At 69.8% G+C, this 57,671-nt stretch carries 42 protein-coding genes and 1 riboswitch (1 of these 43 running past the window's edge); of the genes, 23 read left to right on the forward strand and 19 right to left on the reverse strand.

Going from position 1 to position 57,671, the window contains the following annotated elements; all coding sequences use genetic code 11:
* Window positions 1-136: 136 nt before the first annotated feature.
* From trhA to ACO6VK_RS03515, 3 genes are all read right to left on the reverse strand, one after another.
* Window positions 137-769, reverse strand: a complete 633-nt coding sequence (trhA, locus tag ACO6VK_RS03505; RefSeq protein WP_411851828.1) for a PAQR family membrane homeostasis protein TrhA — start codon at window positions 767-769, stop codon at window positions 137-139.
* A 96-nt stretch (window positions 770-865) separates the two neighbouring features.
* A complete protein-coding gene (locus ACO6VK_RS03510) occupies window positions 866-2,470 on the reverse strand; it encodes a peptide chain release factor 3 (protein ID WP_422505593.1) in 1,605 nt (534 codons plus the stop codon).
* A 75-nt stretch (window positions 2,471-2,545) separates the two neighbouring features.
* The gene (locus tag ACO6VK_RS03515; RefSeq protein WP_422505594.1) at window positions 2,546-3,418 is read right to left on the reverse strand and encodes a M23 family metallopeptidase; all 873 of its coding nucleotides are present in this window, start codon (window positions 3,416-3,418) and stop codon (window positions 2,546-2,548) included.
* A 148-nt stretch (window positions 3,419-3,566) separates the two neighbouring features.
* A riboswitch (SAM riboswitch) is annotated at window positions 3,567-3,686 on the forward strand.
* Window positions 3,687-3,764: 78 nt separating this feature from the next.
* On the opposite strand from ACO6VK_RS03515, the gene metX reads away from it, so the two are divergent.
* The 3 genes from metX to ACO6VK_RS03530 are packed head-to-tail and all read left to right on the forward strand — an operon-like array spanning window position 3,765 to window position 7,101.
* Window positions 3,765-4,796, forward strand: a complete 1,032-nt coding sequence (metX, locus tag ACO6VK_RS03520; protein ID WP_422505595.1) for a homoserine O-succinyltransferase MetX — start codon at window positions 3,765-3,767, stop codon at window positions 4,794-4,796.
* Window positions 4,793-6,037 carry an O-succinylhomoserine (thiol)-lyase gene (locus tag ACO6VK_RS03525; RefSeq protein ID WP_422505596.1) on the forward strand — a complete coding sequence of 415 codons (1,245 nt, stop codon included), beginning with the start codon at window positions 4,793-4,795 and terminating at the stop codon, window positions 6,035-6,037. The genes metX and ACO6VK_RS03525 overlap by 4 nt, the downstream gene beginning before the upstream one ends.
* Window positions 6,034-7,101, forward strand: a complete 1,068-nt coding sequence (locus ACO6VK_RS03530) for a homoserine dehydrogenase (RefSeq protein ID WP_422505597.1) — start codon at window positions 6,034-6,036, stop codon at window positions 7,099-7,101. The genes ACO6VK_RS03525 and ACO6VK_RS03530 overlap by 4 nt, the downstream gene beginning before the upstream one ends.
* A 71-nt stretch (window positions 7,102-7,172) precedes the next feature.
* On the opposite strand, the gene ACO6VK_RS03535 is transcribed toward ACO6VK_RS03530, so the two are convergent.
* Window positions 7,173-8,174: an alpha/beta fold hydrolase gene (locus ACO6VK_RS03535; RefSeq protein WP_422505598.1), complete on the reverse strand. Its 1,002-nt coding sequence runs from the start codon at window positions 8,172-8,174 to the stop codon at window positions 7,173-7,175.
* Window positions 8,175-8,266: 92 nt separating this feature from the next.
* The gene (locus ACO6VK_RS03540; RefSeq protein WP_136003078.1) at window positions 8,267-9,649 is read right to left on the reverse strand and encodes an L-serine ammonia-lyase; all 1,383 of its coding nucleotides are present in this window, start codon (window positions 9,647-9,649) and stop codon (window positions 8,267-8,269) included.
* A gap of 97 nt (window positions 9,650-9,746) precedes the next feature.
* On the opposite strand from ACO6VK_RS03540, the gene ACO6VK_RS03545 reads away from it, so the two are divergent.
* The gene (locus ACO6VK_RS03545; protein ID WP_422505599.1) at window positions 9,747-9,965 is read left to right on the forward strand and encodes a glutaredoxin family protein; all 219 of its coding nucleotides are present in this window, start codon (window positions 9,747-9,749) and stop codon (window positions 9,963-9,965) included.
* Window positions 9,966-10,065: 100 nt separating this feature from the next.
* Here the strand turns inward: ACO6VK_RS03545 and ACO6VK_RS03550 are convergent, their stop codons facing one another.
* Genes ACO6VK_RS03550 through ACO6VK_RS03560 form a run of 3 tightly spaced genes read right to left on the reverse strand, consistent with a single transcriptional unit; the run spans window position 10,066 to window position 11,887 of the window.
* Window positions 10,066-10,632 (reverse strand): YceI family protein, encoded by a 567-nt coding sequence (locus ACO6VK_RS03550; protein WP_422505600.1) that lies wholly within the window; start codon window positions 10,630-10,632, stop codon window positions 10,066-10,068.
* A gap of 2 nt (window positions 10,633-10,634) precedes the next feature.
* On the reverse strand, window positions 10,635-11,207 hold the full coding sequence (locus ACO6VK_RS03555; protein WP_422505601.1) for a cytochrome b: 573 nt from the start codon (window positions 11,205-11,207) through the stop codon (window positions 10,635-10,637).
* Window positions 11,204-11,887 carry a YceI family protein gene (locus ACO6VK_RS03560; protein WP_422505602.1) on the reverse strand — a complete coding sequence of 228 codons (684 nt, stop codon included), beginning with the start codon at window positions 11,885-11,887 and terminating at the stop codon, window positions 11,204-11,206. Before ACO6VK_RS03560 ends, ACO6VK_RS03555 begins: the two co-directional genes overlap by 4 nt.
* A 186-nt stretch (window positions 11,888-12,073) precedes the next feature.
* Between ACO6VK_RS03560 and ACO6VK_RS03565 the strand changes: the two genes are divergently transcribed.
* The 4 genes from ACO6VK_RS03565 (at window position 12,074) to ACO6VK_RS03580 (ending at window position 26,340) form a co-directional block, all read left to right on the forward strand.
* A complete protein-coding gene (locus ACO6VK_RS03565) occupies window positions 12,074-15,619 on the forward strand; it encodes an ATP-binding protein (protein WP_422505603.1) in 3,546 nt (1,181 codons plus the stop codon).
* Between the two features lie 221 nt (window positions 15,620-15,840).
* Window positions 15,841-19,263 carry an ATP-binding protein gene (locus tag ACO6VK_RS03570; protein ID WP_422505604.1) on the forward strand — a complete coding sequence of 1,141 codons (3,423 nt, stop codon included), beginning with the start codon at window positions 15,841-15,843 and terminating at the stop codon, window positions 19,261-19,263.
* A gap of 95 nt (window positions 19,264-19,358) precedes the next feature.
* Window positions 19,359-22,700 carry a two-component regulator propeller domain-containing protein gene (locus ACO6VK_RS03575; RefSeq protein WP_422505605.1) on the forward strand — a complete coding sequence of 1,114 codons (3,342 nt, stop codon included), beginning with the start codon at window positions 19,359-19,361 and terminating at the stop codon, window positions 22,698-22,700.
* 100 nt (window positions 22,701-22,800) lie between these two features.
* The gene (locus ACO6VK_RS03580) at window positions 22,801-26,340 is read left to right on the forward strand and encodes a two-component regulator propeller domain-containing protein (RefSeq protein WP_422505606.1); all 3,540 of its coding nucleotides are present in this window, start codon (window positions 22,801-22,803) and stop codon (window positions 26,338-26,340) included.
* A gap of 6 nt (window positions 26,341-26,346) precedes the next feature.
* On the opposite strand, the gene mdtD is transcribed toward ACO6VK_RS03580, so the two are convergent.
* The 5 genes from mdtD to ACO6VK_RS03605 form a co-directional block, all read right to left on the reverse strand.
* The gene (gene mdtD, locus ACO6VK_RS03585; RefSeq protein WP_422505607.1) at window positions 26,347-27,750 is read right to left on the reverse strand and encodes a multidrug transporter subunit MdtD; all 1,404 of its coding nucleotides are present in this window, start codon (window positions 27,748-27,750) and stop codon (window positions 26,347-26,349) included.
* 162 nt (window positions 27,751-27,912) lie between these two features.
* A complete protein-coding gene (hemE, locus tag ACO6VK_RS03590) occupies window positions 27,913-28,986 on the reverse strand; it encodes a uroporphyrinogen decarboxylase (protein ID WP_422505608.1) in 1,074 nt (357 codons plus the stop codon).
* A gap of 66 nt (window positions 28,987-29,052) precedes the next feature.
* On the reverse strand, window positions 29,053-29,304 hold the full coding sequence (locus ACO6VK_RS03595; protein ID WP_422505609.1) for a WGR domain-containing protein: 252 nt from the start codon (window positions 29,302-29,304) through the stop codon (window positions 29,053-29,055).
* A gap of 71 nt (window positions 29,305-29,375) precedes the next feature.
* Window positions 29,376-30,485: a 3-dehydroquinate synthase gene (gene aroB, locus ACO6VK_RS03600; protein WP_422505610.1), complete on the reverse strand. Its 1,110-nt coding sequence runs from the start codon at window positions 30,483-30,485 to the stop codon at window positions 29,376-29,378.
* Window positions 30,482-31,024, reverse strand: a complete 543-nt coding sequence (locus ACO6VK_RS03605; RefSeq protein ID WP_422505611.1) for a shikimate kinase — start codon at window positions 31,022-31,024, stop codon at window positions 30,482-30,484. The genes aroB and ACO6VK_RS03605 overlap by 4 nt, the downstream gene beginning before the upstream one ends.
* A 95-nt stretch (window positions 31,025-31,119) precedes the next feature.
* Between ACO6VK_RS03605 and ACO6VK_RS03610 the strand changes: the two genes are divergently transcribed.
* Window positions 31,120-31,323: a dodecin family protein gene (locus ACO6VK_RS03610; protein ID WP_019186071.1), complete on the forward strand. Its 204-nt coding sequence runs from the start codon at window positions 31,120-31,122 to the stop codon at window positions 31,321-31,323.
* Here the strand turns inward: ACO6VK_RS03610 and ACO6VK_RS03615 are convergent.
* A complete protein-coding gene (locus ACO6VK_RS03615) occupies window positions 31,292-32,152 on the reverse strand; it encodes a kinase (RefSeq protein WP_422505612.1) in 861 nt (286 codons plus the stop codon). The genes ACO6VK_RS03610 and ACO6VK_RS03615 overlap by 32 nt on opposite strands.
* Window positions 32,153-32,193: 41 nt before the next feature.
* On the opposite strand from ACO6VK_RS03615, the gene pdxH reads away from it, so the two are divergent.
* Window positions 32,194-32,793, forward strand: a complete 600-nt coding sequence (gene pdxH / locus ACO6VK_RS03620; RefSeq protein ID WP_422505613.1) for a pyridoxamine 5'-phosphate oxidase — start codon at window positions 32,194-32,196, stop codon at window positions 32,791-32,793.
* Window positions 32,790-33,251: an aminoglycoside 6'-N-acetyltransferase gene (gene aac(6'), locus ACO6VK_RS03625; RefSeq protein WP_422505614.1), complete on the forward strand. Its 462-nt coding sequence runs from the start codon at window positions 32,790-32,792 to the stop codon at window positions 33,249-33,251. The genes pdxH and aac(6') overlap by 4 nt, the downstream gene beginning before the upstream one ends.
* Before the next feature lie 19 nt (window positions 33,252-33,270).
* On the opposite strand, the gene prpR is transcribed toward aac(6'), so the two are convergent.
* Window positions 33,271-34,881, reverse strand: coding sequence for a propionate catabolism operon regulatory protein PrpR (prpR, locus tag ACO6VK_RS03630; protein ID WP_422505615.1), 1,611 nt, complete (start codon window positions 34,879-34,881; stop codon window positions 33,271-33,273).
* A gap of 157 nt (window positions 34,882-35,038) precedes the next feature.
* On the opposite strand from prpR, the gene prpB reads away from it, so the two are divergent.
* The 7 genes from prpB to pbpC all read left to right on the forward strand — a co-directional run bounded on the left by prpB (window position 35,039) and on the right by pbpC (window position 50,110).
* Complete coding sequence (gene prpB, locus ACO6VK_RS03635; RefSeq protein ID WP_051008596.1) at window positions 35,039-35,929, forward strand: methylisocitrate lyase; 891 nt, start codon at window positions 35,039-35,041, stop codon at window positions 35,927-35,929.
* Between the two features lie 29 nt (window positions 35,930-35,958).
* Window positions 35,959-37,116, forward strand: a complete 1,158-nt coding sequence (prpC, locus tag ACO6VK_RS03640; RefSeq protein ID WP_017355921.1) for a bifunctional 2-methylcitrate synthase/citrate synthase — start codon at window positions 35,959-35,961, stop codon at window positions 37,114-37,116.
* A 139-nt stretch (window positions 37,117-37,255) separates the two neighbouring features.
* Window positions 37,256-39,871 (forward strand): Fe/S-dependent 2-methylisocitrate dehydratase AcnD, encoded by a 2,616-nt coding sequence (acnD, locus tag ACO6VK_RS03645; protein ID WP_422505616.1) that lies wholly within the window; start codon window positions 37,256-37,258, stop codon window positions 39,869-39,871.
* A gap of 53 nt (window positions 39,872-39,924) precedes the next feature.
* Window positions 39,925-41,106: a 2-methylaconitate cis-trans isomerase PrpF gene (gene prpF / locus ACO6VK_RS03650; protein WP_422505617.1), complete on the forward strand. Its 1,182-nt coding sequence runs from the start codon at window positions 39,925-39,927 to the stop codon at window positions 41,104-41,106.
* A gap of 54 nt (window positions 41,107-41,160) precedes the next feature.
* Complete coding sequence (locus ACO6VK_RS03655) at window positions 41,161-42,618, forward strand: bifunctional 2-methylcitrate dehydratase/aconitate hydratase (RefSeq protein ID WP_422505618.1); 1,458 nt, start codon at window positions 41,161-41,163, stop codon at window positions 42,616-42,618.
* Between the two features lie 129 nt (window positions 42,619-42,747).
* The gene (locus ACO6VK_RS03660) at window positions 42,748-47,682 is read left to right on the forward strand and encodes an alpha-2-macroglobulin family protein (protein ID WP_422505619.1); all 4,935 of its coding nucleotides are present in this window, start codon (window positions 42,748-42,750) and stop codon (window positions 47,680-47,682) included.
* Between the two features lie 55 nt (window positions 47,683-47,737).
* Window positions 47,738-50,110: a penicillin-binding protein 1C gene (gene pbpC, locus ACO6VK_RS03665; protein ID WP_422505620.1), complete on the forward strand. Its 2,373-nt coding sequence runs from the start codon at window positions 47,738-47,740 to the stop codon at window positions 50,108-50,110.
* Between the two features lie 42 nt (window positions 50,111-50,152).
* On the opposite strand, the gene ACO6VK_RS03670 is transcribed toward pbpC, so the two are convergent.
* Window positions 50,153-50,749 carry a ferritin-like domain-containing protein gene (locus tag ACO6VK_RS03670; RefSeq protein WP_422505621.1) on the reverse strand — a complete coding sequence of 199 codons (597 nt, stop codon included), beginning with the start codon at window positions 50,747-50,749 and terminating at the stop codon, window positions 50,153-50,155.
* 29 nt (window positions 50,750-50,778) lie between these two features.
* Window positions 50,779-51,261, reverse strand: a complete 483-nt coding sequence (locus ACO6VK_RS03675; RefSeq protein WP_422505622.1) for a peroxiredoxin — start codon at window positions 51,259-51,261, stop codon at window positions 50,779-50,781.
* 223 nt (window positions 51,262-51,484) lie between these two features.
* On the opposite strand from ACO6VK_RS03675, the gene ACO6VK_RS03680 reads away from it, so the two are divergent.
* Window positions 51,485-52,387 (forward strand): DnaJ C-terminal domain-containing protein, encoded by a 903-nt coding sequence (locus ACO6VK_RS03680; protein WP_422505623.1) that lies wholly within the window; start codon window positions 51,485-51,487, stop codon window positions 52,385-52,387.
* Between the two features lie 40 nt (window positions 52,388-52,427).
* Here ACO6VK_RS03680 and pilH read toward each other — a convergent pair whose 3' ends face one another.
* Window positions 52,428-52,811 (reverse strand): twitching motility response regulator PilH, encoded by a 384-nt coding sequence (gene pilH, locus ACO6VK_RS03685; protein ID WP_411851794.1) that lies wholly within the window; start codon window positions 52,809-52,811, stop codon window positions 52,428-52,430.
* Window positions 52,812-52,900: 89 nt separating this feature from the next.
* On the reverse strand, window positions 52,901-53,899 hold the full coding sequence (locus ACO6VK_RS03690; RefSeq protein ID WP_422505624.1) for a YhdH/YhfP family quinone oxidoreductase: 999 nt from the start codon (window positions 53,897-53,899) through the stop codon (window positions 52,901-52,903).
* A 205-nt stretch (window positions 53,900-54,104) separates the two neighbouring features.
* Here ACO6VK_RS03690 and hflK point away from each other — a divergent pair, with 205 nt between their 5' ends.
* The 4 genes from hflK to ACO6VK_RS03710 all read left to right on the forward strand — a co-directional run.
* Window positions 54,105-55,238 carry an FtsH protease activity modulator HflK gene (hflK, locus tag ACO6VK_RS03695; RefSeq protein WP_422505625.1) on the forward strand — a complete coding sequence of 378 codons (1,134 nt, stop codon included), beginning with the start codon at window positions 54,105-54,107 and terminating at the stop codon, window positions 55,236-55,238.
* Window positions 55,235-56,098, forward strand: a complete 864-nt coding sequence (hflC, locus tag ACO6VK_RS03700) for a protease modulator HflC (protein ID WP_017354822.1) — start codon at window positions 55,235-55,237, stop codon at window positions 56,096-56,098. The genes hflK and hflC overlap by 4 nt, the downstream gene beginning before the upstream one ends.
* Before the next feature lie 77 nt (window positions 56,099-56,175).
* Window positions 56,176-56,361, forward strand: coding sequence for a DUF2065 domain-containing protein (locus tag ACO6VK_RS03705; protein ID WP_411851790.1), 186 nt, complete (start codon window positions 56,176-56,178; stop codon window positions 56,359-56,361).
* Between the two features lie 254 nt (window positions 56,362-56,615).
* Window positions 56,616-57,671 carry the 5' portion of an adenylosuccinate synthase gene (locus tag ACO6VK_RS03710; RefSeq protein ID WP_017354824.1) on the forward strand. 237 nt of this gene lie beyond the right edge of the window, so the window shows 1,056 of its 1,293 coding nt (coding positions 1-1,056); it begins with the start codon at window positions 56,616-56,618; its stop codon lies off the right edge, out of view.

A 57,671-nucleotide genomic window follows, 5' to 3' on the forward strand; every position in this document is an offset into this window, starting at 1 on the left:
ATGGCGCCCACGAGCCTCCAGGGATGGATTCACGGCGTGTCCCGCCAGCCCATCCGCACCGACCCAACCAGCAGCACCGCCATGCCGACGTTGACGTTGACGTTGAAGTTGACGTTGAAGTTGACGCCGCCGTCGATCAGAGAATCTGCGCGGTCACCGCAACGAAGTGGCAGACGCTGCCGCCGATGACGAACAGGTGCCAGATCGCGTGGGAGTAGGGGATCGATTCGCGATGGTAGAAATAGGTGCCCAGCGTGTAGGACAGGCCACCGGCCAGCAGCCAGCCCAATGTCCAGCCATCCAGCGAGGCCCACATCGGCTTGATCGCGACCAGCACCATCCAGCCCATCGCAATGTAGATCAGCGTGGACAGCAGCTTGAAGCGGCCGGTGTAGAACAGTTTGAACACCACGCCGAACAGCGCCAGTGCCCAGATCGCGGTGAACATGCCCCAGCCCCACGGCCCGCGCAGGCCGATCAGGGTGAACGGCGTGTACGTGCCGGCGATCAGCAGGTAGATCGCGCAGTGGTCGAATACTTTCAGCCGGCCCTTGGCGATCGGGTGCTGGATGGCGTGGTACAGCGTGGAGGCGGTGTACAGCAGCAGCAGTGCCACGCCGAACACGATCGCGCTGGCCAGTTGCCAGCCGTCGCCATAGATGGCGGCCAGGGTGATCAGCACCGCGCTGGCAGCGAGCGCGGCGACCGCGCCGAGCCCGTGGGTCAAGGCGCTGGCGATTTCTTCACGTACGGAGACGACAGAGGTCATGGCGATGATCGGGTGTGCGGGGAGGGGGAGCCCGCTCCCCTCTATCATCGCCGCGATGGGCCGTGCATGCACGCGCGCCTGTTCAGCCGGCAGGGATCAGCCGACCGAGATGCTGTGCGCCGCCTCGCGCGTTGCCGCGAAGCGCACGTCCGGCGCACGTTCCTGCGCCAGCTGCAGGTTGACCCGCGTCGGTGCCAGGTACACCAGCTGGCCGGCCGCATCGATGCTGAGGTTGCCCGCGTTCTTCTCGCGGAACTCTTCCAGCTTCTTCTCGTTGCTGCAGGTGACCCAACGCGCCGTGGTCACACTGACCGGCTCGAAGGTCGCCTCCACACCGTACTCGTCCTTCAGGCGGTAAGCGGCCACGTCGAACTGCAGCACGCCCACTGCGCCCAGGATCAGGTCGTTGCTCATCAACGGCCGGAAGAACTGGGTCGCCCCTTCTTCGGACAGCTGCGCCAGGCCCTTCTGCAGCTGCTTGAGCTTGAGCGGATCACGCAGGCGCGCGCGGCGGAACAGCTCCGGCGCGAAGTTCGGAATGCCGGTGAAGCTCACCGCTTCGCCTTCGGTGAAGGTATCGCCGATGGAGATCGTGCCGTGGTTGTGGATGCCGATGACATCGCCCGGCCACGCCTCGGCGGCGATCTCGCGATCGCTGGCCATGAAAGTCAGCGCGTTGGCCAGCTTCATTTCCTTGCCGCTGCGCACGTGGAACGTCTTCATGCCCGCCGCGAAACGGCCCGAGCAGACGCGCATGAACGCCACGCGGTCGCGATGCTGCGGGTCCATGTTGGCCTGGATCTTGAACACGAACCCGGTCAGCTTGTTTTCCTGCGGCGCGATCACCCGGCCGGTGGTGGCGCGCGGCTGCGGCGACGGGGCGTGCTCGACGAAGAAGTCCAGCAGCGGCTGCACGCCGAAGTTGTTCACGCCCGAGCCGAAGAATACCGGGGTCTGCTTGCCGGCCAGATAGGCCTCCACGTCGAACGGGTGGCTGGCGCCCTGCACCAGTTCCAGTTCGTCGCGCAGGTCGGCCAGCATGCGCTCGCCGATCTTCTCGGCCAGGCCCGGCGAGTCGATCGACGGGAAGATGGTCGAGTCCTGGCGGGTGAAGTTGCGGCCCTGCTCGTACAGGTGCACTTCGCCGCTGATCAGGTGGACCACGCCCTTGAGGCGCTGGCCCATGCCGATCGGCCAGGTGACCGGTGCGCACTGGATGCCGAGCACGCTTTCCACTTCATCCAGCAGATCGATGGGCTCCTTGCCTTCGCGATCGAGCTTGTTGATGAAGGTCATGATCGGCGTGTCGCGCAGGCGGCACACTTCCATCAGCTTGATGGTGCGCTCTTCCACGCCCTTGGCCACGTCGATCACCATCAGCGCCGAGTCCACCGCGGTCAGCACGCGGTAGGTGTCCTCGCCGAAGTCGGCGTGGCCGGGGGTGTCGAGCAGGTTGACGATCTTGCCCTCGTACGGGAACTGCATCACCGACGAGGTGACCGAGATGCCGCGCTCCTTTTCCAGTGCCATCCAGTCCGAGGTGGCATGGCGCGCGGCCTTGCGCCCCTTGACCGAACCGGCCATCTGGATCGCGCCGCCGAACAGCAGCAGCTTTTCGGTCAGCGTGGTCTTGCCGGCGTCAGGGTGGGAAATGATGGCGAAGGTGCGGCGGCGCGCAGCTTCGGTAGCGACTTCGGACATGGCGTGACGCGCCCGCCCGGGGCGCTTTTCAAAGAGATAAGCCGCCGATTATACCGGGCCGCCGGGGTTGGCGGGTCAGGGCGCGGCGGCCGGGTCGCCGGCAGTGGCCTCACGGGCGAAATGCAGCTCGCCCTGGGGCGCCACGATGCGCACCGGAATCGAGCGCAGCTGCATGCCGGTATTGGCCTGGACCACGAAGTGCAGGTGTGGGGCCGTGCTGTAGCCGGTGTTGCCCGAAACGCCGATGCGCTGGCCGGCCTCGACCCGCTGGCCGCTGCGGACCAGCACACCATTGGCCTGCAGGTGGGCGTAGACCGCCATGCTGCCGTCTTCATGCAGCACCCGGATGAAGTTGGCGCGGTCCCGGTCGCGGGCCGGGTCCTGGCCGTTGTCGCGGAAGTTGCCCTGCACCTGCATCACCTTGCCGGCGCGCGCGGCCAGCACCGGCGTGCCCTCGGGCAGGGCGAAATCGACCGCGTCGCGGTTCTCGGCGTCGGTGTGGCTGAAACGGCCCTGGGGCGCCTGGGTCACCTGGAAGCGCTTGGCATCGAACGGCAGCTGGTACGCGACGTCCATCGGCCGCGCCGCCGGATCGCCCGGCACCGCATCCAGCAGCAGATTCAACCGCTGGGTGTCCGGCGGCAGCTGCAGGCGCGTCACCACCACGCTGGCCGAGCCGGGCAGGACGGTCTGCATCGGCAGCCCGGGCAGCGCCACGGCGCCGGCGTCCTGGCGCAGCGCGACCTGCACCGGGCCGGCGAGGTGATTGTCGACCCGGGCCTGCCAGCGGCTGGCACCGCCTTCCAGCTTGACCGATGCCAGCGCGCCGGCGCTGCCGCCCTGCGCCACGCCCGTGGGCTGGACCATGCCCCAGCCCGACCGCCAGTCGGGGGGCGCAGCCGAGGCCAGCAGGGGGCACAGCAACAACAGCAGCACGGTCCGTCGCATGGCATCGATCCTATTAAGGTGCGCGGACTCTACGCAATGTGGTCCGTTCAGGAAAGACGTGCGCGCCCTGGCGCCTGATGAGAAAAAACTATATCGCTTCATCCCGATGAAGGGATTGACATGCGCCAAAGGGGCTGGCATCGTGGCGTCACCATCGAGACCGGCAGAGGGACAGGCCCTTTGAAGCCGGGGCAGCCCGCAGGCGCGCAAGCGACCTGCGTAGGTGCCAAATCCTGCGGGGACCGTGGCGTCCACCGAAAGATGGTTCGAACCATGCACCGTGCGTGCATCTCGAACGCGAGCTCCGCGAAAGCTCGATGGCCGATTTCCTTCCTGGGATACCGCCATGAGTTTCGCCACCGCTTCAGCACTCGCCATCGACTCCTTCGCCCCTGTCAGCGTGCCCGTCATCGACGGCCGCAATGCCGTGCGCGGTGACATCGCCGCGGTGCTGTCGATGCGCCACGGTGGCGTGCGCCCGGTGCGCCTGCGCTACGAACTGGTGGGCCGCGAGGAGGCCCCGGTGGTGGTGCTGGCCGGGGGCATCTCGGCCCATCGCCATGTGGCCGCCAACGCCGAGTTCCCCGAGAAGGGCTGGGCCGAAGGCCTGGTGGCACCGGGCCGGACGCTGGACCCGGCCACGCAGCGCATCCTGGCGTTCGACTTCATCGGCGCCGACGGCGCGTTGGATCTGCCGATCGACACCGCCGACCAGGCCGATGCGCTGGCGCTGCTGCTCGACCATCTCGGCATCGCGCAGCTGCAGTGCTTCGTCGGCTACTCCTACGGCGCCCTGGTCGGGCAGCAGTTTGCGGTGCGGCACCGGCAGCGGCTGCAGCGGCTGATCGCGGTCAGCGGCGCGCATCGTCCGCACCCGTATGCCGCGGCGTGGCGCGCGCTGCAGCGCCGCGCGGTTGCCCTGGGGCAGCTGCAGTGCGCCGAAAGCCACGGGCTGTCGCTGGCCCGGCAGTTCGCCATGCTCAGCTACCGCACGCCGGAAGAATTCGGCGAGCGCTTCGACGCCGCGCCGGAGGTGGTCAACGGCCGCGTGCGCGTGGCCGCCGAGGACTACCTGGATGCGGCCGGTGCGCAGTACGTGGCGCGCACCCCGGTGAACGCCTATCTGCGCCTGTCCGAATCGATCGACCTGCACCGTGTCGACCCCGCCGCCCTCCAGGTGCCGACCGTGGTGGTCGCCGTTGAAGGCGACCGCCTGGTGCCGCTGGCCGACTGTGTCGGCCTGGTCGAAGGGCTGGGACCGCGCGGCAGTCTGCGCGTGCTGCGCTCGCCCTACGGCCACGACGCCTTCCTCAAAGAAACCGATCGCATCGACGCGATCCTCGCCAACGCCATCCGTTCCCCGGGAGAAACCGCATGAGCCTGTCCGCTGGTACCGAACCGTCCTGTAGCCGCGTCACCGCCGCCGTGCGCGCCGGCATCGACCGCGATACCGCCCACGGCGCGGTGACCCCGCCGATCGTGTTGTCCTCGAACTTCAGCTTCGACGGCTTCGGCAACAAGCGCCAGTACGACTACACCCGCAGCGGCAATCCGACCCGCGACCTGCTAGGTGAGGCGCTGGCCGAACTCGAAGGCGGTGCAGGAGGCGTGATCACCTCCACCGGCATGGGCGCGATCAACCTGGTGCTGAACGCGCTGCTGCAGCCCGGCGATACGCTGGTGGTGCCGCACGATGCGTACGGCGGCAGCTGGCGCCTGTTCAACGCCCTGGCCAGGAAGGGTCACTTCGGCCTGATCACCGCCGACCTCACCGACCCGCGCTCGCTGGCCGACGCGCTGGCGCAGTCGCCGACGCTGGTGCTGATCGAAACCCCGTCCAATCCGCTGCTGCGCATCACCGACCTGCGCTTTGTGATCGATGCCGCGCACAAGGCCGGGGCCAAGGTGGTGGTGGACAACACCTTCCTCTCGCCGGCACTGCAGCAGCCGATCGCGTTCGGCGCGGACCTGGTGCTGCACTCCACCACCAAGTACATCAACGGCCACAGCGACGTGGTGGGCGGTGCGGTGATCGCGCGCGATCCGGCCGTGCACGAGCAGCTGGTGTGGTGGGCCAACGCGCTCGGCCTGACCGGCTCGCCGTTCGATGCCTTCCTGACCCTGCGCGGGCTGCGCACCCTCGGCGCGCGTCTGCGCGCGCACCAGGAGAACACCGCCGCGGTGGTCGACCTGCTGGCCGCCAGCGATGCGGTTGCCCAGGTCTACTACCCCGGGCTGGCCGATCATCCGGGGCACGCGATCGCCGCGCGCCAGCAGAGCGGTTTCGGCGCCATGCTGTCCTTCGAGCTGGCCTCCTGCCCGGGCGATGATCCGCATGCGGCCGTGCGCGCCTTCGTCGACGGTCTGCGTTGTTTCACCCTGGCCGAATCGCTGGGCGGTGTCGAAAGCCTGGTTGCCCATCCGGCCACCATGACGCACGCCGCGATGACGCCGGAGGCGCGTGCGCATGCCGGGATCAGCGAAGGCCTGCTGCGCCTGTCGGTGGGCATCGAATCGCCGGAGGACCTGGTGGCCGACCTGCAGGCCGGGCTGGAACGCGCGCAGGCGGTGATCGATCTGCAGGCCCGCGCAGCACGCCGCAAACAGGTGGATGCATGAGCGCGGTGCTGACCCTCGCACCGGCGCCGGCACGGCGCCTGGCACTGCTCGGTACGGGGACCGTCGGCACGGCGTTCGTGCAGCGCTACCAGGCGCTGCTGGCGCGGGGCGTGGCGTTGCCGCAGTTGTCCTGGCTGGCCAACTCACGCACCGCACGCGTCTGCGGCCATGCGCCGGAGCAGGAACTGCAGTTGGCCAATCTGGCGGCGCGCGGCGCGCCGGCGCTGCAGCCGTGGGCCGAGGCCGAGGGGCTGCAGCCGGGCGATGTGGTGGTGGATGCCACCGCCAGCGACGACGTGGCCAACTGGCACGAGCAATGGCTGGCGCGCGGCGTGCACGTGGTGACCGCCAACAAACTGGGCCAGGGCGCGCAGCTGGCACGCGCGCGGGCCATCGCCGACAGCCGCCAGGGCAACGATGCGCAGTATGGCGACAGCGCCACCGTGGGTGCGGGCCTGCCGCTGTTGAGCAGCCTGCGCGCGCTGGTGGCCGGTGGCGACCGCATCCACCGCGTGGAAGGCGTGCTGTCCGGGTCGCTGGCCTGGCTGTTCCATCACTACGATGGCCGGCGCGCGTTCTCCGAGTGGGTGCGCGAGGCAGCCGAGGCCGGCTACACCGAGCCGGACCCGCGCGTGGACCTGTCCGGTGAGGACGTCCGCCGCAAGCTGCTGATCCTGGCCCGGGCCAGCGGCATCGCGCTGCGCGCCGAGCAGGTGCGCGTGGCCTCGCTGGTGCCGGACACGCTGGCTGCGTTGCCGGCCGACGCGGCGCTGGCGCGGTTGTCCCTGCTGGACGCCCCGTTGCACCAGTACTGGCAGCAGGCGCAGGCACAGGGCGGCTGTCTGCGCTTCGTGGGCGGTTTCGATCACGACGGCGCATCGGTCGGTCTGCGCATCCTGGCGCCGTCGCATCCGCTGGCCGGCGGGGCACAGACCGACAACCGGGTGGCGATCCACAGCGACCGCTATCAGGCCCAGCCGCTGCTGATCCAGGGCCCCGGTGCGGGCGCCGGCGTCACGGCGGCGGCGCTGCTGGACGACGTGCTGGCGATCGTGCGGCGCTGAACGCCGGTCGGGCGTCGCGTCCGTGTCGGTCGTTGCCACGGGGTGCGTGGCCAGCCGACCAACGGTCGGCTCTACCGGGGGTGTTGCAGGGCCTGCAACAGGGCGGTGTTGAAGCGTTCGGGGGCCTGCACCTGCGGCGAATGGCCGAGGTCGTCGAACGTCACCAGCGTGGCGCCCGGTATCGCGGCGGCGGCCGCCCTGCCCAGCGCCGGGTAGTCGCCCAGCGTGGCCTTCAATGCCGGCGGCGCCAGGTCGCGGCCGATTGCGGTGCGGTCCTTCTGGCCGATGAACAACGTGGTGGGTACGGTGATGCGTGGCAGTTCATGGACCACCGGCTGGTTGAACACCATGTCCGAGGTCAGCGCCTGGCTCCAGGCCACCGCCTGCCTGCCCGGTCCCTCGTACATGCCTGACTGCATGCGTGCCCACTTTTCGTAGGTGGGCGTCCACTCGCCGTCGTAGTACACGTCCAGCTGATACGCGCGGATGCTCTCGAAGCGGGTTTTCAGTTCGTTGGCATACCATGCATCCACGCTGCGCCAGGGCACGCCCTTGGCCTTCCAGTCTTCCAGCCCGATCGGATTGACCAGCGCCAGGTGGCGCACCTGCGCCGGATACAGCAGCGCATACCGCGCGGCGAGCATGCCGCCCATTGAATGTCCGACCAGGTCGATCTGGGCTGCATCCAGCCCCAGGTGGGCGAGCAGGGCGTGGGTATTGGCGGCGAGCTGCTCGAACGAGTACTGGTAGCGCTCGGGCTTGCTGGACTTGCAGAAGCCGATCTGATCCGGTGCGATCACCCGGTAACCTGCGGCAGTGAGCGCGGCGATGCTGTCCTGCCAGGTGGCCGCGCAGAAGTTCTTGCCGTGCAGCAGCACGACCGTGCCGGCAAAGGCGCGGCCTGCCGGCGGAACGTCCAGATAGGCCATCTCCAGCGGCTGCCGCTGCGACTCGATCTGGACGATCTTCACCGGATACGGGTAGTCGAAGCCTTCCAGTCGCGGGCCGTAAGTGTCGGCGGCAAACGTGGTCAACGGCAGGCAGGCGAGCAGGGCGGCGGCCAGAATGCGCATGGCGGTCTCCGGAAGGGGGACCCCGACTTTACCGGAGGTGCCTGCGGCGCGTGGCGAGCCGACCAAGGGTCGGCTCTACCCCACACGGTGGCTCAGCACTCGATGACGTTGACCGCCAGGCCGCCGCGGCTGGTTTCCTTGTACTTGTCCTGCATGTCGCGGCCGGTGTCGCGCATGGTCTTGATGACCTTGTCCAGCGATACCTTGTGCTTGCCGTCGCCACGCATGGCCATGCGGCTGGCGTTGATCGCCTTGACCGCGCCCATCGCGTTGCGTTCGATGCAGGGGATCTGCACCAGGCCACCGATCGGGTCGCAGGTCAGGCCGAGGTTGTGCTCCATGCCGATTTCGGCGGCATTCTCGATCTGGCTGGGATTGCCGCCGAGTGCGGCAACCAGGCCACCGGCGGCCATCGAGCAGGCCACGCCCACTTCGCCCTGGCAACCCACTTCGGCGCCGGAGATGGAGGCGTTTTCCTTGTACAGGATGCCGATTGCCGCGGACGTCAGCAGGAAGTCGAATACGCGCTGCTCATTGGCGCCGGGGCAGAAGCGGTCGAAGTAGTGCAGCACGGCCGGCAGCACGCCGGCAGCGCCGTTGGTCGGGGCGGTGACCACACGGCCGCCGGCCGCGTTTTCCTCGTTGACCGCCAGTGCATACAGGTTCACCCAGTCCAGCGTGGTCAGCGGATCGCGCATGGCTGCTTCGGGCTTGGACGACAGCTCGCGGTACAGCGCCGGGGCGCGCCGCGAGACGTGCAGGCCGCCGGGCAGGGTGCCTTCCTGGCGGATGCCGCGTGCCACGCAGCTCTGCATCGCGTTCCAGATCTCGCGCAGCTGGTCGCGGATCTCGTCCTCGGTGCGCCAGCACTTCTCGTTCTCGAACATCATCTGGGCGATGCTCAGCCCGCTGCGCGCGGTCTGCGCCAGCAGCTCGTCGCCGCTCTTGAACGGATACGGCAGCGGGGTTTCATCGGGCACGATGCGGTCGTCGGCGGCGTCGTCCTGGTTGACCACGAAGCCGCCGCCCACCGAGTAATAGTCGCGGGTGGCGATGACCTGCTCCTGCGCGTCGTACGCGGTGAAGCGCATGCCGTTGGTGTGATACGGCAGCTTCTGGCGCTTGTTCAGGCCCAGGTCGCGCTTTTCGTCGAACACGATCTCGTGCTGGCCCATCAGCTTCAGGCGCTTGGTGGTGCGGATGCGCTCCAGCGTCTCCGGAATGATGTCCGGATCGATCAGGTTCGGGCGCTGGCCTTCCAGCCCGAGCAGCACCGCCTTGTCGGTGCCGTGGCCGCGGCCAGTGAGGGCCAGCGAGCCGTAGACGTCGGCGCGGATGCGCACCACGTCCTGCAGATGCCCCGGGTCGAGCAGCCAGCGGTGCACGAAACGCTCGGCAGCCTTCATCGGTCCTACGGTATGCGAGGAACTCGGGCCAATGCCGATCTTGAACACATCGAACGTGCTGACTGCCATGATTGCCAAACTGCGGGTATCGGATGGAGTGCCATTCTATGCTGTCGCGGGCGCCAGCCATGATTGCGGCGCAACATTTTCCAAGGCGGGTGGGCCGGTGTTTACCTTGTTCCAGCGTGATGACTGCCACTTGTGCGACCAGGCCCTGGCGGTGCTGGCGCAGGCCCGCGTGGGCGGCCTGGACAGTGTGTTCATCGACGATGATGCGGCGCTGGAGGCCCGTTACGGGCTGCGCGTGCCGGTGCTGCGCGACGCGCAGGGCCGCGAGCTGGACTGGCCGTTCGATGTGGCGGCGCTGCAGGCCTGGATGGGCTGACGCCTGCTGCGGCGGGCGGTGCCGGGAGCGCCGGCGGCTGGCCGGCGCCCGGAAAGCGGCAATGGGGGTGCCGGCCAGCGGCCGGCACTGCCGGGCCGCGTTACTTTGCCTTCAGGACGACCTTGGTGCTGATCGCGGTTTCGTTGGGGATGGTCTTGGTATCGGCCCAGTCGCCGCCGCCCACGCCGAAGTCCAGACGCTTGACCGTGGCCTTGCCGCTGAGCACCGGCTGGGCGCCCGGGGTCCAGGTGAAGGTCAGCGTGACCGGCTTGCTGACGCCGCGCAGTTCCAGCGTGCCGTCGGCGGCGAACTGGTTGTTGCCCAGCGCGCGGAACTTGCTGGCGCTGTACTTGGCCTGGGCGAACTTGCCGACGTTGAAGAAGTCGGCGCCCTGCAGGGTGGAATCACGGTCGCTGTTGCCGCTCTTGGCGCCGGCCAGCGGGATGGTCACTTCCAGGTGCGAGCCGTCCAGCTTGGCCGGATCGAAGCTGAGCTTGGTGTCGAAGCCGGGGAAGCTGCCGGTGAAGACTTCGCCGTCGTACTTGGTGGCGAACACCAGGACCGAGCCGGGGGCCTGCACGTAGTCGGCGGCAAAGGCCGGGGCGGCGGCCATCAGGCCGGCCAGGGCAGCGGCGACGGCTGCGGGAGTGGTGAGCTTGATGTTCATTCTCAATCCTTCTGGGGGGAGGCGAGCCAGCGCTGCGGCAGCATGCGCGCAAGGGTGGCATCGCGTTGGTAAAAATGGTGGTAAAGCGCGGCGCCGGCATGGGCCAGCACCACGGCGATCAGCAGCCAGAAGCCCCACTCGTGGATGGCGTGGGAGATCTGGGTGACCTGCGCGTCGGGCGCGCTGAGCTTGGGCACGTTGACCAGGCCGAACCAGCGGAACGGGCGCAGGCCGCTGGCCGAGTCGTACAGCCAGCCCGACAGCGGGATGGCGAACATCAGCACATACAGCAGCCAGTGGGTGGCCGAGGCGATGCGCTCCTGCCAGGTCGGCGTGCCGGGCACCGGTTCGGGCGCGCCGGCGTACAGCCGCCAGCCCAGGCGGACCACCACCAGCGCCAGCACGGTGATGCCGATCGACTTGTGCATCGTGTAGATCCAGAAGTATTTCGGCGTCTTCGGAAACTCGCCCATCGTCAGGCCGACAATGCCCAGGGCGAGGATCAGCACGGCGATCAGCCAGTGCAGGGTCATGCTGACGCCGCCCCAGCGGGCAGCGGTGTTCTTGGCGGTCATGGCGTGGTCTCCTGGACCGGCTGTGGGGATGGCGAATCGGAGTGCGGCGTGGTCGGCGGAGTTCCCGCATCGTCGACGGACGGTGTGTCCTGCGGATCGGCGGCGTTGCGGTCGCGCACCGCCTCGGCCTCGATGCGCAGCTGCACCTCGTCGCCGATCATCGACGGCCAGCCATCCACGCCGAATGCGCTGCGGCTGAGCGTGGCGGTGGCCGAGAAACCGGCCGTGCGCCGGAACGGAGGCAGCGGGTGGCGCTTGAGCGCGTTGAGCGTGACCGCCAGCGTGACCTCGCGGCTGACGCCATGCAGGGTCAGCTGGCCGACGACGTTGGCGTGGGTGGCATCGACCGGCTCGACCCGCGTGGACACGAAGCGGGCCTCGGGAAAGCGCTCGGCGTCGAGCAGGTTGCGCGCCAGCGCGGCCTTGTTCCATTTGTCATCGCCCAGGTCCAGGCGCTGCAGCGGCACGCTGACGGTGAGCGTTGCCCCGGCCCAGTCCTGCGGATCGAACACGAGCACGCCCTCGCTGCCGGAGACGGTGCCCAGCGCATGCGAGAAGCCGGCGTGTTCGATCGCAAACAGCACCCGCGTGTGGACCGGGTCCAGGCGGTAGCTGTCGGCGGCAAGGGCCAGGCCGGGGGCGGAGAACAGCAGCAGGGCAAGGGTCAGGCGCAGGGACATGGCCGGGCTCCATCGGAATCTGTGCCGATCATACGCACAGGCCTGTGCAGCCATGCAGGCTCATGGCTGCAACAGTTCGTGGTGCCGATGTGAACGCGCCCGGCCCCGGTTCCGTGCAGGGGGGCTGTGGCAGGAAACAGCCTGTTCCATGCGACAATCCGCGCCTACACGGAGATCGGAATGGCGATGAGCGCGCGCGTCTGGCGGGCTGGCATCGTGGTGTTGGTGCTGTGGCTGTGTGCAGTGCCGGCAGCGTCGTGGGCCACAGGGACATCGGCAGAAACACCGCGCATGCGCCGCTTCGGTGCCGCCGAAGGCATGCCCTCGCGCATGGTGCTGGCGCTGGCCCAGGACCGCCAGGGATACGTATGGGCGGCCACCGATGACGGTCTGGCACGCCTGGATGGGGTGGGGCTGCGCGTCTGGCGGCACGACCCGGCCGATCCCGATTCGATTCCGGGCAATGAAGTGGAAACCCTGCTGGTCGACCCGCTGGACCGCGTGTGGGTGGGCACCAACGGCGTGGGCCTGAGCATGCTGGGGCCGGAGCGTCGCCGCTTTGAACGCTTTGCCGATGTGAACGCCCGCTGCGAGGGGCAGTTCTGGTCGCTGGCCTATGCGGCGCGGTCGCTGTGGATCGGCACCAACCAGCACGGCATCTGCCGGCGCGAGGAAGATGGCCGGCTGATCCGCTACCAGGCCGATCCGGGTGATCCGCGCACGCTGCCCGACAACACCATCTATACGCTGCTGACCGACCCGCAGGGGCGGGTATGGGTGGGCACCGGCAGTGGCGTGGCGCGCTGGGAAGGCGATCATTTCACCCGCATCGCGCCGGCCGTGCTGGGCGGCAAGAGCGTGTTCCGCCTCACCCGCGAACCGGATGGCACGGTCTGGGCAGGCACCGAGGTCGGTCTGTTCCGGATCGGTGCCGATGACGCGGTGACGCCTGCGCCGTGGACGCTGAGCGCCGACGTGCGCGCGGCCAGCGTGATCCACGACCGCAACGGCGGCTACTGGCTGGGCACGGCCGATGGCCTGTACCGCGGCAACGACAGCGCGCTGCGCCTGCTGGCCGGTGATGCGGGCAGCGGGTTCCTCACCGCCCGCAGTGGCGTGCTGGACCTGCTGCAGGATCACGAGGGCGGGCTGTGGGTGGCCATGCTGACCCAGGGCCTGGCCTACCTGCCGCCGGACTGGAAGCGCTTTTCCAGCTGGTACCAGCTGGACGGCAAGCCGCTCGACAGCGCCTACCTGCTCGGCGTGGCCGCGGCCGGTGAAGCGTTCTACATCGCCGGCGCGCACGGCCTGTACCGGCTGGACGAGGTCGGGCGGCTGAGCCAGATCGCCGACGACACCCAGATCGGGGTGGGCGCGGCATGGTCGGTACTGCCACGTGCCGATGGCGCGCTGTGGATCGGCCGGGCCGGGCGCCTGAGCCTGTACCAGCCGCGCACCGGCGCGCTGCGCGAGTGGAAGATCGGCGGCGGGTCGGATGTCCGCCAGCGCATCGACCTGATCCGCCAGGCGCCCGATGGCGAGCTGTGGCTGTCGATCATGAACTACGGCATCCAGCGCCGCGCCGCCGATGGCCGCGTGCTGGATACCATCCGCGTCGACCAGGACCGCGGGTTGACCGAAAACCCGGTCGAACAGATGGTGTTCGACCCACGCGGCCAGCTGTGGGTGGTGGGCGACATGGGCCTGCTGCGCTGGCGCAACGACCGCTTCGAGCTGGTTCCCGGGATCTCCCGCGGCGGCATCTATGACGTCGCTTGGGACGGTCCGGACCATCTGTGGCTGGCACGCAAGGGCGCGCTGGAGCGGTATGCGTGGGACGGCCTGAGCATGACCCTGCGCGAACGCGTTGGCGCGGCCCAGGGCCTGCCGCCGGTATCGATGGGGGGTGTGGTGCTGGGGCGCGATGGGCAGGTGTGGGCCACCACTCCGCGCGGCCTGGTGTCCTGGCATCCGCGCGAGCGCCGTGCACGCCTGTACGGCGAGCGCGATGGTCTGCCCGATGCGGAGTTCAGCGGCCGGCCGCCGGTGCGCAACAGCAAGGGCCAGGTGCTGGCGGTGACCGCCACCGGTCTGGTGGGTTTCGATCCGGATGCGCCGGACATCGTGCTGCCGCCGTCGCAGCTGGTGATCGACAGCGTCCAGGTGCGCCGCGACGATGCCGAAGGCCAGCAGACCCTGCCGATCAATGCGCCGATCACGCTGGGCCCGCTGGACCGCGACCTGATCATTGCCGCGCGGCTGCTGTCCTTCGCCAATCCGCAGGGCAACCGGTATCGCTATCGGGTCGCAGGCTATGACCAGAACTGGGTGATGCAGGCGGCCGACGGCGAACGCCTGTTGTCGCGTCTGCCCGCCGGGCAGTACGCCATCGATGTGCAGGCCGCGACGCCGCATGGCGACTGGACCCCGACGCGCACGCTCACCGTGCAGGTCAACCCGCCGTGGTGGCGCAGCAACTGGGCCATCGTCTGCTATGTGCTCGCTGCCGTGCTGTCGATCGCCGCCACCGCGCGCGTGGCGCGGGTGCGCCTGCGCCGGCGCCAGCAGTGGCAGTTGACCCTGCACAAGCAGCAGTTGGCCGAACAGGCTTCGCAGGCCAAGAGCCGCTTCCTGGCCACGCTCGGGCACGAGGTGCGCACGCCGATGACCGGCGTGCTGGGCATGAGCGAACTGCTGCTGTCCACGCCGCTGGACGAAATCCAGCGCGGCTATGCGGCCTCCATCCAGCATGCCGGCACGCACCTGCTGCGGCTGGTCAACGATGCGCTCGACCTGGCCCGCATCGAAGCGGGCCGGTTGGAGCTGGACATTCGGCCGTTCGATCTGATGACCCTGCTCGAGCAGGTGGAAGCGCTGATGGAGCCGATGGCCCATCACCGTGGGCTGGCCTTCGAGCGCAGTTTCAACCTGCCCGGTCCGGTCCAGGTCAGCGGCGATGAAATGCGGGTGCGCCAGATCCTGATGAACCTGCTCGGCAATGCCATCAAGTTCACCGAGCAGGGCCACGTGGGGCTGGGCATCGAGTTGCTCGACGACGGCCACGGCGTGGTCTTCGAGGTGTCCGATACCGGGCCAGGCATCAGCCAGGAACAGCAGCAGCGCCTGTTCCACCGCTTCGAGCAGGCCGATGGGCCGCGCACCGCGTCGCGCTACGGCGGCAGCGGGCTGGGCCTGGCGATCTGCCAGGAACTGGCGGTGGCGATGGGCGGGCGGATCGGCATCGACAGCCGCCCGGGGCAGGGCGCGCGCTTCAGCGTGCACCTGCCGCTGCCGTGGACGCTGCAGCGCAGCCGCAGTGTGGGGGAAGCACCGGACGACACGCGCGCCGCGCTGCCACCACTGCGGATCCTGCTGGTGGAAGACGATGCGACCGTCGCCGATGTCATCACCGGCCTGCTGCGCACGCGCGGGCATGAGGTGGTGCATGTGCTGCATGGGTTGGCGGCGCTGTCGGAAGTGGCCTCGGGCCGCTTCGACATCGGGCTGCTGGATCTGGACCTGCCCGCGCTCGACGGCATCGCGATCGCCTCGCAGCTGCGCGCGATGGGCTACGAGATGCCGCTGATCGCGGTGACCGCACGGTCCGATGCCTACGCCGAGCAGCAGGTGCTGGGCGCGGGGTTCGACGGTTTCCTGCGCAAGCCGGTGACAGGCGACATGCTCGTGGAGGCCATCGCGCAGGCGCGCATGGTGCGGCAACCTGCGCCCTGAGTCCTGTATCGATTGATGGCTTGCGCCTGTTCGGCGCAAGTGATTTGAACCTTGATTGGCCAGAGTGTGAACTCACCCCCGCTGCAGGCGCGGCGCGTTGCACCAGCCCCCGTAGCGTGTGGGCGATGACATTCCTTCCAGCCCGTTAGGCCGTGGCGGCCGGCACGGCGGAGGCCACTGCGGAGGCCTCCGCGTTCCCTTACGCATGTCGCCTGCTGCTGATGCTGGCCTGTCTGGCCTGGCCGCTGCGTGGCGATGCGCAGGGGGTGCTGCGCCCGATCCCGCACCTGCAGGATGCGACCACCGGGCTGCCCGCCCGCGAGGTGCGCGACGTGGTGGAAGACACGCACGGCGACCTCTGGCTGGCCACCGAACTCGGGCTGCTGCGCTTCGACGGCCGGCGTTATCGGCGGATGCCGTCGGCACGCGAACGGCCGGCAGCGGCCCTGTCGCAGTTGCACGTCGATCCGCACGGGCGCCTCTGGGGCCTGACCGCCGCGCAGCAGCTGCTGGTCTGGTCCGACGACCGTCAACGCGTCCATCTCCGTCCCGCCCCGCGGCAGGCGGGCACCGCACCGCCGCTGCGCATTGCGCATCTGTCCAGCGACCTGCTCGGCATGTGGGTAGGCAGCACCGCCGAGGGCGCCTACGTGTGGCGCGATGCCACTGGCTGGCTGCGCGTGCGCGGGCTGCCGTCGCCGCGGATCACCGCCCTGGCGCGCGATCTGGACGGGGGCATGTGGGTGGGCACCGCGAACGGTCTGGCCTACGGCCGCTCGGCACAGCTGCGGCCGGTCGCGGCATGGCCGTCCACGCCGGTGGTGGGTCTATCGCCCGATCCGCGCGGTGGTGTGTGGGTGACCACCGCACGGGCCGTGTTCCATATCGCCCACGTCGACGCCATGCCGGTACGCACGCATGCCACTGCCGCCCACGTGCTGCTGCGGGGCGAGGCCGGCGAAACCTGGCAGCAGCAGCCCGATGGGCTGGTGCTGATGCACGCCGCCGGTGTGCAGCGCGTTGCGCTGCCGTCCGCGCCGGGGCAGCGCGTCCCGGCGATTCGGCAGGTGCGGGAGGACCGCAACGGCGGTGTGTGGCTGCGCAGCGACGACCATCGCCTGTGGCGGCTGCCACCGCGCTGGCAGCAGTTCACCGCGCTGGCATCGGCGGCGGGCCTGCGCGACCCGCACGCACGCGCGCTGGCAGCGTCGAGCGATGGCCGGGTCTGGGTGGCCGGCAGCCACGGAAACCTGCAGCAGCTCGATCCGCGCACCGGTGTGGCGCGACGTCCGGCGGCGTTCGCCGGTGAACTGGCCGAGGCGCGCACGTTGGGCATGGCCGAGGATGCGCAGGGCAGGGTCTGGATGGCGACGGACGCGCGGCTGCTGCGCTACGACCCGGCCCGCCGGCAGTGGCGGCGCTGGCCATTGCCGGTTGAGCCCGGACCGGGGCGGCTGGCGGTAGCGGTGTGCCGCGATGGCGCGGTGTGGATCGCCGCGAACGACCACGTCCAGCGTCGCGATGCGGACGGTGTGGTGCACCTGCAGGGCGCGCCGGCGGCGCTGGGGTGGACGCCGCCGTCGTCGGCGGTCCCGATGCTGTGTGCACGCGATGGCACCCTGTGGGTCGGCGACCGCCGTGGTCTGCGTCGGTGGCTGCCGGCCCAAGAGCGCTTCGCGGGTGTCTCCGGCGGTGTCGCCGGCGCCATCTCGGCGGTGGCCGAGGACGCGCAGGGGCATCTGTGGACCAGCGGCCCCGGTGCGTTGCAGCGCTACCGCTGGGACGGGCAGCGGCTGCACCCGGCACAGCGCTTCGATGCCGCGCAGGGGTATCCGCAGCTGGATGCGCAGGCGCTTGCCGTGGACGCGGCAGGGATGGCGTGGAGCGGCAGCGCCCGGGGTCTGGTGCGTGCCAACCCGCACACCGGACGCATCCGCCTGTTCGACCGGGCCGACGGTGTACCGGTGCAGCAGGTGATGCCCCAGCGCCTGCGCACGCTGTCAGATGGCACGCTGGTGGCAGCGGTGCGCGAAGGCGGCGTGCTGCTGTTCGATCCCGCCCGCGTGCGTGATCCGTCGCGACGGCGCGGGCTGCGCATCGACGCGGTCAGCGTGCACCGGGAGGAGACGATGACCCGGTTGCCGGTGGCCGGCACCGTGCGGTTGCGCTCCAGCGACCGCAACGTCCGGGTCGCCGTGCGTCTGGCCGGCCATGACGGCTCCGCGCGCGTGCGCTACCGGTTCGCACTGCGTGGGATGGGCAACGACGGCGTGGATACCGGCAGCCTCGGCCAGCGCATGTTCGCGCGGCTTCCGCCCGGCCGGCATGTCCTCGACGTGCAGGCCCTGCCAGGCGACGGCCGTGCTGCGTCGCATGCATCCCTCGTGCTCGAGGTCGCGCCCGGAGTGTGGCAGGCGCCACGCGGGCGGCTGGCCATCATCGTGGTGCTTGGCGCGGGCACCGCACTCGGCGCACGCGCCTGCCGCCGCCATGCACGGCGGCAGCGCCGCGCGCTGCATCGGCAGGAGCAGCGGCAGCGGGCGGCACAGGTATCGCAGGCGCGCACCGACCTGCTGCTGTGCATGGGCCGGGATGTCCGGGTGCCGATGACGACGGTACTGGGCTGGAGCGAAGCCCTGCAGCATGCGCCGTTGACCGTTGCGCAGCGCGACCAGGTGCGCAGCCTGCATCGCGCCGGTGAACACCTGATGCAGTTGATGGACGACGCGCTGGATGTGGCGCAGGTGGAAGCCGGCACACCGCAGCTGCAGCGCGTGGCGTTCGACCTGCCCGCGCTGCTGCACGACCTGCAGGCTCTGCTGCAGCCGGTGGCGCAGGCGCGCGGCGTGCTGCTGCACTGGCAGGTGGACCCCGCAGCGCGGCGCGGTTTCCTCGGCGATCCCGCACGCCTGCGTCAGGTCCTGCTCAACCTGCTCGGCAACGCGTTGAAATTCACGGCGCAGGGGCAGGTGGTACTGGAGGCGGCGTACACCGGCCCTGCAGGCGGTCTTCGCCTGCGCGTGACCGATACCGGCCCCGGGTTGGACCCGGCGCAGCAGCGGCGCATTTTCCAGCGCTTCGAACAGGCCGACGGCGCGCGTACGGCAGCGCGCCACGGCGGCACCGGCCTGGGCCTGGCGATCTCGCGGCAGCTGGCGCAGGCGATGGGCGGGGATATCACGCTGACGAGCGTGGTCGGGGAGGGGAGCTGCTTTACCCTGCAGTTGCCCTTGCCGCCGGCCCGCACGCCTGCCGGTGCCGGTGACATCGCGCAGGCCACACGGCAGCGCCCACGCGCGCTGCGGCTGCTGGTGGTGGCGCCGGCGGTGGCCGACGTGATCGCCGCGTTGCTGCGGCAACTCGGCCATGACGTACAGATCGGCGACGGCCGGGCGCCTGAGCTGGCGATGGCCGCGCCGGCATGGGACGCGATCCTGGTCGACCCGGCGCTGGGCGACGCCGCCGGCCGCATCGGCATGCGGCTGGGCGCGCGATGGCCTGGTGTGCCCCGTCTTGCGCTGAGCGCCTGCAGCGCGCCGCAGGCGGCGCGGCTCGCGCACGCGGGCGGATACGCCGCGTTCCTGCGCCTGCCTGTCACCACGCGGCATCTGGCCACGGCATTGCAGCAGTGCGTGGGGCCGTGATGAACGGCGTGGTGCGGCGGGGTCTGGCGGTGCTCTGGGGATGCCTGTGCATGCCGGGCGCGTGGGCGGCTGCGCCCGATGCGGTGCAGGTTTCCATGCGGCAGGGACTGCCATCGGACCGCGTCTACCAGATCGTGGAGGATCGGCAGGGCTACCGCTGGTTTGCGACCTCCGATGGGCTGGCGCGCCATGATGGGCGCCGTTTCCGGCTGTGGCGCATCGAGCAGGGGCTGCCGGACAACGACATCACCAGCGTGGCGTTGGATGCGCAGGACCGGTTGTGGGCCGGCACCGCCAGCGGCCACCTGCTGTATCTCTCCGCCAATCACCGGCAACTGCGGCGGATGGACGGTGCGGGCGCGCGCCCCGTGGCGGCCGGCGCGATCACCACGCTGTTGGCGCTGCCGGACGGCACGCTCTGGTTCGGCACCCGCGATGCCGGGCTGTACCGGCGCAGCGCCGCCGGGCGGCTGCAGCAGTTCCTGCCGGGGCCCGTTGCTGCAGGCGTGCCGTCGGCCCGTGTGCATGCGCTGGCGCGCGGCGCGGATGGCAGCGTGTGGATCGGCACCGCAGGCGGCCTGGCACGCTGGCGCGACGGCGCGTTCCTGCCGACGCCCGCCGCGGCACAGGCGGTACACGCGTTGTCCCCGGTGGGGACGCAGATGTGGGTGGGCGACGCCGGCGGTGTGCAGCGGCGCGGCGCGTCGGGTGCGGTCGCCGTGCCTGCAGCGGGATCGGCACCGGGCCTGCGCCTGCTCGGGGTCGGACGCGATGGTGCGCGTTGGCTGGCGCGGGGCGCGCGCGCGTGGCGCGAAGACCCGCACACGGGCGTGCAGCGCGTGGTGACGCTGGCGGCGCCGGACGGACGGGCGCGACCGCGTTTCGTGGGCATGCACGAGGATCGCGACGGGGGCGTGTGGCTGCTCGCCGCGCAGCTGGGGGTTTGGCGGCTGCGTCCGGACTGGCGCGCGTTCCGCGCCGTGCCGGGCACACCGGGGCCGGGCACGGCGATGCCGCTGGCGTTGGCCAGCGGGCGTGACGGCGGCGCCTGGCTGGCCGGCACCGACGGTGGGCTGTACTGGATCGACGCAGCCACCGCGCAGCGCCCCCGCCGGGTGGTGCGCGCTGCGACGGCGCGCGGAGCGCTCGGGCGCGCCGTTGCCGAAGACAGGCAGGGCCACGTGTGGATCGCCGCGCCGGGCCGGTTGACTCGTTGGGACCCGCGCAGCGGTGCGCTGCGGCGCTGGTCGATCCCGATCCAGCCGGCGGGCGCCCAGCGGGTGCTTCGCAGTTGCGGAAGCGGGCATCTCTGGCACCTGGACGGCGATTGGCTGCAGCAGCGCGATCTGCAGGGCCGCCTGCGCGGCCGCTGGTTGCGCAGTGCGGTGGGCCTGCCGGCAACGCTCGACGCGGCGGCGATGCACTGCGGTGCCGACGGCATGCTGTGGGTGGTGCAGGCGGCGCGGGTGTACCGCTGGCAGGCGTCACGACGGCGCTTGGAACCGGTGCCCGGCATCGACGCAGACGCCGTGACCGCCCTGCACGTGGATGCGCAGGACCGGGTGTGGGTGGCCGGACACTCTGCGGTGACCGCCTATCGCTGGCAGGGCGGCGAAGTGATCGCCGAGGCGCGACGGCCGCTCGATCCCCGCGCAGGCCCGGTACGCGCATTGGTGACCGATGCCGGTGGCGGGGTGTGGGCGACCACGGCCCGCGGGTTGCTGTGGCTGGGAAACGGCGAAGACGCGGCGCGCGAGCTGATCCCGGCCGATGGCCTGCCGGCGGCCGCCGTGCGCAGCGGACAGGTACTGCGTGCCGGCACACGGCTGCTGCTGCCGCTGGACGCAACGGGCGGGACGGTGCTGGTGGACGTGGCGGCGTTGCGGGCGCCACGCGCCGATCCGGCGCCGGTGCTGGATCGGGTGATGGTGCGCCGCCACGGCGTGCTGGAGGAGTTGCCGGCGGCCTCGCCGGTGCGGCTCCAGCCGGGCGATCGCGATCTGCGGGTGCAGGTGCGGGTACTGACCAGCGACGGACGACGGCGCGAGTACCGCATGCGCGTGGCCGGCCAACCGGCGGGGTGGATCGCGGTCGGGCGGCCCGGCATCCGCGAGTTTCCACTGCTGGCACCGGGGCGCCATCGTGTGCTCTACCAGGCGCGCCGGGACGGCGGGCCGTGGTCGGATACGCAGGTGCTGGAGGTGGAGATGGCGCCGACCATGCTGGAACGCACCGACGTCCGCGCGGGGCTGACCGCTGGCGGCGCGCTGCTGGCCCTGGCGTTGGCCGGCAGTGGCGTGCGCCGCCGCCGACACCGCCGTCTCCAGGCCGCCGCGGCGCGCCGGCAGGCTGCCGACGAACGGGCAGGGCAGGCCAAGGCAGATTACCTGGCAACCCTCGGCCACGAACTGCGGACCCCGTTGACCGGCGTGCTGGGCATGAGCGAACTGCTGCTCGATGACCGTCTTGGCCCCGCGGAGCACGACCGGATGCGGCAGATCCACCGTGCGGGGCGGCAGCTGCTGCAGATCGTGGACCGCACGCTCGATACCGCCCGGCTGGAGGCGGGAAGGCTGGACCTGCATCCCCGCACGTTCGCGCCGCTGGCGGTGCTGCAGCGGGTAGTGAACACCCAGGTGCTGCCGCTGTGCTGCCGTGGACAGGCACTGGCGGCGTGCCTGCGCGTGGGCGCCACCTACGTCGGGTGGGGCGATCCCGAGCGCATGGCCCAGGCCGTCGCGCTGGCGCTGCAGGTTCTGGCCGACGGCACCGAGGCCCGGCAACTCCTGCTGCACGCTGACCCGCTGCCCGGGCACGCCGGCGTCCGCGTGGACATCGCGGCGCACCGGCGAGGGGGCCGCCGGGGTGCGGCGGGTACCTGGCCCCGGCGGTCGCCCACGTGCCAGGCACTGCACCAGGCCCTGTCGCCGGCGCGGCTGCGGGTGGAGGCGATGGGCGGGCGGATCGCCGTGGTAGCGGCTGCCGACGGTTGGCGGGTGGTGCTGAGCCTGCCGATGGCCGGTGGTCTGCGTCACCGGGACCCGGCCGAGGAAGATGCCGGCGGCGACGGACGGCCGCCGGTGCTGCTGGTGATGCACGACGCCGCTGCCGCCGGACGGCTGCTGGCCGGCCTGCGTGCGCACGGCCGGCACGGGCTGCATGCGGCGCATGCGCTGGCCGCCCTGTCGCTGCTGTCCCAGGGCCCGGTGGCTGCGCTGCTGGTGGAACGCGCCCTGCCGGGGCTTGATGGTCTGGCGCTGCTTGGACTGGTGCGCGACCGCGCCGGCGACGGGCCGGCCTGGCTGCTGGACCCGGCGCCCACACCGGCGCTGTCGCGGCAGGCGCGCACTGCCGGCGCGGCAGGGGTGCTGCCGCTTGGGCTCGGCGCCGCCGCCGTCGAGGCGGTGCTGCGGGCCGGGCCGGAGGCGACGCCATGAGCCGGGCGGTTTAGTATGTGGGCCGCTGCCCGGGGACCGGGATGGACGCATGCCCACCGTGGCGGGCGCAGTGAATCGACGGACAGACTCGGGAGATCCATTGGTGTTGCGTCTGCTGTGGTTGCTCCTCATCACCGTGGGCCTGTCCTGCGCCGGCCTGGCCGCCGCGCAACCGGTACCGCCGACGCCGCGCCAGGTGACGGTGTTCGACGGCCTGCCGTCGAACACGGTCAACCGCATGGCCGAGGACCGCTATGGCTATCTCTGGATCGCCACCAACGATGGCCTGGCCCGCTTCGATGGCCGCAACTACCGCATCTGGCGTGCCGAGGACGGCCTGCGCGACAACCATATCTGGACGGTGCACGTCGATCCGCGCAACCGGCTGTGGATCGGCACCGAGCACGCCGGCCTGGTGATGATGTCGGCCGATCGCCGCGAGCTGCGTTTCCACGACCGCCAGACCCATCCGGAGATCGGCAGCAACACGATCTGGAGCGTGGCGTCCACGCCGGACGGCGCGATCTGGTTCGGCACCTTCGAGGGCGGCCTGCATCGCATGGACCGCGACGGCAGCATCACCCGCTACATGCCCGAGCCGCACAATCCGCGCAGCCTGCCGTCGGCATCGGTGGGCAACCTGGCCACCACGCCCGACGGCACCCTCTGGGTGGGCACCAAGGCCGGGCTGGCGCGCTGGACCGGCCATGATTTCGAGCGCGTGCCCGCGCATCTGCTGCCGCTGGCGATGATCAACGGCCTCACCCCCGAGTCCGACGGCAGCCTGTGGATCAACACCAACGGCGGGGTGGTGGTGCGGCGTCCCGACGGGCGTTTCGAACCGGCGCCGTGGAAGGTCTCGGCGGGTGACCAGATCCTGGGCATGATGCTGCGCGACGAACAGGGCGGGTACTGGCTGGACACGCGCTCGGGTCTTGGCCGCGCCTACGACAACCAGTTCCAGCAGGTGCCGCTGTACAGCGCGGTGGCACGCGGACAGGTGCGCCCGAACTGGACCGGTGCCTATGAAGACCGCGAAGGCGGCATCTGGATGGCCAGCGCCAATGGCGGCCTGTGGCATCTGCTGCCGCGCTGGTGGCAGTTCTCGGTGCTGTCGCGCCTGGAGGACGATCCGGCATCGCTGCGCAACGCCTATGCGCTCGGCATGGCCGCCGCTGCCGATGGCGGGGTGTGGACGGTGGGCACGCACGGGGCGCTGGACAAGTTCGACCCGGTCAGCGGTCAGATCGAGCAGCACAAGACCTGGGTGGATGGCACCCAGTGGCTGCAGTCGGTGGTCGAGGACCCGCGCGGTCAGGTCTGGATCGGTTCGTGGGATGCGTTGACGCGCTACGACCCCAAGGACGGGCGCACGCGCCGTTGGGGGCGCGATGCCGCGGTTGATGCATCGATGGAGGGCGCGATCGAAGCGCTGATCCTGTGCGATGGCAACCGGCTCTGGTTGATGGCGGCCAACGGCCTGCAGCAGCGCGATCTGGATGGCCGCGTCCTCAACCAGGTCGGGCTCGGGCATGCGGGCATGGCGCCCGGGCAGATGACCCAGGACATCCAGTGCGGACCCGGGGATCATCTGTGGCAGGCCACCAACCAGGGCCTGATGCGCTGGGTGCCGATGCGTCGTCGTTTCGAGCCGGTGCCGGGCAGCCCGGGCGGCGGTGTGTACGCGATGGCGTGGGCTGCCGACGGCACGGTATGGCTGTCCGAGGAGGGCCGCCTGAGCCAGTACCGTTGGCAGGACGAGCGGCTGGTGCACACCGCGCAGATCGGCGCCGAACGCGGGTATCCGGAAGTCTCCGCATCGGGCCTGGTGGTCGATGCGCAGGGCGTGGTGTGGGCGGCCAGCGCGCGCGGGCTGGTGCGCGCCGATCCGCACAGCGAGAAGGTGCGCCTGTACGGCGTCCACGATGGCCTGCCCAGCCAGGAATTCCGTCGCCGCACGTTGACCATGACCGCCAGCGGCCGCATCGCCGGTGGCACGCCGGCCGGGGTGGTGGTGTTCGACCCGGCGCAGGTGAAGCCCTCGACGCGGCGCGCGCCGCTGGTGATCGAACGGGTGGAGGTGCGCCGCGGCGAACGGGTGATCGACCTGACCCATGTGAACCCGCTGGAGATCGCCGATGGCGACCGCGATCTGCGCATCGTGGCGCGGCTGCTGTCCTTCGCTGACTCGTCCTCCAATACCTACCGGTACCGTCTGGCCGGCTACGACCCGGACTGGGTCGAAGTAGGACCGGCCGGCGAGCGTCTGTTCTCGCGGCTGTCGCCGGGGCGCTACCGGCTGGAAGTGCAGGCCCGCTCGGCCGACCACATCTGGTCGAGGGTGCAGGTGCTGGAGTTCAGGGTGCTGCCGCCGTGGTGGCGGAGCCTGTCCGGTCTGCTGCTGCTCACCTCGCTGGTGCTGCTGTCGTTGAGCCTGTTCGCCTGGTTGTACCGGCGTCGGCTGCAGCGCAGGCACGCCTATCAGCTGGCGCTGCACAAGCAGGAGCTGGCCGAGCAGGCATCGATGGCCAAGACCCGTTTCCTGGCCAACCTGGGCCACGAAGTGCGCACGCCGATGACCGGCGTGCTGGGCATGAGCGAGCTGCTGCTCGCCTCGTCACTGGACCCGAAACAGCGCAGCTACACCGAATCGATCCGGCATGCCGGCGAGCACCTGCTGCACCTGGTCAACGACGCGCTGGACCTGGCGCGGATCGAATCGGGGCGGCTGGAGCTGCAGGCGCAGCCGTTCCCGCTGGACCAGCTGGTACACGATGTGTGCACGCTGATGAGTGCGCTGGCCGAACAGAAGCAGCTGCGTTTCATGGTCGACAACGCGTTGCCGCCGGGTACCTGGGCGGTGGGCGATGAAATGCGCGTGCGCCAGATCCTGCTCAACCTGCTCGGCAACGCCGTCAAGTTCACCAGCCACGGCCATGTCAGCCTGCATCTGCGCGCGATCGCGCCCGATCGCGGCGTGTACATCGAAGTGGCCGATACCGGCCCGGGCATCAGCGCCGAACAGCAGTTGCGCCTGTTCAAACGCTTCGAGCAGGCCGATGGTGCACGCACGGCCGCGCAGTACGGCGGCAGCGGCTTGGGGCTGGCGATCTGCCGGGAACTGGCGCTGGCGATGCAGGGCCAGGTGGACGTGGACAGCCAGCTGGGCAGCGGCACGCGTTTCAGCGTGACCCTGCCGTTGGCGTTGCAGCACGGCGCTGCCGCCGATGCCGCGCCGGGGGCGGCGGCGGTGGCCACGCTGCCGCCGTTGCGCATCCTGCTGGTGGAGGACGACACGACCGTGGCCGAGGTGGTGACCGGGCTGCTGGGCGCGCGCGGCCACGAGGTGATCCACGCCGCCCACGCACTGGCGGCCCTGCGCGAGGTGATGGATACCCGTTTCGACGTGGCGCTGCTGGATCTGGATCTGCCCGGGCTGAGCGGTATCGAGCTGGCCGAGCAGTTCCGCAACCAGGGCTACGACATGCCGATCATCGCGGTGACCGCGCGCACCGATCCGGCGATCGAGGCGCAGGTACGCCAGGCCGGGTTCAAGGACTTCCTGCGCAAGCCGGTGACCGGCGATCTGCTGGTGGCCGCGATCGCCCGCGCGCTGGGCCCGTGGCCGCCGCCCGCGTAGCGCCGGCTACTCGGCCACTTCCTCGACGTCGCGCGGCGAGGGACGGGTATCGGGAAGCTGCCAGAAGATCAGTGTGGAGGTCAGGGTGATCGCCCCCACGCAGACGAAGGTGGCATGCAGCGCGGCGGTGGCACCGTGGGCGACATCGAGATGGCCGAACGCGGCCAGCAGGCTGCCGGCCGCCGCGGCGCCGAAACCGGTGGCGAGCATCATCACCATCGACAGCAGGCTGTTGCCGGGGCTGGCGAATTCGCGGTCCAGATCGCGCAGGGTCACGGTGTTCATGACGGTGAACTGCAGCGAGTTGACCGCGCCGAACACCGCCAGCTGCACCACGCGCAGCCACGTGGGCTGGCCGGGGGTCATGAAAATGAAACTGGCCATCGCCAGGCCGACGAGCACGGTGTTGACCATCAGCACGCGGCGGTAACCGAACCGTTCAACCAGTTTGACGGCATAGCGCTTGGAGACCATGCCGGCGGCGGCCACCGGGATCATCAACAGGCCGGCATTCATCGGGCTCATGCCCATGCCGATCTGCAGGAGCAGAGGAATCAGCAGCGGCATGGCGCTGCTGCCGATGCGCGAGAACAGGTTGCCGAGGATGCCGATGCGGTAGCTGGGCACATGGAACAGGGCCAGCGAGAACAGCGGTGCGGTGGAGTTGGCCGCGTGCAGCCAGTACCCCACCAGCGCGGCCAGGCCGGCAACGGTCATCAGCATGACCAGCGCATGCGGGGTGCCCATGCCGGAGATGCCGTCCAGTGCCAGCGACAGCACCACCATGCCGAAGGCAAGCATGAGGTAGCCGGGCAGGTCGAAGCGGGTGCGATGCTCGGCGTAGTGGTCGGGCATGATCTTCATGGCGGCGATGAAGCCGATCACGCCGATCGGCAGATTGATCAGGAACACCCAGTGCCAGGAGGCGACCTCGACCAGCCAGCCGCCGAGGGTAGGCCCGATCAGCGGCCCGATCAGTGCGGGGATGGCGATGAAGCTCATGGCGCGCAGGAAGTCGTCGCGCGGCACCGAGCGCATCACGGCGAGACGGCCGACCGGCAGCAGCATCGCGCCGCCAACGCCCTGCAGGACACGCGCGCCCACCAGCTGGTGCAGCGTCTGCGCCAGCGCACAGGCGAGGGAGCCGAGGGTGAACAGGATGATGGCGACGAGGAAGGTGCGGCGCGTGCCGAAGCGGTCGGCGATCCAGCCGGAGGCGGGGATGAAGGTGGCCACCGCCAGCGCGTAGCTGAACACCACCGACTGCATCTGCAGCGGGCTTTCGCCCAGGCTGCGCGCCATCGCCGGCAGGGCGGTATTGACGATGGTCGAATCCAGCATCTGCATGAAGATCGCCAGCGATACCAGCCACAACAGGGGCCGTATCGAAGCGTAGCTGCCGGTCGTCATCGTGCGTGCCTTCCTCAACGAAGCGCACATGATCGCCGATGTGGGATCAAGAAACGGTGGAGCTGCGGCAACGGACCGGCAGGCGCCGGTCCGATGAACGCATTGCGATGCGCCGGTCACCTGCCGCTGGGGCCCGGCGGTTGCGCTGCCTGTGCAGCCCCCTCAGCGCTGGCTCAACCGATGCACCGCGTCCACCAGCACGCCGACGTGGTCGGGGTTCATGTCCGGCGACATGCCATGCCCCAGGTTGAACACATGGCCCTCGCGCGAACCGCCGTTGCCGTGGGCGTAGCTGTCGAGCACGTGCCCGGCGGCGCGCTCGATGGCCGCCGGGTTGCCGTACAAAGTGGCCGGGTCGAGATTGCCCTGCAGTGCCACGCGACCGCCGGTGCGGGCCACGGCGTCGGACAGGTCCAGGGTCCAGTCCACGCCGAGTGCATCGGCGCCGGTGTCGGCCAGTGCGCCCAGGTGCAGGCCGGTGCCCTTGCCGAACAGGATCAGCGGGGTGCGCTGGTCGCCCTGGCCGCGCTCGAGCTCCTGCGCGATGCGGGTGAGGTAGCGCAGCGAGAACTCGCGGTACATCGAGGGGCTGAGCACGCCGCCCCAGGTGTCGAAGACCTGCAGGACCTGGGCGCCGGCGGCGCGCTGGGCCGCCAGGTAGGCGATCACCGCATCGGTGACCACCGACAGCAGCTGGTGCAGGGCCGCCGGTTCGTTCAGCGCCATTGCCTTGATCCGGGCGAAGTCCTTGCTGCCGCCGCCTTCGACCATGTAGCAGGCCAGGGTCCAGGGGCTGCCGGAGAAGCCGATCAGCGGCACCTTGCCGTCCAGTTCACGGCGGATCACGCGCACCGCGTCCATCACGTAGCGCAGTTCGGTTTCCATGTCCGGCACCGCCAGCCGGGCGATGGCGGCGGCATCGCGCACGGGGTGACGGAACTTGGGGCCCTCGCCATCGACGAAGTACAGCTCCAGGCCCATCGCATCGGGGATGGTGAGGATGTCCGAAAACAGGATCGCCGCGTCGAGATCGAACCGGCGCAGCGGCTGCAGGGTGACTTCGCAGGCGATGTCGGGGGTCTTGGCCATCGCCAGAAAGCTGCCGGCCTTGGCGCGGGTGGCGCGGTACTCCGGCAGGTAGCGGCCGGCCTGGCGCATCAGCCAGACGGGGGTGCAGTCCACCGGTTCGCGGCGCAGGGCACGCAGCAGGCGGTCATGGCGGGATGGGCTGGTCACGGAACGCTTCCTTGGAATCTGGCGGCGCAGGGCCGAACGAAAGGGGGCTGACGGCGCGGTGGCCGCCTAGCGCGGCGGGTCGCCGGGGGTGCGGGTGAGGGTGTAGCCGCGGTGGAGATGCGCATCGCGCGCTTTCTCGAAGGCGGCCTGCGCCAGGTCTTCCTGCAGGAACAGCTCGCGACGCAGTTGCCCGCGCCCGCCGATGGGGCCGGACTCGTGCAGCAGCTCCCAGCCGCCGAACAGGTCCGGCTGCAGGGTGAGCTGAAGGTAGCGGGCCGGGTCGGCACCGCGGGCGAGTTGGTGCAGGAAAACGCGCATGTGCCGATTGTAGCCGCGAACGCCGGAGGCGGCCGTGGACGCTGCGCCGGGTGCGGCAGACGGTCGCAGCCTCAGCCGGCGGCGAGCACGCGCAGCACGTCGGCCTCGTCAACGTCGGCCACCACTTCGGCGCGGCCGATGCCACGCCACAGCACCAGGCGCAGGCGGCCGGCAATGTTCTTCTTGTCCAGCCGCATCCGCGCCAGCAGGGCGTCGGGCGCCAGGCCGGCCGGGATCGCCACGGGCAGTTCGTAGCGCACCAGCAGATCGCGCAGCTGCGCGGTGTCGGCCTCGGTACTCATGCCCAGCTGCGCGGACAGGCGCGCGGCCAGCACCATGCCCACTGCGACCGCTTCGCCGTGGTTGAGGTTGTCGTTGCCCGGCGCGCCGTAGCCCTGTTCGGTTTCGATGGCGTGGCCGAAGGTGTGGCCGAGGTTGAGCAGAGCGCGCTCGCCCTTCTCCAGCGGATCGCGGGCGACGATCTCGGCCTTGTGCTCGCAGCTGCGCGCGATCGCCTGGGCCAGCGCGGCGTCGTCACCGGCCAGCAGCACGGCGTGTTCGGCGTGCAGCCACTGGAAAAACAGCGGGTCGCGGATCGCGCCGTACTTGATCACTTCGGCCAGGCCGGCACGCAGCTCGCGCGGGGGCAGGGTGCGCAGGGCGGCGGTATCGGCGATGACTGCGCGCGGCGGGTGGAAGGCACCCACCAGGTTCTTGCCTTCGGGAATGTCCACGGCGGTCTTGCCGCCGACCGAGGAGTCGACCATCGCCAGCAGCGAGGTCGGCAACTGCACGCAGTCCACGCCGCGCATCCAGCAGGCCGCCGCAAAGCCGGCGAGGTCGCCGGCGACGCCGCCGCCGAGCGCCATCACGCAGGCATCGCGGGTGGCGCCGAGCGCGGCGAGCGCGGTGATCGCCGCGCCGAAGTTGTCCAGGGTCTTGGAGGCTTCGCCGGCCGGCAGCACCAGGGTGCCGATCAGCAGGTCCGGGCGGGCGTCGAGCAGGGCGGCCTTGACCCCGTCCAGGTACAACGGCGCCACGGACGAATCGCTGAGCAGCAGCACATGGCGGCCGCGGACGTGCTGCACCAGCAGTGCGCCCTGGCCGAGCAGGCCCGGGCCGATGTGGATGGTGTAGGGCGTGTCGCCGCCGACGGCGACGGTGCGGGGGGCGGGGGTCATGCGGGGGTGTCCTGTCGCTGCCATTGCGCGGCCAGGCGCAGCACCAGCTGCGCGGTGGCCTCGGCGGGGGTGTAGAGATCGGTATCCAGGGTGAGGTCGGCCAGCCCGCGGTACAGCGGGTCGCGCAGGGCCGCCATCTCGAGCAGCACCTGCTCGCGGTCCGGGCGCTGCAGCAGCGGGCGGCCGCGGTCGCGCGCCAGGCGTTCAAGCTGGGCCGGCACGCTGACCCGCAGGTACACCACAAAGCCGCGGCGGCCGATGGCCGCCCGGTTGTCCGGGTCCAGCACGGCGCCGCCGCCGGTGGACACCAGCTGGTTGCGGCCGGTCAGCAGTGCCTGCAGCACCTGGCGCTCGTGCTGGCGGAAGCCGGCTTCCCCGGCGTGCTCGAACAGGGCCGGAATGCTGGCGCCCGTGGCCTCGACGATGGCCTGGTCGGCGTCCACGAAGTCCAGCGTGAAGCGCTCCGCCAGGCGGCGCCCGATGCAGGTTTTGCCGGCGCCCATCGGGCCGATCAGGATCAGGTTCGGAGCGGGATTCATTACCCGCGATCCTAACATCTCCGTGCCACGGCCTTTACGCGCCGGCCCGCATGGTGGGCAGCGCGGAATGTCCCGCGCGCAGCCGGAGCCTGTCCATGTCAGTGGCCAAAATCATCGAGATCAATGCCTCCTCCAAGACCAGCGTCGAGGACGCCGTGCGCAGTGGCCTGAAGAAGGTATCCGAGACGGTGAAGGGCATCCAGGGCGCCTGGATCAACGAGACCAAGGTGGTCACAGACGGCGAAGGCAACATCACCGAATGGCGGGTCAACCTGCGGGTGACGTTCCTGGTGAGCTGAGGGGCGGTGCCGGCACGATGCGGCGCTGCTCGTCCAGCGCGATCACCCGGTCGGCAAGGGCCGGCAGCGTGCGCAGTGCCTGCCGGCTGACGCGTTCGTAGTACTGCACGAAGCGCTCCAGCTGGGCGCGGCTCATGCTGCTGCGCCCTGGCTGGGCGGCCTGCAGGTTCTGTTCCTGCTGCCAGCGCCAGCGCGGAATCACCGAGAAATCCGGCGGCTGCAGGAACCACAGCCGGTCGCAGCGCTGCCACAGCGCGGGATAGTCCCTGGCCAGCGCTTCGTTGCACCAGCGCCGCCAGCGGCCATCGGGGTCGGCCTCGCGCTCGAGCGCATTGAGCGGCGTCGCCAGCTCCGCCTCGGTCTGGGGCGGCGTACCGAGGAACCAGCCTTCGAACACCAGCAGGTCCAGTGGGCCCGCCAGCCGTGGCCAGGCGGACGCCGGCTCGCGCTCGTCGGCCAGCTTGTCGAAGCGGGGCAGGGTGACCGGCCCGCCGGCGGCGACCGCGTCGAGCGTGGCGTGGGCCAGGGGTAGATCGTGCGTGCCGGGCGGGCCACGGGTGAGCAGCAGCGGGTGCACCTGCCGCGCCAGGCGCTGGCGCTGCGCGCGGGTCAGGTAGACATCATCGATGGAGAGCATGGCCGCACGCAGACCGCGCGCCTCCGCCAGGGCCACCACCTGGGCAGCCAGCGTCGATTTGCCGCTCCCCTGCAGGCCGCTGATCGCCAATACTGGAATGGCCGCACCACACCCCAGTGCATCGTCCAGCGCCTGTGTGACCAGCGCATCTGGAAATCCTTTTGTCACGGGCATGTACGCAGGTGCGGGCATGCAGCGACAATAAACCCAAACCGCGCGACAAGAAAACCGCCATGACCGATCTGTATGCCGAAGCGTTGTCCACCTTTGCCGGGCTGTTCGAAGAAGCCAAGGCAAGCCGCGAAGTCGAACCCAATGCCATGACGGTGGCCACCGCCGACGCCGGCGGACGGCCGTCGGCGCGGACTGTGCTGCTCAAGGCGTTCGATGCGCGCGGCTTCGTGTTCTATACCCACCTGGCCAGCCACAAGGGCCGCGAACTGCAGGAAAACCCGCACGCGGCGCTGCTGTTCCTGTGGCGCAGCCTGCGCGAGGCCGGCATCCAGGTGCGCATCGAGGGGGCGGTGGAGCAGGTGGCCGACGCAGAGGCCGATGCCTACTTCGCCTCGCGTCCGCGCATGAGCCAGATCGGTGCATGGGCCTCGCTGCAGTCGGAGACGCTGGCCTCGCGCGAGGCATTCGATGCGCGCGTGGCCGAGGTCGAAGCGCGTTTCGACGGCCAGGACGTGCCGCGCCCGGCCGGTTGGAGCGGCCTGCGCGTGGTGCCGCAGCGGATCGAGTTCTGGTACGGCGCGCAGTTCCGCCTGCATGAGCGCTGGTGCTACGAGATCGACCCGGCCGGGCAGTGGAGCAAGCGGCTGCTGTTCCCGTGAGTGCGCCCGCGCCCATGATCCGGCAGGCGGTACCCGCCGACGCCGCGGCATGGGCGCGGCTGCGGCTGGGGCTGTGGCCCGACGCGGACGACCCGATGGATGCGTTGGCCCTGTCACTGGCCGATACCGACGGGGCGGTGCTGCTGGCGTGTACCGCGGACGGCGAGGCGATCGGTTTCGCCGAGGTGCGGCTGCGCCGCGACTACGTCAACGGCACCGACAGCTCGCCGGTTGGCTTTCTCGAAGGCTGGTACGTGCAGCTGGGCTGGCAGGGCCACGGCGTGGGACGCGCGCTGCTCGATGCGGCGGCGGCCTGGACACGCTCGGCCGGCTGCAGCGAACTGGCCTCGGACAGCGCGCTGGACGCGGTGGCCGCGCACGCGGCGCATCGTGCCTGCGGGTTCGAGGAAACCGAGCGCGTGGTGTATTTCCGCAGGGCGTTGCCGCCACTGCCCTGACGCGCGCGCCGCGCGGCCGCTAGACGATCGCCGCCGCGCGCAGCCACCGCCACAGCGTGGTGCGCGAAACGCCGAGCTGCGCGCACGCCTGCTCGCGGTTGCCGCCGCACGCGGCGAGGACCTGCCGCAGCGTGGCGGCGTCCGGCCGGGAAGCCACGGCCGGCGCCGCAGCCGACGGCGGCGCATCGGCCAGTGCGGGCGTCGGCAGTCCGTCCAGTTCCGGCACCCAGTGCAGCAGCTGGGTCAGCGACAGGTCGCCTGGCCGGTGCTGCCAGTGGATGCGCAGCCGGTCGACCACGTTGCGCAGCTCCCGCACATTGCCCGGCCACGGCGCCTCGCCCAGCCGCTGCAGCGCTGCCGCCGACAATGGTGAGGCGGTCTGGCCGAGCTGCCGGAAGAAATGGGCCACCAGCAGCGGGATGTCGTCGCGGCGTTCGCGCAGGGTGGGCAGGGCGATGCGCAATGCCGCCAGGCGGTAATACAGATCGCGGCGGAAGCGCTGCGCCTCCACCAGCGATTCCAGCGTCTGCAGCGTGGCCGCGACCACGCGCACGTCCACTGGCGTCGGCTCGGTGGCGCCCACGCGCAGCACCTCGCGCTCTTCCAGGACACGCAGCAGGCGGGTCTGCAACGGCAGCGGCAGCTCGCCGATTTCATCGAGGAACAACGTGCCGCCCTCAGCGGCTTCCACCAGACCGACACGGCCGCCACGACGTGCGCCGGTGAACGCGCCTTCGTTGTAACCGAACAGCTCGGCCTCGAGCAGCGACTCGCTGATCGCCCCGCAGTTGAGCGCCACGAAGCGTCCGCGCCGGCCACTGGCGGCATGCAGTTGGCGTGCCACCAGCTCCTTGCCGGTGCCGGTGGCGCCGGTGACCAGCACGGTGCTGTCGTGCGGGGCGTACAGCGCGATGCGATCGCGTACCTGCTGCATCGGCAGGCTGTCGCCGAGCAGGGCGTGGTCGGCATCGCGGTGCCGGGCCGGCGGTCGTCGCCGTGGCGAGAGCGCACCGGACCGGGCCAGGGTCTGGGTCAGTTCCAGCGCATGTTCGAACGCCTGGCGGACCGAATCGGCCGAGTACAGCAGCACGCCGGGCAGGCCCACCTGTTCGGCATGGTCGATGGCCATGCCGGTGCCGACGATCACCTCGATCCCGTTGGCGCGCATGTCGGCAATGCAGTCGCGGGCATCTTCACGGGTGACAAAGCGGCGGTGCTCGATGTCCAGCCCGAAGCTGTGCTGGAAGCTGCCGAAGGTGGGCACGTCGGTGGCATGGGTGACCAGGCCGATGCGCGGTGCAATTCGCCGCGCGCGCGCCAGCGCTTCCATCAGGTCGAAGCCATTGGCCTGGATCGGCACCAGCGGCACCTCCAGCCGGCTGCGCAGGTACGCCGCGTTGGAACCGCCGGCGATCACCACATCGCAGTGTTCGCGACGCAGGCGCTGGCCGATCACGTCCACCGCTTCCTCGAAGCCGAGGTTGATCGGCACGATCCGCGCGCGGCGGTCGAACTCCGGAATCACATCGCCGAGCAGGCCGGTCAGACGGGACACGCTCACCGTCCAGATCACCGGCAGGTGGCCGGGGTCCGGGTCGGGCAGGCGATGGCGGGGCAGGCTGATCGACATGGCAATGTTTCAATGTTTCAGTGCCATCCATGTTACATGTGTTTCATTGGGCGGGAATGAAACGTTGCTGCCACGGTCCTGTCTCAATGAATTCATAGGGTTGCGACTTGGCACGCCCCTTGCGCCTGTCCTCCCGTCACTCACGATGGAATGCCACATGAGCTCCTCTGTTTCCTCCGCGGGCAGCCGCTTCCGCGCTGCGCTGGCCGCCGAATCGCCCCTGCAGGTGATCGGCGCGATCAACGCCAACCACGCCCTGCTGGCCCAGCGTGCCGGCTACCGGGCCATCTACCTGTCCGGCGGCGGCGTCGCCGCAGGCTCGCTGGGCCTGCCGGACCTGGGCATCAACACCCTGGAAGACGTGCTGATCGACGTGCGCCGCATCACCGACGTCTGCGACCTGCCGCTGATGGTGGACATCGACACCGGCTTCGGCCCCAGTGCGTTCAACATCGCGCGGACCGTGAAGTCGCTGATCAAGGCCGGTGCTGCCGCCTGCCACATCGAAGACCAGGTCGGTGCCAAGCGCTGCGGCCACCGCCCGGGCAAGGAGATCGTGACGCAGGGCGAGATGGTCGATCGCGTGAAGGCCGCCGCCGATGCCAAGACCGATCCGGACTTCTTCCTGATCGCGCGTACCGACGCCATCCAGGTGGACGGCGTGGATGCGGCGATCGAGCGCGCCATCGCCTGCGTCGAGGCCGGTGCCGATGGCATCTTCGCCGAGGCCGCCTATGACCTGGACACCTACCGCCGCTTCGTCGATGCGGTGAAGGTGCCGGTCCTGGCCAACATCACCGAGTTCGGCAAGACCCCGCTGTTCAGCCGCGATGAACTGGCCTCGGCCGGCGTGGCGATCCAGCTGTTCCCGCTGTCCGCGTTCCGCGCCGCCAACAAGGCCGCCGAGAACGTGTATGAGACCATCCGTCGGGAGGGCCACCAGCGTAACGTGGTCGACGCGATGCAGACGCGCGAGGAACTGTACGACCGTATCGGCTACCACGCCTTCGAGCAGCAGCTCGATGCGCTGTTCGCCGCCAAGAAGTAACACCGAAGCACTGTTTTCCTGGAGGGATCATGAGCGAAGCAACCACCGCCCCCGGCTTCAAGCCGAAGAAGTCCGTCGCCCTGTCGGGCACCGCCGCCGGCAACACCGCACTGTGCACCGTTGGCCGCAGCGGCAATGACCTGCACTACCGCGGTTACGACATCCTGGACCTGGCCAACACCAGCGAGTTCGAGGAAATCGCCCACCTGCTGGTGCACGGCAAGCTGCCCACGCGCGCCGAACTGGTCGCCTACAAGGCCAAGCTGAAGTCGCTGCGCGGCATTCCGGCCGCGGTCAAGGCCGCGCTGGAAGAGCTGCCGCCATCGGCGCACCCGATGGACGTGATGCGCACCGGCGTGTCGGTGCTCGGCTGCGTGTCGCCGGAGAAGGACGACCACAACCACCCGGGCGCGCGCGACATCGCCGACAAGCTGATGGCCTGCCTGGGCTCGATGCTGCTGTACTGGTACCACTGGAGCCACAACGGCCGCGCGATCGACGTGGAAACCGACGATGACTCCATCGGCGGCCACTTCCTGCACCTGCTGCACGGCGAGAAGCCGCAGGATTCGTGGGTCAAGGCGATGCACACCTCGCTGATCCTGTACGCCGAGCACGAGTTCAACGCGTCCACGTTTGCCTGCCGCGTCATTGCCGGCACCGGCAGCGACATGTACAGCTGCATCACCGGCGGCATCGGTGCGCTGCGCGGCCCCAAGCACGGCGGTGCCAATGAAGTGGCGTTCGAAGTGCAGAAGCGCTACGACTCGCCCGACGATGCCGAGGCCGACATCAAGGCGCGCGTCGAGCGCAAGGAAGTGGTCATCGGCTTCGGCCACCCGGTCTACACCGTCAGCGATCCGCGCAACAACGTGATCAAGGACGTGGCACGCGAGCTGTCGACCGAGCAGCAGAACCTGAAGATGTTCGACATCGCCGAGCGCCTGGAAACGGTGATGTGGGACATCAAGAAGATGTTCCCGAACCTGGACTGGTTCAGTGCGGTGAGCTACCACATGATGGGCGTGCCGACGGCGATGTTCACCCCGCTGTTCGTCATCGCACGCACCTCCGGCTGGAGCGCGCACATCATCGAGCAGCGTGTCGATGGCAAGATCATCCGCCCGAGCGCCAACTACACCGGGCCGGAAGACCAGGCCTTCGTGCCGATCGACCAGCGCAGGTAAGACCGACGTACCGCACCCGTCCGCGGGTGCCTTGCGGAACAGGCCGGCGCGATGCCGGTCTGCTCCGTTGCGGCGTCGCACCTCCTTCTTTGCCGGTGTCACGACGCCCCGGCCCGCCAACAAGCAGCTATCGCCAGCCATGAACACCAATTACCGCAAGAACCTTCCCGGCACCTCGCTGGACTATTTCGATACCCGTGCCGCGGTCGACGCGCTCCAGCCCGGTGCCTATGCCACGCTGCCGTACACCTCGCGCGTGCTCGCCGAAAACCTGGTGCGCCGCTGCGACCCGGCCACGCTGGACGCCTCGCTGCGCCAGCTGATCGAGCGCCGCCAGGACCTGGACTTCCCGTGGTTCCCGGCACGTGTGGTGTGCCATGACATTCTCGGCCAGACCGCGCTGGTCGATCTGGCCGGCCTCCGTGATGCCATCGCCGATGCCGGTGGCGACCCGGCGCAGATCAATCCGGTGGTGCCGACCCAGCTGATCGTGGATCACTCGCTGGCGGTGGAATTCCCCGGCTTCGACAAGGCAGCGTTCGAGAAGAACCGCGCCGTCGAGGACCGCCGCAATGAAGACCGGTTCCACTTCATCAACTGGACCAAGAAGGCGTTCAAGAACGTCGACGTGATTCCGCCGGGCAACGGCATCATGCACCAGATCAATCTGGAGAAGATGTCGCCGGTGGTGCAGGTGCGCGAGGGCGTGGCCTTCCCGGATACCTGCGTGGGTACCGACAGCCACACGCCTCACGTGGATGCGCTGGGCGTGATCGCCATCGGCGTGGGCGGCCTGGAAGCGGAGAGCGTGATGCTCGGCCGTGCCTCGTGGATGCGCCTGCCCGACATCATCGGCGTGGAACTGACCGGCCGCCCGCAGCCGGGCATCACCTGCACCGACGTGGTGCTGGCGCTGACCGAGTTCCTGCGCAGGGAGCGCGTGGTCGGTGCGTGGATCGAGTTCTTCGGTGAAGGCGCCAATGCGCTGACCATCGGCGACCGCGCCACCATCTCCAACATGACGCCGGAGTTCGGCGCGACCGCGGCGATGTTCTACATCGACCAGCAGACCCTGGACTATCTGCGCCTGACCGGCCGCGAAGATGCCCAGGTCGCCCTGGTGGAAACCTACGCCAAGGCCACCGGCCTGTGGGCCGACGATCTGGTCACCGCGCAGTACGAGCGCGTGCTGCAGTTCGATCTGTCCACCGTGGTGCGCAACATGGCCGGCCCGTCCAACCCGCACAAGCGGGTGGCCACCGCCGACCTCGCTGCCCGCGGCATCGCCGATGAAGCCAAGCTGGCCTCCGGCAAGCAGGAACAGGCCGACGGCCTGATGCCGGACGGCGCAGTGATCATCGCCGCGATCACCAGCTGCACCAACACCAGCAACCCGCGCAATGTGATTTCGGCAGCCCTGCTGGCACGCAATGCCAACCGCGCCGGCCTGACCCGCAAGCCGTGGGTGAAAAGCTCGCTGGCGCCCGGGTCCAAGGCCGTGCAGCTGTACCTGGAGGAGGCCGGCCTGCTCGGTGATCTGGAGCAGATGGGCTTCGGCATCGTTGCCTTCGCCTGCACCACCTGCAACGGCATGAGCGGTGCGCTTGATCCGAAGATCCAGCAGGAAGTGATCGACCGCGACCTGTACGCGACCGCGGTGTTGTCGGGCAACCGCAACTTCGACGGCCGCATCCACCCGTACGCCAAGCAGGCCTTCCTGGCCTCGCCGCCGCTGGTGGTGGCCTACGCCATCGCCGGCACCGTCCGCTTCGACATCGAGAAGGACGCGCTGGGCTTCACTGCCGACGGCACCCCGATCACGCTGAAGGACCTGTGGCCCAGCGATGCCGAGATCGATGCGGTGGTCGCCGCCAGCGTCAAGCCGGAACAGTTCCGCAAGGTCTACGACCCGATGTTCACCTTCAAGGTCGAGCACGGCGCGCCGATCAGCCCGCTGTACGACTGGCGTCCGCAGAGCACCTACATCCGCCGCCCGCCGTACTGGGAAGGCGCGCTGGCCGGTGAGCGTCCGCTGCGCGGCATGCGTCCACTGGCGGTGCTGGGTGACAACATCACCACCGATCACCTGTCCCCGTCCAATGCGATCCTGGCCAGCAGTGCGGCCGGCGAGTATCTGGCGAAGATGGGCCTGCCGGAAGAGGACTTCAACTCCTACGCCACCCACCGCGGCGACCACCTCACCGCGCAGCGCGCCACCTTCGCCAACCCGAAGCTGATCAACGAGATGGTGGTGGTTGATGGGCAGGTGAAGCAGGGCTCGCTGGCACGCGTGGAACCGGAAGGCGAGGTCACCCGCATGTGGGAAGCGATCGAAACCTACATGGAGCGCAAGCAGCCGCTGATCATCATCGCCGGTGCCGACTACGGCCAGGGCAGCTCGCGTGACTGGGCCGCCAAGGGTGTGCGTCTGGCCGGTGTGGAAGCCATCGCTGCCGAAGGCTTCGAACGCATCCACCGCACCAACCTGATCGGCATGGGCGTGCTGCCGCTGGAGTTCAAGGACGGCGTCAACCGCAGGACCCTGGGCATCGACGGCACCGAGACGTTCGATGTGCTCGGCGAGCGCGTGCCGCGTGCCGAGCTGACCCTGGTCATCCACCGCCGCAGCGGTGAGCAGCTCAACGTGCCGGTCACCTGCCGGCTGGACACGGCCGAGGAAGTCTCTATCTACGAAGCGGGCGGCGTGCTGCAGCGCTTCGCCCAGGACTTCCTGGAATCCTCGCAGGTCGCCTGACCACCCGCCTCACGACGGCCCGGCGACGGGCCGTCTTCCTACCAGGACTTCTCATGGCGTTTCTTCCCCAGCTCCGCATTCCCGCCACCTACATGCGCGGCGGCACCAGCAAGGGCGTGTTCTTCCGCCTGCAGGACCTGCCCGCCGCCGCACAGACGCCGGGTGCGGCCCGCGACGCGCTGCTGATGCGCGTGATCGGCTCGCCCGACCCCTACGCCAAGCACACCGACGGCATGGGCGGGGCCACCTCGAGCACCAGCAAGTGCGTGATCATCGCCGCGCCGTCGGTGCCCGACCACGACGTGGACTATCTGTACGGCCAGGTCTCGATCGATAGCGCATTCGTCGACTGGAGCGGCAACTGCGGCAATCTCAGCACGGCGGTCGGGCCGTTCGCGATCAGCAACGGTTTCATCGACCCGGCGCGCGTGCCGCACGACGGCATCTGCACCGTGCGCATCTGGCAGGCCAACATCGGCAAGACCATCCTGGCGCACGTGCCGATGGCAGGCGGTGAGGTGCAGGAGATCGGCGATTTCGAGCTTGACGGGGTGACCTTCCCGGCGGCCGAGATCCAGCTGGAGTTCCTCGACCCGTCCGACGACGGCGAAGGCGAGGGCGGCTCGATGTTCCCCACCGGCAACCTGGTCGACACGCTCGATGTGCTTGGCGTGGGCACCTTCGAGGTGACCATGATCACCGCGGGCATTCCCACCATTTTCCTCAGCGCGGCCGACCTGGGCTACACCGGCACCGAGCTGCAGCCGGCGATCAACGAGGACAAGGCGGCGCTGGCACGGTTCGAGGCGATCCGCGCGCACGGCGCGGTGCGCATGGGCCTGATCGCCAGCGTCGAGCAGGCGGCCACGCGCCAGCACACCCCGAAGGTTGCGTTCGTCGCGCCCGCGCAGGACTACGTGTCTTCCAGCGGCAAGCGGATCGCGGCCGGCGACATCGACCTGCACGCGCGCGCGCTGTCGATGGGCAAGCTGCACCACGCCATGATGGGCACCGCCGCGGTCGCCATCGGTACTGCTGCGGCGATTCCCGGCACCCTGGTCAACCGCGCCGCCGGCGGTGGCGAGCGTGAGGCGGTCACATTCGGCCACCCATCCGGCACGCTGCGCGTGGGTGCCCAGGCCGCCTGCGTTGACGGCCAGTGGACAGTCACCAAGGCCATCATGAGCCGCAGTGCACGCGTGCTGATGGAAGGCGCGGTGCGCGTCCCCGCGTAAACCGCCCACCCACGCAGCGGCGCTCTGCCCCGCTGCCAGAGCAGGAGCGACACCATGTCCAGCGGCAGCCCCCCGTCCAACGAGCGCGTCGCCTGGGACGCGGTGATGACCGACATCGTCGACTACGTGCGCGACTACCCGGTGGAATCGCCCCTTGCCTACACGACCGCGCGCCACTGCCTGATCGATACCCTGGGGTGCGGGCTGGCGGCGCTGTCGTTCCCGGCCTGCAGCAAACTGCTCGGGCCGCTGGCCCCGGGCACCCGGGTGGTCAACGGGGCCCGGGTGCCGGGTACGCGGTTCGAGCTGGACCCGGTGCAGGCGGCCTTCAACATCGGGGCGATGGTGCGCTGGCTGGATTTCAACGACACCTGGCTGGCGGCCGAGTGGGGCCATCCATCCGACAACCTCGGCGGCATCCTGGCCACCGCCGACTGGCTCAGCCGCAATGCCGAGGCGCTGCGCCGCCCCCCGCTGACCATGCGTGACGTGCTCGTGGCGATGGTCAAGGCGCATGAGATCCAGGGCTGCCTCGCATTGGAAAATGCCTTCAACCGGGTCGGGCTGGACCACGTGGTGCTGGTCAAGGTCGCCTCCACCGCCGTGGTCGCGCACCTGCTCGGGCTGGACCGCGAGCGCATGCTCAACGCGGTGTCGCTGGCCTGGGTAGACGGGCAGGCGCTGCGCACCTACCGGCATGCGCCGAATACCGGCTCGCGCAAGAGCTGGGCGGCCGGCGACGCCACCAGCCGCGCGGTGCGCCTGGCGCTGATGGCGGCGACGGGCGAGATGGGCTACCCCAGCGCGCTGACCGCGCCGACCTGGGGCTTCTACGACGTGTCGTTCGGCGGGCAGCCGTTCCGCTTCCAGCGTCCCTACGGCAGCTACGTGATGGAGAACGTGCTGTTCAAGATCAGCTACCCGGCCGAGTTCCACGGCCAGACCGCCGTGGAAGCGGCGATGCAGGTGCACGCCCGGATGCGGGCGGCCGGCAAGCGCAGTGAGGACATCCAGCGGATCACCCTGCGCACCCAGCAGGCCTGCCTGCGCATCATCGACAAGCCTGGCCCGCTGCACAATCCGGCCGACCGCGACCACTGCGTGCAGTACATGGTTGCCATCGCGCTGATCTTCGGCCGGCTGGTCGCCGAGGACTACGAGGACGACGTCGCCGCCGATCCGCGCATCGACCCGCTGCGCGCGCGGATCGCCTGCGTCGAGGAGCCGCGCTTCACCGCCGACTACCTGGACCCGGACAAGCGCAGCATCGCCAACGCGCTGCACGTGACCTTCAACGACGGCACCACGCTGGAGGAGACGGTCGAGTATCCGCTCGGCCACGCCCGCCGCCGCGCCGAGGGCATTCCGCTGCTGGAGGACAAGTTCCGCCGGCACCTGGCCGGTCTCTTCCCGACGGTGCAGCAGCGCCGCATCCTGGACGCCTCGCTGGACCCGGTGGTGTTGGAGGCGATGCCGGTCCACGACTACGTGGACCTTTACGTGGCCGGGTAGAGCCGACCGTTGGTCGGCTGCCGTCCGCTGCGCACCGTCCCCCCACCATGACGCCAGTATCGCCAGGGCCCCGCCCCGAACGGGCCGGGAGGGCCCGTATACTGGCCGCCTTGATCAAGGAGTGACGTCATGGCTAGCCGCAGTCGGGTCGGGCAGTGGGGCTGGAAGGGAATCGCGGGTCTGGCGCTGGCCGCCGGCCTGGTGCTGGGCGTCGGAGGCTGCAAGCGCAACGACAGCGGCCAGTTGCCGGCCCCGTCCGGTGCGCCGATCACGGCCAAGGCCGAGGCCGTTGCCGGGTTCACCCTGGTGCGCGCCTTCCCGGACCAGAAGAGCGACGGCCTGTCGCTGGCGCTGGAGTTCTCGCGCCCGCTGGTCGGCACCCAGGACTTCGACACGCTGGTCCGCTTTGCCGAGAAGGTCGGCACCGACGAGAGCAGCTGGACGCTGTCCGATGACGGCAAGACCCTGCGCTATCCGTTCGTGGAGGCGGCCAAGGAATACACCGTGATCGTCTCGCCGGACCTGCTCGCCGCCGACGGCAGCCGGATCGGCAAGGAGCTGCGCCAGAAGGTGTTCAGCGGCGAGCTGTCGCCGGCGGCCGGCTTCGCCTCGCAGGGCAGCGTGCTGCCCGCGCGCGACAGCCGCGGCCTGCCGGTGGTCTCGGTGAACGTGCCCGAAGTGGACGTGGAGTTCCTCCGCGTCCGCGAGAAGGAGCTGCCGAACTTCTTCAGCCAGTACCAGCGCGGCGGCCGCCGCGGCAGCTGGGAGCTGGACAGCGAGTACGGCGACAAGACCCCGATGTCCAAGCTGGCCGAACCGGTGTACGTGAACCGGTTCGTGCTCGGCGGCAAGCAGAACGAGCGCGTGCTGACCTACCTGCCCACCCAGGACATCAAGGAACTGCAGGCCCCGGGCCTGTACTTCGCGGTGATGAAGCGCAGCGGCTCGTTCGACAGCGAGTTCGATACCGCCTTCTTCACGGTCAGCGACATCGGCCTGCACACGCGTGCCTACAAGGACACCCTGTTCGTCCACACCGCCTCCCTGCAGAGCGGTGCGTCGCTGAAGAAGATCGAGCTGCGCGTGCTCGATGGCAAGGGCGAAGTGGTGCTCAAGGGCGCGACCGACGGCAACGGCAATGCCCTGCTGAAGTACACCCTGGACGCCAGCCACGTGCTGATCGCCAGCAGTGGCGGCGACACCACCATGCTGCCGTTCAACCAGCCGGCGCTGGACCTGAGCGAGTTCGCGGTGGCCGGGCGTGACAACGCCTGGTTCGACGTGTTCGCGTGGTCCGGTCGCGACCTCTACCGCCCCGGCGAGACGGTGCGCATTTCCGCGCTGCTGCGCGACAACGACGGCAAGCCGGTCGGCGGCCCGGGCAAGGCCGCCCAGCCGGTGTTCCTGCGGCTGAAGCAGCCGGACGGCAAGACCTTCCGCGAAACCCGTCTGCAGCCGGGCGAGCAGGGCTACATCAGCTTTGAACAGACCATTCCGGCCGAAGCGCCGACCGGGCGCTGGCAGGTGGAGTTCCGCACCAACCCCGCCAGCAAGGAAGCCATCCAGGGCATGACCCTGCGCATCGAGGAGTTCCTGCCCGAGCGCATGAAGCTGGACCTGGACAGCGCGCAGAAAACCCTCAAGCCCGGCGAGCCGCTCAAGCTGATCGCCGACGCCGCCTATCTGTATGGCGCACCGGCCGACGGCAACCGCTTCACCGCGCGGCTGGCGGTGGCCGCCGAGCAGTCGCCGGTGGAATCGCTGCCCGGTTATTTCTTCGGCGATCCGACGATGGAACTGCCGCGCGAGGCGCGCGACGTGATCGACACCGAGTTCCCGGCCGACGGCAAGCTGCGCCAGGACGTGGTGCTGCCGGCCGAGGTCAAGGCGACCGCGCCGGTGGCGGTGGTGGTGTCCGGCAGCGTGTACGAGACCGGTGGCCGCACCGTCACCCGGACCCTGAAGCGGGTGATGTGGCCGGCCCCGGTGCTGGTCGGCGTGCGCCCGTTGTTCAAGCCCGAGGACGGCGCCGACGCCAACAGCAACGCGCGCTTTGAACTGATGCGCGTGGATGCGGCGGGCAAGGCGCAGCCGGCCAAGGGGCTGAAGGTGACCCTGGTGCGCGAGCTGCGCGACTACCACTGGAGCTTCAACGACAACCGCTGGGACTACGACTTCACCCGCCGTTTCGAGAACAGGGAAACCCGCACCGTCGACGCCGGCACCGCCGCCATCACGGTCGATTTCCCGGTGGAGTGGGGCGAGTACCGGCTGGACGTGTTCGATCCGGCCACCGGCCTGACCAGCCGCTACCCGTTCCGTGCCGGCTGGAGCTGGAACGATGACAACCGCGGCCTGGACGCGCGTCCGGACAAGGTCAAGCTGGCTCTGGACAAGACCGCCTACAAGGCCGGCGATACCGTGCGCGTCACCGTCACCCCGCCGCATGCCGGCAAGGGCGTGCTGATGGTGGAGAGCGACAAGATGCTCTACGTGCAGGACATCGACGCCAAGCCGGGCAGCACCTTCGACATTCCGGTGACCGCGGAGTGGGAGCGCCACGACATCTACATCACCGCGCTGGTGTTCCGTGGGGGCAGTGCGCCGAGCAAGATCACCCCGGCCCGTGCGGTCGGCGTGGTGCATGTGCCGATGGACCGCAAGGCACGCCAGATTGCGGTGGGCCTGTCCGCGCCGAAGCAGATGCGCCCCGAGCAGACCCTGCCGGTGACGGTGAGCGCCCCGCAGCTGGCGGGCAAGGTCGCGCACGTCACCGTCTCGGCGGTGGACGTGGGCATCCTCAACATCACCCGCTTCCCGGTGCCCGACGCCGCCGCGCACTTCTTCGCGCAGCGTCGCCTGGGCGTGGATGCCTACGACATCTACAGCCGTGTGATCGAGAGTTTCGACGGCGCCAGCGGCAAGCTGAAGTTCGGTGGCGACATGGCGCTGGCGGCAATGCCGCAGGCCAAGCGTCCCACCGCACGCGTGCAGACCGTGGACCTGTTCTCCGGCCCGGTGAAGCTCGACGCCAAGGGCATCGCCCGGGTTGCGTTGAAGGTGCCGGACTTCAACGGCACCCTGCGCATCTCCGCGCTGGTGTACGCCGATGACCAGTACGGCAAGCGCGACATGGAAACCGTGGTGCGCGCACCGATCCTGGCCGAAGCCAGCATGCCGCGCGTGCTCGCGCCCGGCGACACCAGCACGGTGACCCTGGACGTGCAGAACTTCACCGGCAAGCCGGGCGAGTTCAAGGTGCAGGTCGATGGGATCGGGCCGCTGACGCTGGGCGAGCCGACCCGCGCGCTGACCCTTGCCGCCGATGCCAAACGCACCTTGAGCTTCCCGCTCACCGCGCGCGAGGGCTATACGGTGGCCAAGGTGCGGGTGCGCGTGGACGGCAACGGCTTCAAGGTGGATCGCCGCTACGACCTGCCGGTGCGTGCCGCCTGGCCGCAGGTGCTGCGTGCGCAGACCCGCACGCTCGATCCGCTGGTGGCGGTGAGCATGGACGCCAGCCTGGCCGATGGCCTGATGAACGACTCGGTGACCGCGCGCATGCTGGTCAGCGCCTTGCCGCCGATTCCGTTCGCCAGTGCACTCAACGGCGCGCTCAACTACCCGTACGGCTGTGCCGAGCAGACCACCAGCAAGGGCTATGCGGCCCTGATGCTGGATGAGGCCACCTCGGCCATGCTCGGCGCCGATGGCCTGGATGCCAAGACCCGCCGCGAGCGCATGGAAGGCGCGTTCGGCCGGCTGGCCTCGATGCAGGTGGCCAACGGCAACTTCTCGATGTGGGGCGACGACGGGTACGTCAATCCGTGGCTCACGCCGTACATCGCCGAGTTCCTGCTGGACGCCAAGGACGCGGGCTTTGCGGTACCCGACACGGTGCTGCAGAAGGCGCTCAACCGCCTCAGCGAGGACCTGCTGTCCGGCGGCAACCAGTTCTATGGCGAGGACCGCCGCGAGAACCTGAAGTTCGCCAACCAGGCGTACTCGGGCTATGTGCTGGCCCGCGTCAACCGCGCCCCGCTGGGCACGCTGCGCGCGCTGTACGACAACGAACGCAGCAAGTCGTTGACCGGGCTGTCGCTGGTGCACCTGGGCATCGCGCTGTCGCTGCAGGGCGACCACAAGCGCGGCGACGCCGCGATTGCGGCCGGCTTCGCCAAGAACGGGGGTGACCGCCCGGCGTACTTCGGCGACTACGGCAGCGCGGTGCGTGACGACGCCCTGATGATCGCGCTGCTGCACGAGCGCAAGCTGTCCAAGCCGGCCTACGACGCACGCGCGATCGACCTGGGCCGCGCGCTCGATGCCCGCCGCAACAGCGGCTGGATGTGGCTGAGCACGCAGGAACAGGTGGCGCTGGCACGCATGGGCAAGGCGCTGGCGGCCAACCAGAAGAAGCTGGTCTCCGGTGAGCTGGCGATCGGCGGCGAGAGCGAGACCATCTCCGCGCGCCGCATGTTCGGCCGCAGCGTCGACTACGCCACGTTGGCCAAGGGCGTGCGCTTCACCCCGCAGGGCGAGCCGCCGATGTTCGCCAGCCTGGAAGTGGCCGGCATCCCGCGCAACCCGCCCGAGCCGGACAGCCGTACGCTCGGCGTGGAGCGCAGCTGGTACACCACCGACGGCAAGCCGTGGACGCCGCGCGCGCTGAAGGAAGGCGAGGCGCTGATCGTGCGGGTCAGCGTAACCCCGAACGTGGACATGCCCGACGCGCTGCTCACCGACCTGCTGCCGGCCGGGCTGGAGATCGAGAACTTCAACCTCGGCGACGCCAAGCAGTGGGCCGACGTGGTGGTGGACGGGCTGAGCGTGAACGACCGCGGCGACGCGGCCAACGTCAAGCACGAGGAGTTCCGCGACGACCGCTACGTGGCTGCGCTCAAGCTCTCGCGTGGCAGCACGGCCAAGGTGTTCTACCTGGTGCGTGCGGTCACGCCCGGCACCTACCGGGTGCCGCCGCCGCTGGTGGAGGACATGTACCGTCCCGACCTGCGCGGGGTGGGCCGCAGCAACCCGACCACGCTGACCGTGGTGCAGCCATAACCGCTGGCCGGGTCGCCGCCCCCGCGGCGGCCCGGCGGTCCGTGTCGTCGATGCCATGACCTTTTCCTTCCTTTCCCGTCTGCGTCGCCAGGTGCGGCCGCTGTGGCCGTGGTTGCGCTGGGGTACCGCGGCTGCGCTCGCGCTGCTGCTGGTGCTGGACCTGGCATTCCCGCCGCCGCTGCCGCGCCAGCGCGATACCAGCACGCTGGTGGTCGCGCGTGACGGGACGCCGCTGCGTGCCTTCGCCGACGCCGAAGGCGTGTGGCGTTATCCGGCTTCCGCCGACAGCGTGTCGCCGCTGTACCTGCAGGCGCTGCTCGGCTACGAGGACCGCTGGTTCTGGCGGCATCCCGGCATCAATCCGTGGGCGATGCTGCGTGCCGGCAGGCAATGGGTGGTCGAGCGCCGGATCGTCTCCGGCGGTTCCACCCTCACCATGCAGGTGGCGCGCATCCTCGATCCGCATACCCGTACGCCGTGGGGCAAGGCCAAGCAGCTGCTGCGCGCGGTACAGCTGGAAGTGCACCTGAGCAAGGCGCAGATCCTGGCGCTGTACCTCGAGCGTGCGCCTTACGGCGGCACCATCGAAGGCGTCGAAGCGGCGAGCTGGGCCTACCTGGGCAAGCCGGCCTCGGCGCTGTCGCATGCCGAGGCGGCGCTGCTTGCGGTGCTGCCGCAGTCGCCCAGCCGGCTGCGCCCGGACCGCCATCCGGAGGCGGCGCAGGCGGCACGCGACAAGGTCCTCACGCGCATGGCCGACCTCGGCGTGTGGTCGCGCGAGGAGGTGGACGACGCGCGGATCGAGCCGGTGGTCACCCGCGCGCTGCAGCCGCCGCTGCACGCCGCGTTGCTCGCGCAGCGGCTGCGGTCGGCACAGCCGCGCGCGGCGCGGATCCAGAGCACGCTCGACATCGGCCTGCAGCGCACGCTCGAGGAACGCGTGTCCTCCTATTTCTCGCAGCTGCCCGAGCGCACCTCGGCGGCGTTGCTGGTGGTGGACAACCGCACGCTCGAAGCGCGCGCCTACGTCGGCTCGGTGGCCTTTGGCGACAAACAGCGGCTCGGCCACGTGGACATGGTGCAGGCGTGGCGCTCGCCCGGTTCCACGCTCAAGCCGTTCCTGTACGGGATGGCGCTGGACGATGGGCTGATCCACTCCGAGAGCCTGATGGTCGACGCGCCGCAGGGCTTCGGCGGCTACCGCCCGGGCAACTTCGATGCCGCCTTCAACGGGCCGGTGAGTTCGGCCACCGCGCTGCGGCTGTCGCTGAATGTGCCCGCGGTGGACCTGCTGGACCGGGTGGGCCCGGCGCGGTTCGCCGCGCGCCTGTCGCATGCCGGCATCAACCTGCGCTTTCCGCGCGGCAGCAGCCCGAACCTGTCGCTGATCCTGGGCGGCACCGGCGCACGGCTGGAAGACCTGGTGGGTGCGTTCGCCGCATTCAACCGCAACGGCATCGCCGGGCGTGTGCGCTACACCGCCGACGATGCGGTGATCGAGCGGCGGCTGATGTCGCCGGGCGCGGCATGGATCACCCGCGAGGTGCTCGAATCCAATCCGCGCCCCGGCTACGGCACCGGCACGTTCGATGTCACCAGCCGCCCGCGCGTGGCCTGGAAGACCGGCACCAGCTATGGCTACCGCGACGCATGGGCGATTGGCAGCACGCGGCACTACACGGTGGGCGTGTGGGTCGGGCGGCCCGACGGCACTCCGCTGCCCGGCCAGTACGGCGCGGTGACCGCGTTGCCGTTGATGTTCGAAGTGATCGACAGCCTGCCGCGCCAGAGTGGCGATGCCAGCGCCGCGCCGATGCCGGCCAGCGTCACCCGCACCGACATCTGCTGGCCGACCGGTGAGCTGGCCGAGGGCACGCCGCCGGACCTGTGCCAGCGTCGCCTGCAGGCGTTCGTGCTGGACGGCGTGGTGCCGCCCACGTTCGCCGAGCGCGATGCGCGGCTCTGGCAACCGGGGCGGCAGCGCTTCGAGGTGGACGCGCGCACCGGCCTGCGGCTGTCGCCGGACTGCAGCGCACCGCATGTGGCCGAACCGCGCGAGATCGCCCGCTGGCCGGCACTGGTATCGCCGTGGCTGCCGTTGGCGCAGCGCCGTGCCGCGCAGTTGCCGGCGCTGTCCCCGGATTGCCGCGACGACGGCCGGCAGAGCGGCGGCAGCCTGCACATCGAAGGGCTCAACGACCGCGCCACCCTGGCGCGTGCACCCAATGCCGAACACGGCGTACGCCTGCAGCTGCGTGCGCTCGGCACCGACGGCAGCATCGACTGGCTGCTGGATGACCGCTGGATCGCGCGCACCGAAGGCGCGCGCCTGTTCCAGCGGGATTTCGACGACGTCGGCGACCACACCCTGACCGCGCTCGCCACTGATGGCGCCTGGACCCAGGTGCGCTTCCGCATCCTGCGCTGAGCGCCCGGCGCGTGCAGCGCCGGTGCGCGTCGTCCGCCCGTGTTACTTGCCGATCCAGCCGTCCAGCAGGTCGGCGAATTCGTCGGCGTGCTCTTCTTCCTGCGCCAGGATCTCTTCCAGGATGCGCTTGGTGGTGGTGTCCTTGTCGCCGACGAAGTTGATCATCTCGCGATAGCTGTCGATCGCGATGCGCTCGGCGATCAGGTTCTCGCGGACCATGTCGCGCAGATCGGTGCCTTCCTTGTACTCGGCGTGCGAGCGCGCGGTCAGCGTGTCCGGATTGAGGTCCGGTTCGCCGCCCAGCTGCACGATGCGCTCGGCCAGCTTGCCGGCATGCGCCTGCTCCTGCTGGGCATGTTCAAGGAACTCGGCCTTCACCGCATCGGCGAGCATGCCCTTGGCCATGAAGTAGTGGCGGTAGTAGCGCAGCACGCACACGTACTCGGTGGCCAGCGCATCGTTGAGCAGCTTGATCACCGCCTTGCGGTCGGCGCTGTAGGTGTCGGTGATGGCGCCGTCTTCGATGTCCTTGCGGGCACGCGCGCGCAGGGTGGCGGTGTCGCTGATGCCGGCCGGACGTTTGGTCCCGGCGGCGGTGGAAGCAGGGGCGGGGCGGGCATTCTTGGCTGGCTTTGACATGGCTGGCCGGGTTCCTCTGTTGCGTGGGTTCAGTGGGGAAGGTGCTCCAGCACGTACTGTGCGGAGGACACCTCGAACTTGCCGGGGTCTTCGATGAAGGCCTGCCGCACCACGCCGTCGTCGACATACAACGCGAAGCGGCGCGAGCGCAGGCCCATGCCGGAACTGCTGGCATCCATCTCCAGCCCGAGTGCGCGGGTGAATTCGCCGTTGCCGTCGGACAGCATCTGCAGGCCATCGGGGACGTGCTGGCTCTCGCCCCAGGCCTTCATCACGAACGGGTCGTTGACGGCCACGCAGAACACGTCGATGCCGCGGTGGCGGAAGTCGGCGAAGTGCTCGACGTAGCCGGGCAGGTGGCGGGCCGAACAGGTCGGCGTGAACGCCCCCGGCACGGCAAACAGCACCGCCTTGCGCCCGTCGAACAGGGCGTGGGTGTCGATGGTCTCCATGCCCTCGCGGATGCGCTTGAGGGTCACTTCGGGGATGCGATCGCCTACGTGGATGGTCATGCGGGCTCCTTGTACATCGGCAGGGTAGGGCGGGCGATGGGAGGGCGGCGTCAAAACGTTGAAAACGTGCCGTCCAGCCCCATCCTGCTCCCCGCCGATGGCGCTGGCATTGCGCAGGATCAAGCCGCAGGCCCGGGGTGACGGGCAGGGGCGCCGCCAGCCGCTAGAATTGACCGGACGGTGCCCGCCTGCGCGGGCGACCGAACTTATTCGAGGTGTCTGGATGGAATTCAAGGATTATTACGCCACGCTCGGTGTGGAACCGACCGCGGGCGATGCGGAAATCAAGACCGCCTACCGGCGGCTGGCGCGCAAGTACCACCCCGACGTCAGCAAGGAGGCCGGCGCGGAAGACAAGTTCAAGGCCGTCAACGAGGCCTATGAGGCCCTGCGCGACCCGCAGAAGCGCGCCGCCTACGACCAGCTCAAGGCGCAGGGCTATCGCCCGGGCGAGGAGTTCCATGCGCCGCCGAACTACGGCGGTGGCCAGGGCTTCGACTTCGAAGAGGTGTTCGGCGGTGGCGCCGGCGGTGGCGGGTTCAGCGATTTCTTTGAAAGTCTGTTCGCGCGCCAGCGCGGCGGCGGTGGCGGTGGCGGGCGCTCCAGCGGTTTCGCCGGCGCCGGCGCCGGCCCGCAGCCGCTGCGCGACACCCGCGCCAAGCTCTCCGTGCCGTTGGAAGCGGCCTATGCCGGCGACAGCCTGCGCATCAACGTCAACGGCCGGCAGCTGGACGTGCGCGTGCCCAAGGGCATCCGTCCCGGCCAGGTGATCCGCCTGAGCGGGCAGGGCAACGGCGGCGGCAACCTGCTGCTGGAAGTGGAGTACGCCGAACACCCGCAGTTCGAAGTGGACGGGCGCAACGTGCTCTACACCCTGCAGGTGATGCCGTGGCAGGCCGCGCTGGGCACCAGCATCAGCGTGCCGACCCTGGGCGGTGCGGTGGAACTGAAGGTGCCGGCCGACTCGGACGCCGGGCGCAAGCTGCGCCTGCGGGGTCGTGGCCTGCCCGGCACGCCGGACGGTGACCAGATCGTCGAGCTGGAGATCGTCGCGCCGGCCCCGACCGAAGAGGCCCAGAAAAAGGCCTACAAGGCGCTGGCCAAGGCCTTCGGCGAGAAAATCTGAAGGAGCCCCGGTGGGTGCCGACCGGGGGTCGGCACGCCGGTCAGACGGCCGGCGGTTCCTGGTTGCTGAACACCCGCTCCAGCACCTCGGACAGCTCGTCCTCGGAGAACGGCTTGGTGATGTAGGCCTTGGCGCCCTGGCGCATGCCCCACATGCGGTCGGTGTCCTGGTCCTTGGTGGTCACCAGGATCACCGGGATGTGCTTGGTGGCCGCATCGCGCGACAGCGTGCGGGTGGCCTGGAAGCCGTTGAGATTGGGCATCACCACGTCCATCAGGACCAGGTCGGGCAGTTCGGCCTTGGCCGCTTCCACACCGGCCGCACCATCGGTGGCGGTCAGGATCTCGTGACCGAGCTTCTCGACGATGCGCTGTATCCCCAACAGCTGCGACGGTGAATCGTCGACGATCAGAATGCGTGCCATGTTGTTCCCCATGTGATGCGCGCAGTGTAGTGCGCGCCTCGCATCGGCGTGAAGCATCCGGCGCACCGTCCGTCGCCCGGCTGGCGCGCTCAGTCGATTCGTACCACCGTACGCCCGTGCCCACCGCCGGCCAGGAGGCGTTCGAACACACCCGGCAGGCCGTCCAGGCCCACTTCGCCGGTGCAGATGCGCGCCAGGTGGCGCGGCCGCCACTCGCTGCCGAGCTTGTCCCACACCTTCTCGCGCAGCTCCCGCGGCGCGCTCGAGGACGACACGCCCAGCAGCGACACACCGCGGATGATGAAGGGCATCACCGTCATATCCAGTGCCGGGCTGGCAGCGAGCCCGGCACTGACCACGCTGCCGTATGGCGCGGTCTGTGCCAGCAGGCTGGCCAGCATCGGCCCGCCGGCGTTGTCCAGGCCGCCGCCGAAGCGCGCCGATTCCATCGGCCGGGTGGTGACCAGCGTCTCGCGCGGCAGCACCTCGCGCGCGCCGAGGGCGCGCAGGTAGTCGGTCTGTTCGGCCTTGCCGCTGATGGCATGCACCTCGAACCCGGCCTGGCTGAAGATGTCCACGGCCAGCGAACCGACGCCGCCGGTGGCACCGGTGACCGCCAGCGGGCCCAGGTCGGGGGTCAGCCGGTTGTCGAGCATGCGCAGCAGGGCCAGCGCGGCGGTGAAGCCGGCCGTCCCCAGAATCATCGCCTCGCGCGGGGTCAGCCCGGCCGGCTGGGCGATCACGGCACTGGCGGGCAGCCGGACATACTGGCTGTAGCCGCCATCGCGGGTCTCGCTGAGGCCGCAGCCGGTGGCCAGCACGGCATCGCCTTCGCGCCAGGCCGGGTCGGTGGAGGCGACCACCGTGCCGGCCACATCGATCCCGCCCACCAGCGGAAAGCGACGCAGGATCCGCCCCGTGCCGGTGCCGGCCAGGGCATCCTTGTAGTTGACCGAGGACCAGCCGGCCCGGATCACCACCTCGCCGGGCGCCAGGTCGTCCAGTCCGATCTGCTCCATTCCGGCCCGATGGCCGCCGTCGGCGGCCTGGTGGATGCGGAACGCGTCGAAGGGGGCGGAAGGGAGCATGGCCGTGACCTGGCGGGGAAGGGAGGCACACACCTTACCCGCTGGCAGCGGGGCCGGGGCCGGTGCAAGGCTGCATGAATCGCATCCCGCGCCTCATTCCCCCTTCCAATCCTGCCGGTCAGCCCCATCTAGTAGAATCGGATGAGATACACCGGTTGACGTTGCGGGAGTGGCCCGCAGGCAGCCTTACCTTGATGGAGCGTGCATGGCCTGGAATACACCCGGCGGCAACAAGGGCGGACAAGGCCCCGACGAGAATCGACGCGGGCCGTTCAAGCCGCGCGGCGGCGGCAATGGCGGTGGTTGGGGCGGTCTGCCCGGGCCGCTGAAGGAGATGTTCGATGGGAACATCCTGCGCTGGGTGGCGGTGGCGGCGGTGCTGCTGCTGCTGTTCTCCAGCTTCCAGCTGATCGGCGAACAGCAGCGTGGCGTGGTGCTGCGCTTCGGCCAGTTCTCGCGGATCCTGGGGCCCGGCCCGAACTTCAAGCTGCCGTGGCCGATCGAATCGGTGACCAAGGTCAACGCCACCCAGATCAAGACCTTCAGCAGCCAGGTGCCGGTGCTGACCCGTGACGAGAACATCGTCAACGTCTCGGTCAACGTGCAGTACCGCATCGCCGATCCGCAGAAGTACCTGTTCGGCGCGGTGTCGGCCGACCAGGTGCTGGAGCAGTCGGCGCAGAGCGCGGTGCGCGAGCAGGTGGGCCGTGCCGACCTCAATGCCGTGCTGAACAACCGCGGTCCGCTGGCCGTGGTCGCCGAAGAGCGTCTGCAGTCGGCGCTGAAGGCCTACCAGACCGGCCTGGTCGTGACCGGGCTGACCCTGCCCGACGCGCGCCCGCCGGAAGAAGTGAAGCCGGCCTTCGACGAGGTCAACGGCGCCCAGCAGGTCAAGGAACGCCTGATCAACGAAGCCCAGGCCTATGCGGCCAAGGTCGTACCCGAAGCGCGCGGCCAGGCCTCGCGTGCCCGCACCACCGCCGAAGGCTACAAGCAGGCAGTGGTGTCCAAGGCGCAGGGTGATGCCGACCGCTTCAGCCTGCTGCAGGTGCAGTACAAGGACGCCCCCGAGGTCACCCGCAAGCGGCTGTGGCTGGAAACGGTGGAGCAGGTGCTGTCGCAGAACCGCAAGATCATCGGTGGCGATGGCCGCCAGCTGATCTATGTGCCGATGCCGGGCGATGCCCGTGCCGCCGGCGCTGCCGCCCCGGCGGTGACCCCGGAAGTGATGCTGCCGTCGTTGCCGGCCAGCACCCCGGTGGATGGGGTGCGCGACACCGAGCGCCCGACCACCCGCCCCACCGGCCGACCGACCGGTCGTGAAGGAGCCAGCCGATGAAGAGTTCACTGTGGATCGGGTTGGCCGTGGCCGCCCTGCTGGGCCTGTTGGGGTCGGTGTACGTGGTCCGTGAGGACCAGACCGCGATGGTGCTGAACCTGGGCAAGGTGGTCCGTGCGGACATCAAGCCGGGCCTGCACTTCAAGGTGCCGCTGGTGGAATCGGTACGCGTGTTCGACCGCCGCTTCCAGGTGCTCGACACCGCGCCGGCGCGTTATTTCACCGCCGAGCAGAAGGACGTCAGCGTCGACTTCTTCGCCATTGGCCGCATTTCCGACGTGCGCAACTACTACCGCGCCACCGGTGGCGATGCCGCCCTGGCCAATGCGCGCCTGGCACCGATCATCACCGACTCGCTGCGCAACCAGATCAACTCGCGCACCTTGCAGCAGCTGGTGTCGGGTGATCGCAGCGAACTGATCGCCAACCAGCTGACCGGCATCAACAAGGCGGTCAAGGAACTGGGCATGGAAATCATCGACCTGCGCATCAAGCAGATCGACCTGCCCACCGACAGCCAGGTGATCAACGATGTGTACGAGCGCATGCGCGCACAGCGCAAGCAGGAAGCGGCCAAGCTTCGCGCCGAGGGTGAGGAGCAGTCGCTGACCATCCGTGCCCAGGCCGACCGCGACAGCACCGTGCTGGTGGCCGAAGCCGAGCGCGACGCCCAGCAGCTGCGCGGTGCCGGCGACGCCGAAGCCGCCCGCATCTACGGCAAGGCCGGTTCGGCCGACCCGTCGTTCTACGCCTTCTACCGCAGCCTGGAGGCCTACCGCGGCTCCATGACCGACGGCAACGGCGTGATCGTGCTCGACAAGAACGACCCGTTCCTGCAGTACCTCAAGAGCGATCGCTGAGGTCGCAGGCGGCAGCAACCCACGGGGACCCGGTGCAGACCGGGTCCCCGTTTCATTTGTGATGTGTGGAGTTGTCCATGAAAGACCTGTTCTCGGCGCTGTGCCTGGTGGCCGTGTTCGAAGGCCTGTTCCTGTTCGTTGCGCCCCGCGCCTGGAAGCGCATGGCCGAGCAGCTGCTGATGCTGCGCAGCAGCGCCCTGCGGACCTGGGGCGGGGCGATCCTGCTGGCCGGCCTCACCACGCTGTGGTGGCTGAAGCACTGAAACGGCGCCCGCCCTGCGCCGTTTGGGCGGGCCTGACCGGGCGGTGAAGCCCCCCGCCGCCGGGGTGGCACCGGACCCCGGAAACCCGGATAATGCACAAAAGCCGGACGGGCCTCCCCGTTCGGCTTTTTCCGTGTCTGGGCCTTCCATCGCCGGCCGCTCCCCGTTTGGAGCCGCCATCACCGCGCTGGCCAGCCCTGCCACGGTTTACCCGTCCGCGGCCCCGATGGCCGCAACATATTGAGGAGCCCGTCATGGGTCAGTCTGTCGTAGTGCTTGGTGCCCAGTGGGGCGATGAAGGCAAGGGCAAGATCGTCGATCTGCTCACCGAGGAAATCGGCGCCGTCGTGCGCTTCCAGGGCGGTCACAATGCCGGCCACACCCTGGTCATCAACGGCAAGAAGACCGTCCTGCACCTGATCCCGTCGGGCATCCTGCGCGCCGATGCGCTGTGCCTGATCGGCAACGGCGTGGTGATCTCGCCGGCCGCGCTGCAGAAGGAAATCGCCGAGCTGGAAACCTCCGGCGTGGAAGTGCGTTCGCGCCTGAAGATTTCCCCGGCCGCGCCGCTGATCATGCCGTACCACATCGCCCTGGACCAGGCGCGCGAACGCGCTGCCGGCGGCAAGGCGATCGGCACCACCGGCCGTGGCATCGGCCCGGCCTACGAAGACAAGGTGGCGCGTCGCGGCATCCGCATCGCCGACCTGCATTACCCCAAGCAGCTGGAAGAACTCCTGCGCACCGCGCTGGATTACCACAACTTCGTGCTGACCAAGTACCTCAACACCGACGCGATCGACTTCCAGAAGACCTACGACGAAGCACTGGCCTTCGGCGAGTACGTCGAGCCGATGAAGTCCGACGTTGCCGGCATCCTGCACGACCTGCGCAAGCAGGGTAAGCGCGTGCTGTTCGAAGGCGCCCAGGGCGCGCTGCTGGACATCGACCACGGCACCTACCCGTACGTCACCAGCTCCAACACCACCGTTGGCGGCGCACTGGCCGGTGCCGGCGTCGGTGCCGATGCGATCGACTACGTGCTGGGCATCGCCAAGGCCTACGCCACCCGCGTTGGCGGCGGCCCGTTCCCGACCGAACTGGACGATGAAATCGGCCAGGGCATCCGCGACCGCGGTGCCGAGTACGGCGCCTCGACCGGCCGTCCGCGTCGCTGCGGCTGGATGGACATCGTCGCGCTCAAGCGCGCCGTGGCCATCAACGGCATCAGCGGCCTGTGCATCACCAAGCTCGACGTGCTCGACGGCATGGAGAAGCTGAAGGTCTGCATCGCCTACGAATACCGCGGC

Source organism: Stenotrophomonas sp. GZD-301 (assembly GCF_049310345.1).
GTDB lineage: Bacteria > Pseudomonadota > Gammaproteobacteria > Xanthomonadales > Xanthomonadaceae > Stenotrophomonas.

Coding starts and splice junctions, on each gene's coding strand:
- trhA (WP_411851828.1), bottom strand. CDS start 769: ATGACCTCTGTCGTCTCCGTACGTGAAGAAATCGCCAGCGCCTTGACC.
- ACO6VK_RS03510 (WP_422505593.1), bottom strand. CDS start 2,470: ATGTCCGAAGTCGCTACCGAAGCTGCGCGCCGCCGCACCTTCGCCATC.
- ACO6VK_RS03515 (WP_422505594.1), bottom strand. CDS start 3,418: ATGCGACGGACCGTGCTGCTGTTGTTGCTGTGCCCCCTGCTGGCCTCG.
- metX (WP_422505595.1), top strand. CDS start 3,765: ATGAGTTTCGCCACCGCTTCAGCACTCGCCATCGACTCCTTCGCCCCT.
- ACO6VK_RS03525 (WP_422505596.1), top strand. CDS start 4,793: ATGAGCCTGTCCGCTGGTACCGAACCGTCCTGTAGCCGCGTCACCGCC.
- ACO6VK_RS03530 (WP_422505597.1), top strand. CDS start 6,034: ATGAGCGCGGTGCTGACCCTCGCACCGGCGCCGGCACGGCGCCTGGCA.
- ACO6VK_RS03535 (WP_422505598.1), bottom strand. CDS start 8,174: ATGCGCATTCTGGCCGCCGCCCTGCTCGCCTGCCTGCCGTTGACCACG.
- ACO6VK_RS03540 (WP_136003078.1), bottom strand. CDS start 9,649: ATGGCAGTCAGCACGTTCGATGTGTTCAAGATCGGCATTGGCCCGAGT.
- ACO6VK_RS03550 (WP_422505600.1), bottom strand. CDS start 10,632: ATGAACATCAAGCTCACCACTCCCGCAGCCGTCGCCGCTGCCCTGGCC.
- ACO6VK_RS03555 (WP_422505601.1), bottom strand. CDS start 11,207: ATGACCGCCAAGAACACCGCTGCCCGCTGGGGCGGCGTCAGCATGACC.
- ACO6VK_RS03560 (WP_422505602.1), bottom strand. CDS start 11,887: ATGTCCCTGCGCCTGACCCTTGCCCTGCTGCTGTTCTCCGCCCCCGGC.
- ACO6VK_RS03565 (WP_422505603.1), top strand. CDS start 12,074: ATGAGCGCGCGCGTCTGGCGGGCTGGCATCGTGGTGTTGGTGCTGTGG.
- ACO6VK_RS03570 (WP_422505604.1), top strand. CDS start 15,841: ATGCTGGCCTGTCTGGCCTGGCCGCTGCGTGGCGATGCGCAGGGGGTG.
- ACO6VK_RS03575 (WP_422505605.1), top strand. CDS start 19,359: ATGCGGCAGGGACTGCCATCGGACCGCGTCTACCAGATCGTGGAGGAT.
- mdtD (WP_422505607.1), bottom strand. CDS start 27,750: ATGACGACCGGCAGCTACGCTTCGATACGGCCCCTGTTGTGGCTGGTA.
- ACO6VK_RS03595 (WP_422505609.1), bottom strand. CDS start 29,304: ATGCGCGTTTTCCTGCACCAACTCGCCCGCGGTGCCGACCCGGCCCGC.
- aroB (WP_422505610.1), bottom strand. CDS start 30,485: ATGACCCCCGCCCCCCGCACCGTCGCCGTCGGCGGCGACACGCCCTAC.
- ACO6VK_RS03605 (WP_422505611.1), bottom strand. CDS start 31,024: ATGAATCCCGCTCCGAACCTGATCCTGATCGGCCCGATGGGCGCCGGC.
- ACO6VK_RS03610 (WP_019186071.1), top strand. CDS start 31,120: ATGTCAGTGGCCAAAATCATCGAGATCAATGCCTCCTCCAAGACCAGC.
- ACO6VK_RS03615 (WP_422505612.1), bottom strand. CDS start 32,152: ATGCCCGCACCTGCGTACATGCCCGTGACAAAAGGATTTCCAGATGCG.
- pdxH (WP_422505613.1), top strand. CDS start 32,194: ATGACCGATCTGTATGCCGAAGCGTTGTCCACCTTTGCCGGGCTGTTC.
- prpR (WP_422505615.1), bottom strand. CDS start 34,881: ATGTCGATCAGCCTGCCCCGCCATCGCCTGCCCGACCCGGACCCCGGC.
- prpB (WP_051008596.1), top strand. CDS start 35,039: ATGAGCTCCTCTGTTTCCTCCGCGGGCAGCCGCTTCCGCGCTGCGCTG.
- prpC (WP_017355921.1), top strand. CDS start 35,959: ATGAGCGAAGCAACCACCGCCCCCGGCTTCAAGCCGAAGAAGTCCGTC.
- acnD (WP_422505616.1), top strand. CDS start 37,256: ATGAACACCAATTACCGCAAGAACCTTCCCGGCACCTCGCTGGACTAT.
- prpF (WP_422505617.1), top strand. CDS start 39,925: ATGGCGTTTCTTCCCCAGCTCCGCATTCCCGCCACCTACATGCGCGGC.
- ACO6VK_RS03655 (WP_422505618.1), top strand. CDS start 41,161: ATGTCCAGCGGCAGCCCCCCGTCCAACGAGCGCGTCGCCTGGGACGCG.
- ACO6VK_RS03660 (WP_422505619.1), top strand. CDS start 42,748: ATGGCTAGCCGCAGTCGGGTCGGGCAGTGGGGCTGGAAGGGAATCGCG.
- pbpC (WP_422505620.1), top strand. CDS start 47,738: ATGACCTTTTCCTTCCTTTCCCGTCTGCGTCGCCAGGTGCGGCCGCTG.
- ACO6VK_RS03670 (WP_422505621.1), bottom strand. CDS start 50,749: ATGTCAAAGCCAGCCAAGAATGCCCGCCCCGCCCCTGCTTCCACCGCC.
- ACO6VK_RS03675 (WP_422505622.1), bottom strand. CDS start 51,261: ATGACCATCCACGTAGGCGATCGCATCCCCGAAGTGACCCTCAAGCGC.
- ACO6VK_RS03680 (WP_422505623.1), top strand. CDS start 51,485: ATGGAATTCAAGGATTATTACGCCACGCTCGGTGTGGAACCGACCGCG.
- pilH (WP_411851794.1), bottom strand. CDS start 52,811: ATGGCACGCATTCTGATCGTCGACGATTCACCGTCGCAGCTGTTGGGG.
- ACO6VK_RS03690 (WP_422505624.1), bottom strand. CDS start 53,899: ATGCTCCCTTCCGCCCCCTTCGACGCGTTCCGCATCCACCAGGCCGCC.
- hflK (WP_422505625.1), top strand. CDS start 54,105: ATGGCCTGGAATACACCCGGCGGCAACAAGGGCGGACAAGGCCCCGAC.
- hflC (WP_017354822.1), top strand. CDS start 55,235: ATGAAGAGTTCACTGTGGATCGGGTTGGCCGTGGCCGCCCTGCTGGGC.
- ACO6VK_RS03705 (WP_411851790.1), top strand. CDS start 56,176: ATGAAAGACCTGTTCTCGGCGCTGTGCCTGGTGGCCGTGTTCGAAGGC.